The organism is Nitrosopumilus sp. b2 (genome assembly GCF_014078535.1).
Taxonomy (GTDB): domain Archaea; phylum Thermoproteota; class Nitrososphaeria; order Nitrososphaerales; family Nitrosopumilaceae; genus Nitrosopumilus; species Nitrosopumilus piranensis.
This window is the reverse complement of the sequence record NZ_MU078702.1, coordinates 826559-883178: the sequence shown is the minus strand read 5'-3', so window position 1 is coordinate 883178 and position 56620 is coordinate 826559. Positions and strand designations below refer to the sequence as shown.

The following is a 56620-nucleotide window of genomic DNA, read 5'->3' as shown; positions in this document are numbered from 1 at the left end:
ATCACAGCATACAAAGCAGTAAAAGCTGCAGAGCCTGAATCTCATAAAAAAATTGGAATTTTTGGAATTGGGGGAGTAGGACACATGGCAGTGCAATTTGCAAAGATAAAAGATTGCGATGTAATAGCAGTTTCAAGAACACAAAACCACCTTGATATTGCAAAAAGATTGGGCGCAATTGATGCCATGACATTTTCTGAAAATCAAGAGGGATTTTTAGAAAAATTAAAAGAGAAACATGGAATGCTTGATGCAGCAATTGTTTTTGCACCTGCAGATGTGGTTACAGATACTGCAATCAAGTCAGTAAAGAAAGGAGGACTAATTGTTATTGCAACAGTGGGCAAAAATCCTGCATTCATGGCATTTGAAGAAAAAACCATCAGGGGGACGTTGATTGGTTCAACTGCAGACATGGAAAAAGTAATCAAGGTATGTGATGAAGAAAATATTGAAGTTATTACAGAAATATTTCCTTTAGAGAAGGCAAATGAAGTTCTCAAAAAATTAAAAGATTCAAAAATTGAAGCTAGAGCAGTTTTAATCCCTTAGACAGTTAAATATCAAAACGGGGAGTTGTTGATATGAATTGTAAGAGATGTCACCATACAGATGAGGCACATATTCCAAATGATCAAAGCAATTCATTAATTAAAATGGGAAAATGTCAGATTCCCACATGTACTTGTCAGCAGTATTTGGATCCAATACAAGAAATTGATGAAGAGTTATTGTAACGATTCATATATCAAAATAATTTCAAATACTCATGGAAAAACACAAACCATCTGACGAGATGATAAAAGAATTAGACAATTTATTATCAAAAATTAATGCCATGGAAATTGTTGCGTCAGATGACTTTCAAAAAAATTCGATCAAAATCATGAGAGCACTAGTTGAAGGTCAAATTCACTCAATTAACGAGTTTGGGCACTTGAAAAAAGCAATTGATTTGTTAACACTTCAACTGTTTGATGTTCAAAATAAAGTCAAGAGTTAAGTTTGGTGTCACTAATTCCACAGCTGCTGCACCTATACAGTGTAGACTTTTCTAAGAATTGTTCTGCTTTCATGTCAGAGCCACAACAAGGGCAAGAAAATTTTTCAGCAGAGTCTTTTGATTTCCTTACAACATAATCAGGTTGTGGTTCAACAATTTCGCCAGCATTACAAGGAGGGTTATAATGCATTTTGATCTTATTTAGAACGTTTTCTCGGTGCTCCCTACTTGCCTCAAACAAAGGCAATATTGCAAGATAAAGTAATTTTTCAGAGCCAGATTTTTCAATCCAGCATTTAAATCCTGAGTGCTGAACAAAAAATGATTTATCACTAGTCTTTTCACAGTCATCAACATAGAGAATATTGAATCTATCCTTATCTCTAGACATTACTAGAAACACCAATTTTTCCATAGGGGGTCCCCACTCATCAAGTGGAATAGGGCCTAGGAACTCATATTGTAGAATTTGAATGCTCAATGAGGATATTTTGTTGAACTATCTTTTCAGCTTTTCCAAAAAAATTACCTAGTGATATAAAATTGATCGCAAAATATGAACTTGAAAAGATTAAATTCAAGGGTAATTGATTTTTTGTAAATGAAAGATCCCCACAATCATGCACAAGTAGGATATGCCATGATTGCAGTTGCAGCTTCACTAGCAGTAATTGGAATAATGGGACTTTTTATGGCAGACGACGTGTTAATTGCAGACAATATGCAAAGAGCAAATACAGCACATTTTAACGAATGCAAGGCAAATGATTTCAAGACAAATGGTTGTGAAAAATACTGGGACAGAATTAACAATCCAATCTCAGGAATTTATGTAGATCTAGATGAATAATTTCTAAAATCCGTTTGAAAAGTCTTCTAACATGTTTTGGTTCTTTGTTAGTCTATTCATTGCAAAAAATGCACCACCAACAATTCCTGCTTGATAAAAAGTATACAAAAAGACACCTGACGAAGTAGGATCTGATTTTGTAAAGCTAAGAACTAACATTGTAAAGAAAATAAAAGTTCCAACTGAAGTTACCATTCTATTTAAGAATCCAGAATTCATGCCAACTATTCTTTTAGTAGCTGCTGCCATTAATGCAATACTGGTTATAATTAGAAATGTGGCACCGCCATTTGCAATAATAAAGCTGTTGAGCCAGGTTAGTAATCCATCTTCGAAAATTGAAACCTCTGGCATTATGCTACCTCCATTGATTGCAAAGTTTACAGAACTAAACATTCCACCAATTACAAAGAAAAACAAGAAAATTTTTACAATTGAACGTTTTAGAGGACTGCGTATTTCAGAAGGCTTTACTGCACGCTCGGTAATTTTTACACCATATAGAAAACCAACAGCCATTGCAGGGATGAACATTATATTGATAATAATTGGAGATTGTCGATTAATTTCATCAATTTGAGGATGAAAGATTAAGAATAATATTACTGCTAAAGATGCTGAGCCTCCAAATAGAATCAGACCCAGATATTTGTGCTCATTTGATTCATAAGAATTTGTCCAATTATACACTTGATTGAATCAAAAAAAAGTCATTAAAGATCAAATCCAAAAATCATTTGGTCAAATTATCAATTCTCTTTACCCTTTTTAGGGTAATTTAGGATATCACGTTATGAGAGGAGGCATAATTTTAGTAATAATTGGGGGAATCATAGCAATACTAGGAATAATTTTTCATCTTCAAGGGCAATCAATTGTTGGACCTCAATCGTCATTCATGTATTCAAATCCAGATTGGATAACATATGGAATGCAAACAGCAATTGTTGGCATAGTCGTTGCAATAGTAGGAGGAATTATTAGGATAATAAAGAGAGATTAGCTCATTGCACGAAGTGTGATAGTACTTCGAATATTTTTTAATTTCCTAATTTTAGAAGTAATTACATCATTCATTTGTGACTGAGATTCAGTTTCAAATTCAACTACCACATCATAGCTACCAAAAGTTACCAAACAGTCTTTGACTTCGGGAATATCTTTTAGTTGAGATAATAGTGATTGCTCCTCTCCGATTTCACAACTAATTAGCATGTAGGATTTCTCCATGACTAAAAATATTTCAAAAATACATCAACTTAAACACACCTAAGAAAATATACCTATTAGATCTCAAAAGCCTGCTGAAATAGGATCAGAGGGTTTCATTATCTCCCGCAATAGAATTGTTGCAAAAGAGCCTCTGGACAAGGTAAACTCTACTGAATTTTCATTTGAGGAGTAATCAGTACAATGTATTGCTGCTTGTCTAAAGCCACCTTCATTACTTACTTCTTGCATTTCCTTTATGAAAAAATCTTTAGGAGTTATCCCCTCTTGTTTTAATATTTGAGATATTTGATAATCAAATCTGGTTTTTTTGTAATACGAATAACCAACAAAAGGTAGTGCCAAATTTTGATCCAATCCTTTGATAAATTTACCGATAATTCCCTTAAAATCAAAGCACACATCGCCAGATTCTGCTTCAAAGAGATTTTCACCATCAGTAAATGCAGCACTTAGGGATTGATTGAAGAGAAATGATTGATATGCTTGGATGTAAAATCTTCGTAAGGATAAGGGGATTGCTCGTATTGCACGAAAATAATCATTATGTTCAATCATTTCTTTTAGAACAATTCTTTCAATATCCATCTGTGAAGGAACCTGATCAAAGTATTGTTTGTAATTTTGCTTGTCAGCAAGTTTTTGGCGAATTTCATTGTTTTCTTTTGAATCATATGAAGAAGTAAAAGACAAAATCAATTCAACTGCCTTCTCAAAATTTCTTTGTAGAATTGCTTTTCCTATAAGATGGGTTACAGGTCGTTTTGAGCCAAAGCGCTGATAGCCATAAAAATTTAGAACCTTATCAGACTCTGCAAAAGAAGATAGTCCATCACCACATTCAGAGATTTTAATTTTAAAATGATTTCCAATCATGTCTTTTTTTGATAGAGGTTTTTTTACAAAACCTACTTTTTCCAAAGAATATTTTTCAGTTGAAAAGTTTTCAATTGCTTTTCCTTTGTTTCCAGCGCAAACAAATTGTTCAGTGATTGCTGATGCGTCTTTTAATCCTAGAGATTTTAGTCGGATACCTTTCTTTCTAAATATATCAGATAATGCATGATTAGTATCGATTCTTTTCTTTTTTAGTTTGTAAACTGCATAGCCTTCTTCTTGGTTAATTGCATTTTGAGTTTTCTCTAAAATTTTTTCAGATACTTCAAAATCTTCTGGAATAATACGTATTTTTCCTCCAATACCATCAAACTTTGTGCTATAAACAGAAATGCCTATTTGGTAATCTAAATCAGGTATCACTCTATTGTCACTGTAATGAATTTTCCAATAGCAACATCAGATGTCTGGACACCAACTAAGATCTTGTAGGTTCCAGAGACTGCATCATCTGTAGCAATTATATCAAAATGGATTGTTTGTGACCCATTAGAATTTAATTGAAATGTCTCAGTACTATCATGAGTTAGAACTGTTTTTATGAAATCATGAGTAGGAGCCAAAATTACAGAGGCACCAATAGAGGCAGTTGTTTTAGGATATACCAAGGCAGTGACATGTTCTACTTCTCCACTAGAAAGGGACAATGTTTCTGAGCCCAATTGTAATTCTAAGGGTAATGGGATAGATGTATCAACTACTCCAATGTTGTTTTCCACCCACTCTGTAAACCAAATTTGTTCCCCATGCACAGTAAAATCGAAGATTTGAGCAAGACCACAATCAGCAAGCATCATACCAGTTCCAGGATCACAATCACCCCAGTAAGGATTCTTAGATGGAACATGGTATGCTACAAGAGATTGTGATTTTGGATCAAACACAGATATGTTATTTGCATTTTGTTCATTAAAAATAATTCTACCTTGATTATCAGTATCAATCCAATAAGGTCTAGAGATAGGATTTTTGATAACTCCTGTTTGATTTCCATATGTGCTTAGCAGTGGATCTGCAGTAGAGTATTGTGTAAATTCTTCTGTTATTGGATCAAAACTAAAGAAAGAAGATGAAGTGGTGTCAGCTAACCAAATTTTTCCATCATCAGATACAACAGCCCCATTTGGTGTTAGCAGTTGTACAGGCAGTTGATAGATTTCAATAAAGTCAAGTAAAGGTAAAAGTTGCTCATTATAATTTGCAACAGAATCAAAATATCCATTTTGATTAAATTTTACTAGAATGCCACCTTGTTGGAATAACCAGTTTGTAAACCAGACATTGTTTTCTGCATCTACTGTAAAATCAGCAGTAACAGAATCATCTACTGGAGAAGGAATGCTAAGATAATTTACATCCTCACTTGATTGGTTTGGATCCAAAAAGGTAATCTTGTTTCCTGTAAAATCATTAATTATAATTTTAGAGCCATCAACTTGTAGCCTTTGAGGCAAAGAATCACCTTCAGAAGGATATCCAAGTCTATCATACTTTTCATCAAATGTTGAGAATTTCCATACAGAGTCAAATGTTTCATCAGTAAACCATACAGAGCCATCAGGTGCATAATCAATTCCCCACATCATTGAACGGCCATTTTTTGGCCATGTAGGATTATCATATTCAGTAAATGTTTCAGTGTTAGGATCAAATTTTGCTAGTTTACCAGTATTTGTTTGTGTAAACCAAACATTTCCATCATAATCAGTAACAATTGCCAGAGGATTAGTACATTCTGTTGGAATCGAGTACTCTGTTACAAAATCAGTAGACTTTGCATTACCTGAGCCACAAAATCTGGGACGATCTGCATCAGGGAAATTATCTGCAGGAGTTCCAGTAATTGTTATCTCAGGAGTGTTTTCCCCAGGATCAAGTCCAGGAATTGCAATTGTAACACCTGAAGTAACCATAATTCCACCTAAAAATGCAAATGCAAGAATTCCTTTAGTTCGCTTTTTCACTGTATAAAAATAATATTTTCCTTGTTATATCTTATTCCAAAATATCTAGAGTAACTTCAAATCTCCAGTCACTTTGTCAATAAGATTTTCAGGGGCAGGACCAATTGAAATACACGTAGTGGTTCCAGGTGCAATTTGAGTATGTCCTGCATCAGTAACTTCAGACCAAGGTAAATTCAAATCAATTGCGTGTCTCTTTACTTCTTGCAAATCTTTGATACCAGAAACTTTGACCACTACTTTTTCTTGTCCACTCCACCATTGTTCATACCATTCAGGATGGGATTTTCTCACATGTTCTGCTCCAAGAACGCAAGCATGTCCTACTTGTGCAGCAATCTTTCCTTTTCCCATTTCAAGGTCAGTTCTAACAACTATTACCTGTTTGATATCACCCATGATATTATCAAAAATAGGCATAATGAAAAACTTTTGAATTAAAGTGTTGTACTTTCCGAGCTTATTTATTTTAGCAATCTGATCAGAAATCTAGTTTTCATTTTCTTTTTTTCCACATTTCTCGCATTTGTAATATCCAAGGTCAGAATCAGACTCACTTGACGAACCAATCTGTTCTTCTGGAACAAACTCAAACTCTTCAGAACCGCAGAACTTGCATTTCCTCGGATTGTATTCCGAGTCTTCAAATTCTTTTTTTCTGTTCAAGTATTCTTCTTTGGTAATTTTTTCTTCAATGTACTTTTTTTCCAATATTCTCAAGGCCTCGTCGTTTTGTTCCTTTTCATATTCATTAATCGGATCTACGCGCCTGTAATTCAGAAGCGAATCTTTGCTCCTAGAAGCATGTTTTTTTGCATACCAGACAATCGCTCCGGCAAAAACAATACCAAGAATCAACCCGTACGGAAAAGGCATGACTGTTTGAATCAAAAAGAAAACCACTATTGCCAATACCGCTCCAAGTAAGATAGATCTCATTTTCTTTTTCTCCTAATCGCAAAAATAATTCCTCCAGCAGTACCGCCAACAATTACAACAGTTACCAAAACTAACACATAGATAAATTCATAGTCATAATCACGTATTGGCTCCAAATTGGGAGAAGGTAATTTTTCATAAAATGGATCTCCCCATTTTACTCCAGCCTCAGTGTTTTCATTATCTGAATTCACTACACAAATACCATCTTCCAGAGTAGTTCCAGGACCACAGTTCTCATAACCAATTTTTTCTTGTCCAGGTTCAGGAATCGGTTCAGGTGAAGGACCGTCATGCTCCCACCTTGCAGGAGATTCCTCATACAACAAAACAAATGGCATATCACCTATCAGTTCTTGAATTTTGTTTCCAATGGTCAAATCAGGCGTCCATAAAACAAGAATGTCTCGTTCATAGTCTATTGCAATTGACGCAATCGGCAATTCATTATGATCTAATCCATGACTAAACAAGCCATCCATCATGTCATCTAATTCTCTATCAGATAGTTTTTGGGATTTATCAGGTAATACAACAGAGCCACTAGATAGGGCATCTACATATTGTGGCCTTTCATTTGCATCTTGATATTGTCGTAAAGGAATTTCTTCCTTCTCTGCATAATAGTTGCCATCCTCAGGTCCAGGCTCCCATATGTAACTAGTTGGAGGAATGATTTGTTCAGTAGTACATCTACTAGTCTCACCATTCTCAACGTATACTTTGTAGGTTTTTCCAATTTTATAGTCTACATCGTTTGAGGAACTTGTAACTGAATCATTTTCATAGAATATCTTTCTCGTATTTTCTAAGACATGTTTTGGAGTATCAACTTCCCCTTTGATCACATCATGAATAAAAAATGTGACTCTTTGCGGACCATCATAATTATCAAGACGTGTCACAGTTCCAGTAAAGACTAATTCAGATAATTTTAGCTTTGCATCATAGTTTATTTCTTCGGCGCAAAGTGCAAAAGATTGATCTGTAAATGCAGTGAATGTAAATAGTGCAACAGAGAGAATCATCAAAAGTTTAGTTTTCATTTTCAAACAAACGTAAATCCTATAATCTCAATTCTAGTATTGTCATAGACGTCAATTCTTAGCACATCATTTGCCAAATTAGGTTCAATCTCTTCTCCATCTACAAGAATAAACAATCCATGCAGTTTTGTATCAAATCTTTTTTCTAAAACTGGCAAAGGGTCACACATTATGATGTAACCATGTGAAGTCTGCACAGGTTTTAGTATTAAAGAATGAGATACATCATCAACACTAAATTCTCCGATTGGAACTGTGTAAAAAATTGAAAATTCTTCTGCAATAGAATAATTAGGCTTTCCATCGTTAGGTCCTGAAATTGCTCTTCCTCTATCTAAAAAATTGACATCATATGTAATATCACAATGCTTTGACAAGATATCTTCTTGTAGAATTGTTGGAGAAATAGAAAAGTATGCCACTAGAGCAACAACTGAGATAATTATTGGGATAAGATATGTTTTCATTTTCTTATACTGTAGTCTCTCCATTTCCAATCAGGATTTTCTTCATCAAGATTATAGTTCTCAATATCTAATGTAATATCAACATAGGTTGAATTTGCAGGGATTTTGAAAATAGAATCAGTATAGTATTGCGGATAAGGGGCTTGGGGGCTTTTTACATAGGAGAATTGAGAATAACTGGTCTCTGTACCGTCAACCAAAATAGAAAGGCCCAACAATTCCCCCACATTCCAGTCTTCAGATCCGTAACTTTGGTAATAACTTACGCCAGTATCACGCAATCTAATCTTCATGTAGCTATCTTTTTCAGAAGGGGTAAATTTCAAAACGGTGCTGCTGTTTTCTGGTTGATAATCAACATGCTCAAGTATTAGATGAGAGGCATAGTGAAGAATCGAATGGTTAATAGAATCAACATAGAAATAATTTCTCTCCAAGAGCTTTTCAACTGAAGTATGTTTTACATGCACAGTTTCCATCCTACTGTTTTTCCAAGTCTGCAGTGATTTGTCAAGATCAGAGTTTTCTTTGAATTTTATGTCATAAAGAACAGGGTTTTCATCAATTGCACAAAGAGACGACATCTTTTGCTCCAGTGAAAAATGGAGATCTCCAGATGCATATGACACTGCCAGATAGTACGAAGAACCCAGATTTCTTCCCACAAATTCTCCACAAATTGAAATATTGTTTTCATTGCCAAAATCATAATTGAATTTGCCAACAGTGACTTGATACTTGTTGAGATTCTCATTTCCCCTTACGTGGTGTTTTACTATAGCAGCTGCATGTTTTTCCTCAAAATCTGTAAAAAAGGATTTTTCATCAAGTAAAGCCTCTGCGGCCTGTGCTTCAATTAACGCAAAACAGTCTACAAAAAAGCCAACAGAGGTTTCTTCTCTTGGAATCTCATCGTATATGTTGGCATACTGTATGTGCGTGCTGTTAATTGCAGCCTCTAGCCAGTATACTTGAGTCTTTTCTTGATTTACTACAAATCCACAGTTATAGCTATGTGGCTCATAAATCAAGATTTGGAATCCACTGATAAGCACGATATCCTCTTTGCTTACGTCAATTCCCATGTCATGAAATTTTTTTTCAAATATTTCTGGCATTATTTTTGCAATAAGCAAGTCATAGTTAATTTTTCCACCATCAGTAAACTCTACATTTTTGTTTTCAGTGTATGGTACATATTGTTCTGTTTTCTGAGACTGTGCAAACATAATGCTGCCAGCAGCCAACAAACCAAATATCAAAAACATTACAAAATACTTCATACAATATGAAATCCTAATCCGTTATTGAAAAGTTCTTCTGATAGTAAGCTTGCTATTGGAACTACACCAAACAACTTCCAAGTGCATTCAGCATTATCTATGTAAAGAAGACCGTTTGTCCATTGATAACCTATTGCAAATTGTAATATTCCATCTTTAGCCATTTCACAACCACCATAAACTTTGGATAGATTCGGCATGGCAAATGAAATAAGAACAAATGCAGTGATTACTGATGTTATTATCAAAAGTCTAGTTTTCATTTTTTATCATCATAACGGAAAAGTTCCCATGATTTGTATTGTTCTTGTATCTTTTTCAAAGGAAATGATTAATGTCCTTTCATCACTGTTACGTTCTTCCTCAAAATCCACTTCCATTCCGTCAACTAGTACAAAAAAGTCATCATCATGTTCACCAATTTTTGCATCAATCAAATCCCTCGGAATGGTTATCTCCAAAGTTCCTTCTTTTGCCTCCTGAATCACAACATTGAGTATCTCACTGTCTGGAGTCTTGACAATTGATACTATTTTTGCACCGTTAATTGAATACTCTAAATCTTCAGGGTCTGAAATTATCTTTACATTCTCTACTGGAACGGTGGGAAATCCCGAGAAATGCCTGAAATACTCTCCCCCATCAAGCAAAAACTTTCCTTCAATCTTTACTAATTTTCCTCCAAGGTCTCGAATAAAGTGATGAACAGTGTCTTTGGTTGAAAACAAGTTCAGTGTATCATACCCAGTATACTCTATCCTTGGCAACTCCTCGCGTAGTGGAATCAAATGATACTCAAATCCCTCAGGAGTATTGAGCCTCTCAATAATTCCGGTTATCTTGATTGCTTTTCCCTGCTCTTCTTTGTCTGTGTCGATGACTCTTACTTCATTTAGTGCCCATTCTCGTGCAAAAAGTTTTGGAACCGTATCAACGGTTATGCACGAATGAAACTCACTGCTCTTCTTTAGAACGAGAACCTTATCGTCACGACAAACTATCTCTTGCCCGTAGATTCCGTTTTGAATTTGTTTTAGTGGAGATAAGATGGTTGGGGTTCGATTTTTTTCAAGTTTAACACACAATTCTCCATAATACGGTTCACACCAGTCCATAAACTCTTCAAATGTTTTTTCTTTCATGTCTGGAGGCAATATGATTGAATGTTCAAGGAGTTGGTTTGGGTCATGTATTGCAAATGCAGTTCCGATAAATCCTAGCATTCCAATTGCAAGTATAATCAAAAGTCGGGTTTTCATTTTCTATTCACCCATAAACTTTCCAATTGTGTCCCATTCTTGGATTCAAATCACAATAGGTTTGGGCGATAATTACATATGTTGTTTTTGAAAAATACCATTATTTTCATGTTGAATAGAAAACAATGCATAAACGGCAACACTCACTGAAATATATCGTTGAAAGTAGAAATTTCTGATTTTAATCCCCGAACATGGCTAAAACCCTACAAGAGAAACAACATTTTGCATCTGTCAATGATGGCATTATTCTACCATGCTTTGAGCATGGCGTTGATGTACACGGGATCATTTTTGGCAAAAAGCACTATTGCAGGTTACGAGACACCAGATTTTCCAGTGTCTGTTGCACTTGCTCTCAGTGCAGGACTGCTAGAGGAATCTGTATTCTTTGGAATCCCGTATTTTATGACAGGAAATCCTGTTATTCTTTTTGGAGCTGGGATGGTTTGGTCATCACTACATCTGTTTAGTTACGGGGTCTATTCCGTTGAGACATTAGCATATGGGGGATTTCTTCTCAGTATTCCCCACATATTTTTTAGTATAAGGACATGGATTAGCGGTAAGGGATGGTTTGCAATCGCATTTCATTCTGGCTGGAACTTTTCATTTCTGATCATTTACTGCATGTTGGGAATTAGACAATGTAGCATCATCAATGATACACATGATGTACTAAACGTGATCATGGCAGTGGCAGTCGGAATGATTGTCTATCTTGCATTCAAAAACAAGACACGGCAGATTAACAGGTTCTATTACCTGATTCCAGTTGCTGTGATACTAGTCTCTCTTGCTATCTTGTATGTGACCGGATCTTTTTGAATTTCCTGTATGACTTTATCATGTTTTGCATGTATTCATCAAGACTTGACTGCATTCCAGGTAATTCTTTGTACAGTTCTGTCCAAAGTTTCTGATAGTATGGTTCTGATGAAAGTAAGATGGTTCCAAGAAACACCTGAATGTTGTGAGAGATAATGTCTTCTCCTTTTCTTATTTTGTCTATCTGCTCCTCTACTGCGCTAAAGTAATCCATGTATTTTCTAAAGATGTGTTTTGATTTTCTAAGATTATCCAAAGATATGTCAAATCCCTCAGACAGGAGTTCTTTTTGAAACTCTTTGTTTTCAATCCATATCAAAAAATAGTTTTCAGTCTTTTTTGCAAACTCTTTGTCTTTTCTATAACATGTGATCATTCCAGAAAGGGTTGGACCATACTCTATCTTTTTTCTCCCCGTTTTGTTTGACTCGTAGACTCGTATCTTGCCTGTTTCTGATAACTGTTTGAAATGCCTGTGAATTGTCCCAATCGACATTCGAGTCTTACTGTTTGCAGAGTATAATGTCAAAGGACCATTGTCCATTATTGCTCTGAATATATCCAAACTGGTTTGGGCAGAGCTGGATATATCCGACATACTTTATGTATATGATAATAATGGATATATCCATTTCTATGGATATATATGTATGAAACATCTCCTATTGGGAATAATTTTTGTAACGGGACTGGTCCCATTTGCATCAGCTGCACAGCTTGACGCATCCATATTGTATGAAGATCAAGTTGTAGAGCCATCCTTTGAATTTCTTAGAATAATTTACATAGAATATCCAGAAGGTGGGGAAATTGCACAGCAACTGCGGGGAGATATGGACACAATATCATTTGATGCAGAAGGTGATGATACAATAAAACTTGTGACATTGCTCAATGAAAACTTGGAATCAATTCCAAGCAATGCAAAAGTTACTGATGCAAAATTAAAGTATCAGGCAACGCTTCATGGCAATCCAAGTTCTGCAGTAATAGAATACAAATTGCAAATTGTTCCAACAATTACAAATCACATATTCCATCAGGAAGACCAAAAGAGTACAATTGATGCAAACTGGCGTGGAATTTTGATAGAGGGGCCAGCAATCATACAAACGCAATACGGAGAATTTGACATCAACAATCCAAGATCTGCACTTGAATTGATGATTCCAGATATTTCAGAGAAACTTCAAGGAGTAGAAATTTTGGAGATCCCATTGATAGATGCAGGCGGCATCAAGGAACTTCCACTCTCAAGGTGGCACTCTCTTTTTGACAACACTGCAATATTGCCAGGGGCCATAGAGTACAAGTATACGGGCAAAAATGTAATTACTCATTATTCTATGGGCGAATGTACCATAATCATTGGCGTATGCAATGACAGAGAGTGGATGGAAGAAGTTGATCTTGACAAACAGTACACAATCAGAATAATCGAGTCCAGAGATGATGCAGTTATTGCCATTGAAGGGTATGTGGACTCTACATACGTGGGAGAACTAGAGGTATTTCATACAAGCCTTAAGAAATTAGGGGAAAATGAAGCATTCAGAGAAGATCAGTTTCTTGTAGTTGCATTGTACGGCATGGCAATGTTGGGAGTAATTGGAGCTGTAGCTATGTTTGTACTAAGCAATAAAAAGCTAAAAAGAGACAAAACTCAGGGTCAGACGGGAATAGATCCTGCACATCTCAGATCATATGAGACCAGCGGTTCATCAGGAAGCTACAAGACCAACAGGGGCGAATCATACCTGATTACAGATGGAAAGTCAAAAATGCCTCTCTAAAAATAAAGGCATCATTATTTTTACTCTAAAACAAAATCAAAACTTGAAGAGCTTTTTCAAAGCAATTCCGTACAGTCCGTAAACAAATCGCGTGCTTTTCAGCACATACTGCAAAACAAACCACTTGTCTGCATTCATGGTGTCCTTGGTTTTTTTGAAATCAAGCGACTGGTACAGATGATCAGAGTCAATCTTTTTGTTAAACAGGTTGCAGATTTCCTTTACTTCCTGTTTTGTCGTAGACAGCGGTTTGTCTAATGCAAACAACACGTCATCACATGCCCAAAAGTTTGCCTTTATTGCATGTGAGAATGCAGACTTTGGGCTGAATGGAAATATCACAAAGCTCATCATCAACAGTAGCATCGCATTAAATGACGCCTTTAGTTTCTCAATTGCAGGAACCGTGGTTGGAATTTCCTTTCGTATGTCCTTTCCATACAGGATAATTCCAGTGTTTTTTATTCTCTGCAGAAACAGTCCCAGTGACGCAATGGTTCTTGTGCCAATCTCAATTTTTATGTCATTTCTTATTTTGAATCCCTTCAGGTCTAGCTGATCTGAGGCCACCACGTAAAACGGCTGTCCGAACATCATCTTGTTTTCGGTCTTGAATATCAAGTCAAGTGCAAAATTGTCCGTCTTTTTGTACGAGGTACACGTCTCAGATAACTTTAGGTTATATTTTGAATCAAGTTCCAGCAAGAGTTTGTTCAGGCATTCTGTTACTTGGCTGCAGAGTTTTTTGTTTTTGATGATGACAATGCAATCAATGTCAGACTTTCCGCGAATCCATTCCCCAGTTGTTGCAGATCCAAACAGTACAAATGAAATCACCTCGTCAGGAAACTTTGCAACAAGTTGTGCAACCAATTCATCCATGAACTGTTTTAGTTTTTTATTTTGAATAGACATAAGAAATCAAAAAATCATTACATGCTCACATTCATAAACCATTGCAGAAAAACTTTCAGCATCCAAATTCCTGTGCCCATAACTCGGATGAAAATTCGCTTGTGAAGCAGAACTGTGTCAGTATGTTTGCATGTCCCGCATAAAGCAATTCTGCGTTGAGTGTTTTGTGGTCACATGTCACTTTGCCAAGTAGCCTGTCATATGCGTCGTATGGCTGCAGGTCATCTTGGTCTACTGTTACAGTACTTGTTACAGGACACATTTCTGCAGTAAATCTGCTTGCATCATAGAATCCAATCTGGTGTCTTTCAGGTGTGTTTGTAAGTGAGAGTCGTACCTCATAACCACCGCTAAGATATATCGTGTCACCATCTACAATCCGCAAGATTTTTTCCGTTAAGCACAGTGCAGTACCGCTGCACATAATTTTATCATCAGGAAGTGAATGAGTTGTATTTTCATCAGATACCGTAAAATCAATATGAATAGGAGGAGACAAAGCAGTGGGGTTGGTAATACTCTCCCATACAAACATCGTTGCCACATAGTTGCCTGCATTTTGTGGAATCCAAGATGCAGAAAGGCTAAATGAAGACTCGGAATTCAAGGTCCCGTCAATCCATGCCAAGTACACAACAGTCTCAGTGTCATCATGAATCATTACAATATATGCAAATTTTTGCTCCCTGTTCTGTTCGTTTGTAATGTCAGATGTAATCTGTATCTGCTCTCCAACTGCAGTAGAGTCAATCAAGTTTCCAGATACATCTAGAATTTTTGGATCTGATGCAGGTGCTCGCTCAAGTGGAGGGCCGGTGCTTCCAATTAGTGCAGTAGACATCAAGTAAGCATCAGAGCCAAAATGATCAGGAGGCATTGTCGTATCAACATACACCACTCCAATTGTGTCACCGTCACGAGTTAAAATCACACTGGGTGCAGAACGTGAGTCGCTTATTCCAAACGTTCTCTCAAATTTCCCCGAATTAGATTCTGTCTCGCGTAGCTCAATAACATGAAATTCAGAGTCACTGTCAGAATATACTAACACATTTGCTGTTTCTTTGTAGCTTACATCACGGTTCAAATCAGGATCTTTTAGAATTACAGTTACAAAACCAGTTCCGTTCTTTATTGGAAAACTAGCCTCTTTCCAGTCCAGTTTGGCAAGGGTGAAACTTGGATCAATGCCAGAAAAAGTAGTGGTAAAATAATCGGAATATTTAGAATCGATGCACGGGGTGTATCGAGTCACATAAAAACAGTCTTCGGCATGTATGTATTGGACAGTACCAAACAAAGAAAACAGCACCATTGCAAAGACTATCAAAACACTTGTTTTCAACTACTCAAGCTAAAATTATGATATTCATAAGTACTTCGAATCTTTGTTCAGATTATCATATGTTTGAACAATGTTTTTTGCACAAATCTAAAGACATGCAGATGTAGGATCAACCAAGCCCAAAGATTTACGCAATTCCAATCCAGGGCAATGCTCAGAACCAAACGGCGGTTGTATTAAAACAAAATTTAGCAAGATCATTCCCAATATCAGAAGAGTTATTCCAACAATTATCAGGATTCTAGTTTTCATTTTTTACCCCATTCCAAAAAGATAGCAAAGTATGGAGATGGTTCCTTCTGAAGACAGATGGCAGTTCTGCAAGGTTGAAGCAATTCCAATAACATCAAAGACCAGTTTGTATGTACCATATGCTGCAAGTCCTGCAAGAATGCTGTATCGAACCTTGTTTGTAAAAAATCTCATTTTGAGTACTCACACTCTATCTTTTCACCACAGTAAGGACAAAAGTTCATAACAAAAAAGTGCCTCACCCCAAGGAACAGTATTGGAATGGAGTTTGGATGGCGGTTCTCCTTTAGGTGGATTAGGTAATCTTTTACAAGAGTCTGGATTTCCTCAACTGGCTTTGCGACAAGTTTGTCGAATGTATCAAACTTTGCAAAGTTTCTAAAATTTTTTAAATGGTTGCAATAATTGTTTAGTGTCTGGCGAGACTTTATTCCATGCTCAAAGTGGAGGATTGACCTTTCTTTCATGTTTAGTATGGTAATGAATCGACTATATTCCCTTCGTGCACTAAATAATTGAATTAAATAATTGACAAAGAAACAAAAACTGTGTACTTTGACGTGGTAGTTGCAGGTGGCAGTGTTGCAGGATTACTTTGTGCAAGAGAGATTGCTACAAATGGTTTCTCAGTATTAGTTATTGAAGAAGATTACGAGATTGGAACGCCAGAGCATTGTGGAGGACTAGTAAGTATTTCTGGATTAGAAGAGTTAGGAATAGTTCCGTTTAGAAAAACATTTGATCATATGATAGAATCAGCTGAGATCACCGGTCCTAATGGAAAGAGTTTTGTGATTAATTCAAAGAAGCAAAAAGTAATTGAAATCAGTAGAAGAGAATTAGATAAACAGATTGCTTTTCAAGCCCAAAAGAATGGAGCTATAATCAAAGTCAGAACTAGTTTTCAGGAAACTACTGACACTGGAATTAGAACAAATAAAGAAAATGTGGATTGTAAGATTTTTGTAGATGCAAGAGGAGTGTCATCTTTGATTCATAAAGACAGAACAGGTATTTTATCATCTGCACAGTATGAAATCTATGCAGATTGGATAAAAAAAGGAAAAGTCGAAGTGATTTTTGATCAAGAAAAGTATCCAGGATTCTTTGCATGGATAATTCCATCTAATGAAGGAAAAGGAAAGGTTGGAGTCGCCGGAAAAGGAATCAATGTTGCCGAAACACTAGACAAAATTCTTGAAGAAAGGAGAAATTATTCTACAATAAGAAAGATTTTTGCGCCAATTTGGATAAAAGGTCCAATTGAAAAATTTGTAGAAAACAACATAGTGATTGTAGGAGATGCTGCAGGGCAAGCAAAGCCAACTACAGCAGGCGGAATTTTTACTAGCGGCATGGGAGGAATTTATGCAGGGCAAGCAATAGTAGAATTTCTAAAAACAAATGATAAATCAAGATTAGAAGAATATCAAACCAAGTGGACAGATAGATTTGGAAAAGAGTTTGAAAAGCAAATTTTGGCAAGAAAAATTTTAGAAAGACTAGACAACAACACTATCAACAAATTATTTGAATCGATTACACCAGAAATACTCAAAGATATTTCAGAAAAAGATGATTTTGATTTTCATACAGGTTCTATTGTAAAATTATTAGGGCTTAGAGGATCAATTAAAACAGCTCAAACTCTAATCGGCGGAGAATTCAAAAAATTACTTGGATAAAACACGCCTAAATTTCAAGGAAGGTATAAATGATGTTTACAGAAAATCGTGATATGTCATCATCAACAATATCATTACCAACATGTAGTTGTTGCCACAGACATATAATGCCTAATGATAAATGTGTAAAATTCAATTGCCCAAATTGTGGTGCAGATTTAATTTGGAGATGTCAAAGTTGCAGAGAGGCAGCAAGAAACTACACTTGTTCTTCATGTAATACACAGGGACCTTAAGAAAATGGCACAGTTACTATTTATCACAAAAATTCTCCCACAAGGAACCGATGTTAATCTTGACAAACTAGCAGAGACACTCAAAACTTCACTGCCAGAAGGGATTGTGATGAAAAGGCATGCAAAGGAACCATTAGCATTTGGTTTAGAATTTTTGAAAGCAGAATTTGTATTAGAAGACAAAGAAGGTCAAAGCGATGCCTTAGAAAATGCTGTTAAAAATATAGAGGGCGTTAGTGAATTCGAGGTCCTAAATATGAGCCGAATGTCAGTTGACATGAAATAGGTGATCTTTTGGTACGCAAAGAAGAACCTTTGCAAATGCGAATTGGAGAAGCAAAACAAAGGGATGTAGGTAAAAAACGAGCTAGAATTGGTCCTGAGGCCATGGACTTTCTCAAAGTAACTCCAGGAGATATTGTCGAAGTAATGGGTTCAAGAACCAGTTGCGCAGTAATTTGGCCAGTTGATGAAGATGAAAAATTTCCAGATATCATAAGAGTTGATGGTCAAACAAGGAAAAATGTTGGAGCATCACTTAATGACATCGTAAAGATTAGAAAGGTGACATCAAAGATTGCAAAATCAGTTTCATTAACTCCGGTAAACGACACTGTTACAGTTGACAAAGAATTTACAGATTTTGTTAAAAACAGATTGAAAGGATTGCCAATCACACATGGTGATGAAATTTCTGTAATGATTTTAGGAAATTCAATGGATTTTAAAATTACAAAAACTACACCAAAAGGAGTAGTAAAGATTGATCGCTCAACTACACTTAACATTTCAACTGAAACTGCAGTAGATAGAAAAGTCAGGGTAACATATGAAGAAGTTGGTGGACTCAGAGAAAAAGTAAAAGCAATGAGAGAGATTGTTGAGCTTCCACTAAAACATCCAGAATTATTTGCTAGATTAGGAATTGAACCTCACAGTGGAATTTTGCTTTATGGTCCACCTGGTTGTGGAAAGACTTTGCTTGCAAAAGTTTTAGCAAGCGAATCAGAAGCTAACATGTTTCCAATTAACGGTCCAGAAATTATGAACAAATACTATGGAGAAACAGAAGCAAAGTTAAGAGACATTTTCAAAGAAGCAAAAGACAACTCTCCAAGTATTATTTTCATTGATGAAATTGATGCTATTGCTCCAAAAAGAGAAGAAGCATATGGAGATGTTGAAAAAAGAGTGGTCGCACAACTTTTGGCTTTAATGGATGGTCTAAATGACAGAGGAAATGTAATTGTACTTGGTGCAACAAACAGGCCAGATAGTGTTGATCCTGCACTTAGAAGACCAGGGAGATTTGATAGAGAATTTGAGATTTCAGTTCCAAACGAGGATGGAAGAATAGAGATTCTTCAAATTCACACACGAGGAATGCCGATTGATGATGATGTAGATCTAAAAGATTTGGCATCAGAATTACATGGTTACACAGGAGCAGACATCAAATCATTATGTAGAGAAGCTGCAATGAAATCAATTAGAAGGTATTTGCCAGAAATAGATCTTGAAACAGAAAAGATTCCTTCAGAAGTATTACAATCAATGAAGATAAAGTTAATTGACTTTTATGATGCAATGCACGAGGTAGTCCCCACTGCAATGAGGGAGTTCTATGTTGAACGACCTAAAGTTTGGTGGCAAGATGTTGGAGGATTAGATGAAATCAAAAAGGCACTTACAGATAATCTAATTTTAGCAATGAATGAGCCAAGCAAATTTACAAAGATGGGAATCAAACCCCCAAAAGGAGCGTTAATTTACGGTCCACCTGGTTGTGGAAAGACTTTGCTTGGCAGGGCTCTTGCAACAGAGACAGGTGCAAACATGATTTTAGTAAGAGGACCTGAAATTCTTTCAAAATGGGTTGGAGAATCTGAAAAAGCTGTAAGAGAGATTTTTAGAAAAGCAAAAGCATCATCTCCATGTGTAGTTATTTTTGATGAGTTAGATTCGCTGGCACGAAGCAAATCAGGTGAAGGCGGAGTAGGGGAGAATATACTTAGTCAATTACTTACAGAGATTGAAGAGGGAATTTCATCACGTGTTGTAGTTATCGGAATAACAAATAGACCAGATGTAGTAGATAATTCATTATTAAGAACTGGAAGATTGGATTTAGTTTTGTATGTGTCTCCTCCAGATGAAAAAGGTAGATTAGAAATTATTAAAATTTTGACAAAAAAAATGCCATTAACAAATGATGTAAAACTACAAGAGATTGCTGTTGCAACTCAAAATTACACTGGTGCAGATTTGGCTGCATTATGTAGAGAAGCAGCAGTTCAAGCCATGCAAAATAATGCAACAAAGATTTCCAGTCAAGACTTCGCAAACAGTCTAAAGCATGTTAGACCATCAATTACTAAAGAAGTAGATCAATGGTACAAATCAGTTAAGGAAAGTATATCTAACGTGGTACCAAAGACAGGGGATAAAACATTCTACGGATAAAAATGACAATACCAATTAGAAACACAGTATTTGACAAAATAAAAGAAGCAGGTTCATTAACAGATGTTGAACTTTACAAAATTTTAACAAAAGATGGTTTTGGTATGCCAGAAGACAAATTCAACAAAATACTGTTGGATTTAGAGATTCTAGGCCTCATCAAAGTTTCTTGGATTACAAAAGATGAACGCAGAATAGAAGTTTTCATAGTTAAAGAGGAAGTAGACGAAGTTGATGAACAAAATAAAGAAATGATAGAAAAAGATTATGAAGCAAGTTTTCCAGGTTTTGAAAAATAATTCCTAAAATAAAGGAATATGAAATGCTGCATCTAATGCAACTGCCACAAATATTATTGTAAGATAAGGCGCAGTAACTTTGTATGCTTTCCAAGCAAATTCAGGCGTTGGAGTCTTTGTTAGTTTGTAATGATATGCCAACATCAATCCACCAGACACAACTGCAATTACAGTGTAAACAGTACCCATTCCATCAGGGATAAAAGAGAGAATTAAAGAGTAAGGTAATAGAATTATTGTGTTTCCTAAAATATACTTTGACGTTTTTTGCATTCCAATTACAACAGGCAACATTGGAACTTTGGCTTGAGCATACTCGTCTTTGATTTTCATTGCAAGACACCAAAAGTGTGAAGGGGTCCAAACAAATACAAGGAAGCCAACTAAGAATCCTAAAAGATCCATACTCCCAGTAGCTGCTGACCATCCAGCCCATGCAGCTGCACTACCGGCAATACCACCAATTACAATGTTTGATGTGTTTAGGCGTTTGAGCCAAGCAGTGTAAATTATAACATAAGAGAAAATTCCAACTGCAATAAAGAATGCAGAGACTGCATTTAATGCAAAAAATCCGTAAATCACAGAGACACAGCTAACGGCTAAACCATATATTAAAACATGAGATGCTGCCATTCGCCCAGATGGAATAGGTCTTTTACTTGTTCGTTCCATTTTTGGATCAATGTCTTTGTCATAGTAGTGATTCAATGCACTAGATCCTGCAGAAGCCAATGCTCCTGCAATTATAATATGCAGATACGACCAGTAATCAAGTTCAGGAGTACCTGGAACTAATTTACTTGCAGCATACATGGAGGTAACTGCAGTGATCACTAGAAGAACAACTATCCTTGGTTTGGATATTTCCATTATTTCATTAAATCCCAATCTCATTCTATCCTAGTCCAAAGCCATTTAATTTCTTCGTCTATTGATCCATATGATTTCAAAAGGAATAAGTATCTCAGTCCTACCAGCTACGTTAAATGAGTAATTGGGACCTCATGATGCCAGGAATGGGACTCACATCCATAGGATTGGCGGGAATTGTCTTATCGTATGCAGGAATAGCACATACATTCATTGATGGAATGCATGCCTTGACTGGCCTGACCATGTTTGTGGGATTAATCTTCTTAGCTGCAGGAATTTTAGATGGAGGTATTTCAACCAGTAATAGAGCAAAAGCAACTGTTTTGGTAATTGCCTCTATTTCATTAGGATTTGGCGCATATGCATTTACAATGAATACTTCTGCTTATACCGTTACAATAGCTGGAATTTTGATGGGAATTGCATTTCCAGCAATCATTATAGCATATCTTGCAATGAAACATCCAGTATACTTGAAACCAGTTGGTTCCATTGTAGCAATGGCATCAGCTGCGGGAATTATTGCATGGGTTGCATTTGGATTTGTCAGTCCTGATACATACATGATTCCTCAAGAAGTTGCAGTTGAAGAACCAAGTCCCGAAGAAGTTGCACCAACAGGACCTATCTTTGCAATACAAATTCTAGAAGGTTCAGTTGAAGAAGGAAATCCAGATTATGAACCTGATGCAGCAATTGTTCAACAAGGACATGTTGTTGAATGGACAAATGCAGACTCTGTTGCACATACTGCAACTAGTGCTGCAGACTTTGGGGAAACATTTGATACCGGACTGTTAGGAGCTGGTGAATCATACACACTTGATACAACTAATTTAGAAATTGGAGAGTATGAATATTACTGTATAGTGCATCCTTGGATGGTTGCAACATTAACTATTGAAGGTGCAAAAGAACCAATCAAAGTAGTAATGCCAGAAGGGGCAGCAATTCTAGATGAAGGTCAGATCTATTATGATCCTGAAGTAATTACAGTATCTGTAGGAGACACTGTTCTGTGGGATAATGCAGATAACACAGTACATACTGTAACATCAGGTATGCCACCTACAGATGCAACAGGATTGTTTGATTCTGAGATGATGTCAGCAGGAGATAGTTTCGAATTTACATTTACAGAAGCAGGAAGTTATGATTATTACTGTACATTCCATCCATGGATGGTAGGAACTGTTAACGTAGAATAGATTTGCAGAAAATTATCTTATCAAGGTCAGATAAAAAAATTCTAACAGAACATGCTGAAAATGAAAAGCCAATTGAATCATGTGCCATATTATTTGGCAAAGATGACGCAATATCAGAGATATTTTTGACAAAAAATATTGAAGAATCTCCGGTGAATTTTACCATTTCAAATGAACAACTCATTGAAGGATACAAGATTGCAGAAGAGAAAGGAGTAGATGTAATAGGTATTTTTCACTCACACCCAAATTCAGAGGCATATCCCTCAAACACAGATAAAAAATTCATGCAGAGCAATCCTGTTGCATGGATAATTTACTCAGGGGCAAACAAGGATTTTAGAGCATATATTCTAGAGTCAGAAATTAAAGAAATCCCAATTGAGGAAAAATAATCAAGCCTTTCTAAAAGTGGCCTTTGTTCCATCAGCCATATTCAAAACAGACTTGTCTGGAGAAATTATTTTGCCAAGAACATTCACAGGAGAGGCAGGGGTTATTTTCCCAGGTTTTCCTATTGGTGTAGGACCATAAAATAGACAGATAGCTTTTCCTGTTGGCCAATATGCAACATCATTTAATTGAACAGGCGACTTTGCGTTTTCTTCAGGTTGATGGATTGGAGATTTTGATGAATAGATTTCATCACCCCAAACATTAAGATCTACAGTAAAGGGTAATTTTTCAAGAAATTCATTTACAGTTTTTGGAGAAAGGGTGTCATCTAGTTCTAAGATTATTTGTGATGATTCTACATCAACATGAATTGTATGTTTCATAATGTTGTAAATGGTTTGACATACATAAGAATACTCAATTTAGTCTATCTCGTAATTTATGGCAATCACAGATGCAACCTTTTTGACATTTCATTCGTTTGCAATCAGAACATATGTTTTTGTCCCAATATGGTGCTGTGTTCACGTTAATACCTCTGAGTAATTTTGTATGTACCTCGTTTCATCAATATTACGATTCTTAGTAAAAATATAATCCAAATTCCCATTAGGAGAAAATAAAGTATTCCTGCACCAGAGTTTTCAGGAATTGGCGGTTCGTCAAATTCTTCAGGAGGATCAAATGGAGCAACATACGTGAGTCCCAAAAATATAGGTATTACAACGAGTATTATAATTGGAAGAACCATTTCTAGTTAATTATAGGGACTGTAATTTGTAAAAATCTTTGCAACAGAATGAAAGTAAATGTCTTTGATATCATCCTCAGTAGAGATTGCAAGTAAATTAACAATGTCAGAGGCAGTGACAATTCCCACTACAGTATCATTATCAATTACAGGTAATTTTCTAATCCCTCTTTCATGCATTAAATCAGCAGCAGATCTTACAGATTCGCCAGAACTAACAGAAAACATGGGGGAAGACATTATCTGCTTTACAGGTGTAGTGATAGGATAAGCATGAGCAACAATTTTGGCTGAAAAATCCCTGTCAGTAACAATTCCGACAGGAGTATTGTTTTCCATCACAATTATTGCACCAACCTTTGCATCTTCCATCATTTTTGCTGCATCATTTACACTCATAGATGAATCTACGGAGATTACAGATTTTGTCATAATATCTGCTATAGTCATGTTCTTCCCATCAGTCATATTGTAGATTCATTACATCAATTCATTATTTTAGACTCTTCTAGAATATCAAGAGTGAAAATCATTAAAGATAATCATGATTTATTTTAAATTTAAAATCATAGACAGATTATTATGACAAATAAAATCTCGAGCATTCTTGTTCCACTTGATGGATCCTCAAATTCTTTTAGAGGTTTAGACATGGCAATTCACATGGCAAGAGAAAGTCATGCCACAATTACAGGCCTATATGTACTTGGAATTACAAAACCTAGAACAAATGATCCAATCTCACCTGTAGAAAAAATTCTGTTAAAACATGCACAAAAAATTATGAAAAAAGCAAAGCTAAATGCAGCTAAGAAAGGAATTTTATTTTTTGAAAGAATTTCATATGGAGATGAGGGAAAACGAATAGTGGAAATTGCTGAAAAGAAAGGGTTTGATCTTATAGTTATTGGTTCAAGGGGTATGGGAGCTGCAAAAGAGATGTTCTTGGGAAGTACATCAAATTATGTACTCCACAAATCAAAGAAACCAGTATTAATTACAAAATAATTTAATGTTTGAGGAGATGATGATTTGAAGATAGTAAAACCAAATATACAAGAGAAAACATTGCTTGTCGGATTTCCAAGTAACGGACTTGTGGGAACATTTGCAATTTCATATCTAATTCATTCCCTAAAAATGAGACAGGTTGGAGAAATTGAAATATCAGACTTGCCATCAAGTTTGTTCATAGAAAATGGAGAAATTCTTACTCCAATTAGAGTATATCAGAAGAAAAATATTTTTGTAATAATTTCAGATGTTCCGTTAAACCAATTATTAGCACAAAGTTTTGCACATGTAGTACATGAATTCTGTAAAAAAAATAGCATAAAGAAGATCATTATTGTTAGTGGCATGGAAACGGTAAATAAAGAAAAAAATGGTTCAAAAATTTTTGGGCTTATTACACATTCAGTGTTAGATAGCATACTTTACAAAAATCAAATTCCAAAATTCTTAGATGGTTCAATATTTGGAACAGATGCTGCAATAATTTCAATTTTTAGAAAGACAAAGATTCCAGCACTTGTACTATACGCAGAGTGTCACCCATTCTTTCCGGATCCTGAAGCTTCAATTGTGGCAATAGAAACGCTAGCAAAAGTTTTAGATGTTAAAGTTGACATTAAAGATATTAAAAATAGAATTGACAAATTACGTATTCAACACAGAAAGTTAATGGAAGAAACTTTACGAACTCTGCAAAGACAACAACAAGAAAAACAAGGAAATACACCGCAAATATACAGGTAATAATATGGAAGACAGTTTTGAGATTAGAACATTATTTCCAACCATCAATTCACTAATTGACGATATTGAACACAAAATTCTATCCCCGTTATCATATCTAAAGGAATTTGACAATTATTGGTTAGTAGAGTTTGATCTTCCAATGGTCAGTAAGAAAGATATCAAGGTCACTTTTGACGGAAATACGATCAGTGTTGAAGCAAAACTCAAACAAAAGTACTCTGAAGAAAAACTGGGCAAAGTTACAAAATTTGAGTATTTTAAAAAATCAATTTCATTACCAGGTAAAATTGACATTAAGAAAACAACTGCAAAATTTCAAAAAGGCATACTAGAGATCAAAATTCCAAAAAAAGCAATTGGACGCTCCATAAAGATCAGATAATAATTAACAGATTCATTTTGAATTAAATATGCCTTTTTTTGATTAAATTTATGGAAATTCACGTATACGACACTTATGTCAAAGCAGCAGACGGTCATACCATGCACTTTGATGTAATTACTGGTGAAAAAGATCACGAAAAAGCCATAGCATATGGTAAAGAGTGGTTAAAGTCAATTGGTGAAGAGAACGCAGTGATGACACAAAATGAATGTCAATTCTGCCACTCCCAAGGCGCACCAGAGCCTGTTGAACAGGCAATTAAGGAAAACGGCTACTTTATCCAAAAAATGGAAGGCTGTCCTTAAACATTTTTTCCTTTTTCTATAAGACACATTTTTTAGATTAACAAGTATTTGTTGTGTATGAATGAACAAAAATATTCAAAGTGGACTGTAGAAGGAGATAAAAAAACAAGATGGATTTGCGGATGTTTTCAAACCGCAGACAATTATTTCAAATTCTGTGATGCACATAATGAAACTTTGAAAAAAGCAATTCAAGCTCAGATTGATGAATTAGATATGACTCTAGTTGTTGAAGAAAATTAAAGTGCGATAATTGCAACAAATGCTGAGACAAATACAATTGCAATTGTGTTTAGCAATTTGATTACAGTGTTAAGTGCTGGACCTGCAGTGTCTTTGTAAGGGTCACCAATAATATCACCAACAACTGCTACTTTGTGAACTTCAGAACCTTTTTCACCTTTCATCTCAACAAGTTTCTTAGCATTATCCCATGCACCACCAGTGTTTGCCAAGTGATATGCAAGTAGAATTCCAGTAACTACAGCACCCATTAGCAAGCCAGCTACTGCAGTTGGACCTAACAATACACCTAGAATGATTGGGGCAATGATTGCAACAATTGCAGGTTTCCAAAGTTCTCTAATAGAGGCAACAGTTGCAATGTCTACACATTTTGCATAATCAGGTTTAGATTTACCAGTAAGGATTTCTGGATCGGATTTGAATTGTCTTCTAACCTCATCAACCATCTTTCCAGCAGCACGAGATACACCATTGATTAGTTGGCCTGTGATGATAAATGGAATCAATCCACCAATTAAAAGACCTACAATAATTGCAGGGTTTGTTAAACTATAATCTAAATCTAAAACACCTTCAAAGATATGAGCTGCTTCAAACTGGAATGCCTGAATCATGGCTAACGCAGCTAATGCAGCACTTGCAATGGCAAATCCCTTTGTAACTGCTTTAGTGGTATTTCCAACTGCATCAATCTCATCTGTGACTTTACGGTTTTCCTCTCCCATTCCAGTCATCTCAACAATTCCACCTGCATTATCTGCAATTGGGCCAAATGCATCAATGCTTAGTACTATACCTGCAAGACTAAGCATCGCCATTGCAGTAAGAGAAGTTCCAAATATTCCATACAATACAGGGTCTGTGCCTTCAGGTGCAGCAGCTGCTGAAATGCTGTATGAGATGATAATTGCAACAACTAGTGCAATCATGAATGGTCCTGTTGATTGCATTCCTTTGATGATACCCATTAATGTTAATGATGCATATCCCCACTTTGCAGAATCTGCAATTTCATTTACTGGGCCATGCTTGTAACTAGTATACTGGTCTGTAATTTTTTGAATTACTGGAACCAAAATAACACCAATCACAGTAGTGCCGAATAAAGCAATTCCTGCTGTAGATTGTTCAATAAATTGTGTGATAAATACATAGTTTAATGCAATTGCAATTGCAGCTGAAACATAAAATGAACGATTAAGCGGTTTCATTACATCAGTTACTCCTTTTGAACCAACAATTACAACTCCAATGATTGATGCAATCATTCCAGATGAACCAATAAGAATTGGATAAAGGAAATAGTTTGGTGCACCAATTAATGCTGCAATTAGTAATGCTGCTAAAATTGTAACAATATAAGACTCGTAAACATCAGAGCCCATTCCTGCTGCATCTCCAACATTGTCTCCTACGTTATCTGCAATAGTTGCAGGGTTTCTAGGATCATCTTCAGGAATATTTGCCTCAACTTTTCCTACCAAGTCAGCACCCATATCAGCAGCCTTTGTGAAAATACCACCACCAATTCTAATGAATAATGCAATTAGACTTGCACCAATTCCTACACCAGCAATTGTGATTGGATCAGGGAAAATGACATATAAACCAGCAATTGCCATTAATGCCATTGCAGGTACTGCAAGCCCTACAGTTGCGCCACCTCTAAAGGCCATAGCAAATGTTTTTCCTAAACCATCACTACTTAGATGTGCAGCCCTTACTGCTGCTTTTACTGTAATTTTTAATGATATGATTCCTGCAACTGCAGATAATGCTGCACCAACTGCAAATGCAAGACCATTTGAGGGAGTAAGAAATGCTCCAATAATTACTGTTAATGCAATTGCAACAGGAATGATAATTTTCATTTCTCTTTTTAGAAATGCTGCAGCACCAACTTTAACAGCATTTGAGATATCCATCATCTCTTTTGTTCCGGAAGGTTGCTTTGAAATCCAAGCAACTAAACATCCAGCGACTAAAAATGATGCAATTCCTGCGATAAATGGCAGAATCTCAGAGATTTCCATGTTATACTCGCTTGCCCATATCTGGGAAATATAAATCAAATAGCAGAGATCTTGCTTCTTTTTCTATATGGCAAAAATGATTTACCACGCAAGCCTTGCCTTACAAGCTTGTTGAATCTCTTACCATGTGCAAGATATGGGAATCTCATATGGATCAATTCATGAACAATTGTATTTTCAAGAGTCTTCTCATCAGGAATTTTTCTCACGTTAATAAAAACTAGATTGTGCTGAAGGTAAGAAACTCCATAGTACTTGTAAGCAGATGTACGTCTTCCTTCTGTCATCTCCTTTGGCGCATCTAGAACCCCTTTAGTGGTTAATAGAATTGTAGGTTCAGAAATGGAAAATCTATTAGAGTAAATCCCAACTTTTTCTAGAATTTGCAATTTCAGTTCAGGATCAAGTTTCACATAATCCAGTCATGCAATCTGTGTTTATCTTGGAATGTCAATTGTTGTAAGAAAGTTAGTTGATTTTCATTATTCAAAATTATGAATTAATAGGGTCAGAGGTTTTAGTAGTGTAATCATAAATCATACAGCCACCGTCTCATCATACCCCGTTATTCCATTAAATCAAGTAGACTTTGTGCTTTATTTCTAATTTCTGAGGTGATTTTGACTATAACTAGACCCTCATTTGGCTGTCCATACATTACAACAGAATTTTCTGGAGCGTAAACACAAACTGGTAAAACTAAGAGGTCTTCTTCACCATTTACAAGAATCCTTACTGGAGATTCCATTGAGAATGCTTTTTTAATTAAATCAATACTTTGAGAAGTTATCTCGGATGCTGGATTATCCACTGTAATTTCAGTTGCATTTGCAAGTTTTGGGGGTTCTCTTTTTTCTCTTTTCTCAATTCCATCTACAATTTGTAAAGAAGGAATCAAATCATATTTTATCATCTTTTCAGTAGTTCTATCACCAACAGTGATGAGATACGTGTTTTCATTAAGGTGCTTGAGAATATTTTCCTTGTCAGTTTGATTTTCAGGTAAAAGTAAACCTAAAGGATTTTTCATTTGTTCTCTTAGAGCGTTAGGTAACTTCACAGAAATCGATTCTAGTTTGAACTTGCCTCTGGAGCAGATTCTTCGCTCGAGCCCTCTGATGCCACCTCTTCTTGAAGTTTTGCTGCAAGAATACTACATTGTGCAGCAATATTTTTTGCAGCAATTCTAAATGCTTTAGCACTTGGAGAATCAGGGTTTGTAATCATGATTGGTTTTCCTACATCTGAACCAGACATGATTCCAGAGTTTAATGGAATTTCACCTAAGAAAGGCATTTTAAATTGTTCACTAATTTTCTTTGCACCACCATCACCAAAGATGTAATGTTTTTCATCACAGTTAGGACATATGAAATGACTCATGTTTTCAACAACTCCAATAATTGGAACATTTAGTTTCTCAAACATTCCAATGGCCTTTACTGCAACATTACTTGCAACATCTTGAGGAGTAGTAACAACTAAGATTCCTGTAATAGGAATTGTTTGTGCAAGTGTTAATGGGATATCACCAGTTCCAGGTGGAAGATCTACAATAAGATAGTCCAAGTCAGACCAGTTTGTATCAACTAGAAATTGTTTAAGGATGCCTGAAATAATTGGGCCACGATAAATTGCGGCTTGATGTGCTTGCTCTGCAAAGAAGCCAAAGGAAACAACTTTGAGACCGTTTGCTTCTGCGGGTTGAAGTTTATTCTCTTCAACCTCCATATAACCATCCTTCATTCCTAACATCAAAGGAATGCTTGGACCATAGATGTCAGCATCTAGCAATCCAACTTTAGCACCTGTTTGCTGTAATGCCAAAGCTAAATTCAATGAGACTGTTGATTTTCCTACACCGCCTTTTCCACTTGCAACCCCAATAATGTTCTTGACTGTAGCCATTCCAGTATCTGCATCAAGTGAACGACCTTCCATCACTTTTGCAGTTACATTCATGTCAAAATTTTTCAGTTCAGTAAGTTCACCAATTGCTTTTCTTACATCATCCTCAATTTCCATGTTGAAAGGACAAGCAGGAGTAGTTAATTCTAAGGTAAATTTCAAATTTCCATCATTAAGTTCTAAATCTTTAATCATTCCCATTGATACAATATCTTTTTTCAAATCAGGATCAATGACAGTACTGAGTTTTTCAAGAACTTGATCTATTCCAACCATTGCGTCAAAAAACCCGTCTACATTATTTAAACATAAGTCGGAGGCCATAAGAAATTGTCAATATTTTCAAAAATTAGCAAAATCTTTAGAAAAACATGCCCAAATTACCCAAAGATTCATAAATTGAAATTCAAGAAAAATAGCACAGTTGTTTTCTATATCTACCCTAGTTGACGTTGTGAGGATTCCTCCAAGCTTGTTTGGAACTACACTCAAAAAGGCAGCAGTGAATATTCTCAAAGAAAAGTACGAGAGCATGATTAATGCAGATTTAGGTTACATCATTATGATTTTAGATGCTAAAGTTGATGAAATGGGAAAGATGATTGCAGGTGATGGTGGAACATTCCACAGAGTTCAATTTGAAGCATTGACATTTTATCCAAAGTTACAAGAAATTGTGCAAGGAGAAATTGTAGATATTACAGACTTTGGGGCATTTGTAAGAATTGGTCCTACTGATGCATTACTTCACTTATCACAAGTGATGGATGATTATCTTAAGAGTGATGTAAAATCGGGAATGATTTTAGCTAATCAAAGTGGTAGAACATTAAAAGTTGGTTCAACACTTCGTGCAAGAATTACTGCGGTATCATTAGGTAAGGCAGCTGCAATGGGAAAGATTGGAATCACATGCCGACAGCCATTCCTTGGTGCAGATGAATGGATTGAAGAAGAGATTAAGAAATCTTCTGGTGAAGCAGAAGAAGCTAAAGTAGAGGCAAGTTAAGATGGCACGAGAGATGGCATGCAGAAAATGCAAATATGTAACTGTTGGAAAAGTTTGTCCAGTATGCAAATCATCAGATTTGACACCAGACTGGAATGGAGTAGTACTAGTAGTTGATCCAACAAATTCTGAGATTTCAAAAACTTTAGGTATTACTCAAAAAGGCAAGTATGCAATTAAGGTAACATAAAATTTCTAAATCTTTAAAATCAAACTTATGTTTTACCATAATGTTGTCATTTAATTCAAAAAAGCAGTTAGCACAATTTCTAGCAGAAGACATAGGCAAAGGGGATATCACCAGTTTGCTTTTACCAAAGAAAAAAATCACAGCTAAAATAATTTCACGCGAACCTGCAATTATAGGAGGAGTAACACATGCAAAAGAAATTTTTAAGATTAAAGGATGTAATGTAAAAATTTTAAAAAAAGATGGCTCAAAAATACAACCAAATCAAACAGTGATGACCATTTCAGGTAATGCTGGAAAAATTTTGACGTGTGAGAGAACAGCACTTAATCTTTTAACAAGAATGAGTGGAATTGCAACTCAGACACAAGAGTTAGTAAAAAAAATTCCAAAAAAAACAAAAATCTATGCTACAAGAAAGACAGCGCCAGGGCTACGATACTTTGACAAACAGGCAGTAGAGATAGGAGGAGGTAAAAAACACAGACTAAGACTAGATGAAATGGTTATGATTAAAGACAACCATATTGCAGTTAGTAATTCATTAGAATCATTAATCAAAAAAGCAAAGAAAAAACACAAGAAATTTGAAGTTGAAGTTGAAAATACTGCAGATGCATTACTTGTTGCAAAAGAAGGTGCAACAATTATCATGCTAGACAACTTTACTCCAAATCAAATCAAAAAGACAATACAAGTTCTCAAAAATCAAAAATTACGAAATAAAGTTTTACTTGAAGCATCAGGAGGGATAAATTCTAAAAATATTTCTAAATATGGGAAAACAGGGGTAGATATTATTTCAGTGGGCAGCATTACAAACTCTGTTAAAGGAATTGACATGAGTTTAGAAATTTGAGTTTAGAATCTAATCATACCTAGGCAACTTTCCATATATATCAAAATTTTGTTGAGTTTTTGCATCTGCAAATCCATATTTCACATTGAGTTCCTCATTGAATTGAATCATCTCTACACGTGTAAGAGATGCAAATTTTACATATTCCTTTAGTGCTTCTTGGTATGTTCCACCATTATCAAGAACCATTTGTTTTGCTGCACGTCCAAGATGAATCTTTTTTTCAACATAATTGAATTGATCCCAATAAATTCCATGATGAGTGGCATTTACCCCAGTAAGAAAAGTAGCAAATGTATTTCTTGGAGTATATGGTTCATAATCTTTATTCATTCTATCAAGCTGTTTTTGAAGAAGTTCTTGTGAAAGTTTTCTTTGCTCATCAATTGCTAGTTGTTCAGGGGTTTTTGTTAGTTGGGTTCCAGCTTGAAGTTCTTTGAGAATTTTTTTAGATTGTTTGATTTTTTCAAGCATTTGTTTTGCTACAGAACTAGTCTTTATTTCATCTCCAGAAATAGTTGTAGATTCGAATTCAGATACGTCATTTTGTGCAAATACAGTGTTTCCTGAGAATAGAATCACCACAGATAACACAGATAATAGTGAAATGGTAGTTTTTTGCTCCATCATATGGTAAAAAATTGTCTAAACTATTTACCAGATACTTGTTATGAAATAGCAAGTTTTAATTATCATTAATTTTGTTTTTTCATTTTTAGTTCAGGTAGCAATGCAGATACAGCCTTGTTTTTTGGATCAACCTCTTTGATTTTTTCACAGCATTGAATTGCACGCTTGTTTTCACCTAGTTTTTGATGAGAATATGCCTTCAGGAGCAAAACATCGACATCAAATTCAGCAACATCAAGTGCTTTCTCAAAGTAAGAAATGGCAGTTTTGTATTTTTTTTTCAGATAATAAATTCCGCCAACAGTAAACAATGCATCATGATTGTTTGGGACCATCCTAAGGTATTCTGTACCTGATTTTAAGGCCTCATCATATTTTTTCTGTTTTGCAAGTTTTTTGAATTCTTTGAACTTTTCAGCATTTCGTTTTTGATTAGGGTCCTTTGGAGTCCTACTAAACAACCCTACCAAAATAATCACTCAAACTAGCTTATTGTAAGCATTCTATTAATTGCCAAACGTGCCTTATCTGCAATCTCTTTTGGAACAGTCACAACATTTTTTTCATCAACAAGTGCATCATACACTTTTTCAAGAGTAATCATTTTCATGTATTGGCATTCAGCTTTTTCAGAAGCAGGAATGAATGTTTTTCCAGGGTTTTGTTGCCTCATCCTATACAAAATTCCTGTTTCAGTTGCAACAACAAAGTTTTTAGCTTTTGATTCTTTTACATGATTTAACATTCCTTCTGTAGAAAGAATCGAGACTTTTTGATCATCAAAACTTCCATCTGCAACATCATACATCATTGGAGTGGTACAACTACATTCAGGATGAATTACAAATTCTGCATCCTTCATTGAATCCAATTTTTTAGTTACATCTTCAGGTGTGATTCCTGCATGGACATGGCACTCACCAGCCCATATGTGCATATTTTTTCTTCCAGTCATTTTTGCAACATATGAACCCAAGAACATGTCAGGTAAAAATAAAATTTCGTTGTCTTCAGGAATTGCTTTAACAACATTTACTGCATTTGATGAAGTGCAGCAATAATCAAGTTCTGCTTTAATTTCTGCAGTTGTGTTAACATACCCCACTGCAATAGCACCTGGATGTTGTTTCTTCCAATCTCTTAATTCATCAACAGTAATAGAATCAGATAACGAGCATCCTGCTTCCAAATCTGGTAAGATTACTTTTTTTTGGGGACTGATAATTGCGGCCGTTTCTGCCATAAAGTTTACACCACAAAAAAGAATTGTCTTTTGTGGAACCTTAGCAGCTTGCCGTGATAACCCTAACGAATCTCCTGTAAAATCAGCCACATCTTGAACTTCAGGTACCTGATAATTATGAGCAAGGATTACCACATCTTTTTCCTTTTTGAGTCGAAGTATCTCTTCTTTTAGTTTAGAGGTTTGTTGTACGAGCATAAACCATTGAAAATTTGAGTTGTGGGGATTTAAAGAATGGGATCTCGCCTAGAATTTTCATACATGTGAACAATAGTGGCAATAATTGCCATGTTACGTGCCAATTTGTATTTCATCTGAGCAATATTTCTTCAATGTCTCAATGGCTGAAAGAATTGCCAATCTGCTAGTTTTAGGGTTATTTTTATCTGGAAAATTCTCAATCGTGAATGTCATTTTACCAAATTTTCCTGAGGCCTCAATATGATGAGTGTTTTTGTCAGTATTAGGATCTGCAAGAATTCTAACTTTAGTTTGTTTACTGCCAATTCCTGTTAATGATAAAAGCGCTGCAACGTTGATGTTTGCAGGAAATAGTGATACAGCTTCTTTTGCAGTTCCATCAAAGATAGTAGTGATAGAATCAATCTTATCTAAATTAATATCAGAATTTTCAAAAAACTTTGCACCTTTTAGAGAACGAGGATGTTTTGTTGTTGTAATAGAAAGAGATTCTAGTTCAGATTTGACTGATTTTATTCCATCTAGTCCTGCAATAGCACCTGAAGGAAGATAGATTGTTTTCTTAAAATCTTTGCAAGCATCAGATAAAATATCATAGATTGATTCATCAAGTAACGCACCAACACTCATGATCATCAGATCCTTCTTGTTTTGTAAAACACTTAGCGCCACATCTTTTACTGCATCTTGAGATGCTGCCTCTACAACAATATCTATATGCTGAGAAGATAGCAGATGAGAATTTTCAACAATTTCAGGTTTGTTGTTCAATTTTTCTACAAGAGATGAAGATGCTGCTTTTGATGCATCATATACATGAGTAAGAACTGCAGGAAAATCATTAGAATCAATTGTCAAAGCAATTTGAGTTCCCATGGAACCACATCCCAAAAGTGCTATTCGTTTCAAACAATATCACTAGGAAATATGACTTAATTAATTCTAGGTAAATTGCTTCCAAAAGAGTATTTCCTAGTAAAAAGTACCAGCCCAACAATAGAAACTACTAAAATTAGAACAGAGTAGGCTCCAAATTCAGGTATCACTTGAGTACCAATAATTGCAATATTTTTGGTATCTTTATCAATTAAGAATCCAATCACATGATCGTTTGGAAACTTCATCAAATCATATCTTGTATCTATTCCATCAACTAATACAGTGAACTTTTCATTTTCAGCATAAATTACATCATCAGGCATCCTAACCCAAAAATCAGTTTTTTCAGGTACCATTTCCATTACAATTTCAATGGATTTGTTTTCTTCATTGATATTCATTGAAGATAAAATTGGAAATGTATTTTCAGAACCAATAGCATCAAGACTTCCATGATATCCATAGTAGAGATCATAGGATTTATCATCAAACACAAATGTAACTTTCTCAGATTCTAATTGTGAGATATCAAGATATTGCCCAAATACCTCAATGTCTAAGACATGTTCTGCATATGCATTTACTGGAACCAAAACTAACAAAGACAAAATTGCTCCAAGAATGAAAAAATAGTTAATCATAATGGAGTCAACATGTCATAGAATATAATTAATTTCTAAATTTTCGTCATTGATTTTCTGAGTTGATATTAACAATGATAATTTATTATCAAATTATTTATGTTAAAGAATCTAAAAATTATCATTGAATTTATTTCAAGTTTTTGGAGCAAGTATTGTTTTTCTTTTAATTTTGATTCAACCAGTGTTTGCAGATATAGAATCACCTAGAAAACAAATCAAATTTGGAATTTCGCCTGAAAAAATAACTTGCGAGGAGGGTTTTGTTTTGATGTTAAGGGCATCAGGGATGCCTGCATGTCTAAAACCAACCTCTGCTGAGAGATTAGAGGAAAGAGGATGGAAACAAATTATTCAGAAATTTGAAAAAGCGGAAAGAGAGATTGAAACCATACCTGCATCACAAGGATCTAGGGTAAATTTCTACATTACAGATGATGATCTAAATACTAGTCATAATGGAGTAGATACAATCAGTACTGAAGGGCTTTTTGAATTCACAATTAACGGCATTCCAATTCAGGGACCAAAAACTATGATTGAAACTGGAACAGATACAGATAAGTTTTATTTGAAATTAGATTTACCAAATACAATCAATGGACAACCTATCAGTCAAGATGATGTTATTTTAATTCGATATTTAGATGAAACAGATGCTGCAGGTGAAAAAAGAGTAGTAACAAAATCAATTACACTAAGTAAGACATTTGCAAAAGTTGAAACATCTGGAGGAGGCCACAGGATTGGCCATGAGTTTACATTAAGAATCTATGAACCAGATGCAAACAGAGATTCTAAAGATGAAGACAAGATTCCACTTAGTTTGTTTGAGTATAGGGGGGATGGCGGGATTAGAACTACACTTGCAAACCCAAAATTTGATGCAAACTCTGGTTCATTAATTGAGACGGGTCCAAACACAAGTACATTTGAGGTGAAGATAAAGATCCCGAGAGAGATAGATGGAAAAACAATTCACATCGGGGACAAATATGAGATAAGATACATTGACAGAAGTACACCTTCTGGAACAGAAGAGAAAGTGATTTTCAAAGGAAGGATTGGATAGATGGATCAGTTTTGTCAAAGTTCAGTATAACCTAAAGATTTTATTCAAATCAACGAACTATTGTTGTGCTCAATACAGTATACAAAGATGCCATCATTAACAGAGACAAGATGTTGTCTATTCTAAAAGGTCCAAAATTTGAGCAAATTTTACAAAAAGCAAGAGAGAATTGGGTAGAATTTACGCCTGTAAAAGAAGAGGTTGTTACAGCAGGAATTGATTCAAGTTTTAACAATACAAAATTTCAAGGAATTGAGTTATGGGCAACTACTGCAGTTTCCATCAAAGCAGATGGAGAGGTGTTAGTAGATTTACATGAGTCAGGGCTAGGCTCAGATACGGATCTTTCCAGAATTGCAAGTAAGATGGAAATTGATGCTTGTGAAAAAACGGTAGATCAAGTTGATTTGGTATTGATGGATGGTTCTCTACATTCTCAGTTTATGACCAGACAATCAACGTTAGATGCACAAGTGGTTAGGACTATGAGAAAAAAGAACAATGTAATTTTCATTGCAAAAACATCAAACACAAAAAAACAATTTGAAAAATTAGGTTCTCTAGCAGGAGATATTTTTTATTATAACCATGTCACAAATGGCTCTGGTTTTAGTAAGTTATTTGTAGAAAAAAAATATGGATCTGACAAAATAATATCATCTACATTTGTAAGATTAAGTGATTCTACTCCAATTATTAAATTAGAATTTCTTGGAGAACAACATGATGAAGCTGAGATAAAATCAATCATGAACAAACTATACAAAACAAGTATTGGTGGATACCCATACGCACTAAAGCTTGCACATAATAACTGTAAAATATCTGATAAAGAACTTGGGAAGATGGTTAGTTTGTTAGGACTAAGTAATGAGATCGGTTCACGTGAGGTATTAGGTTGAGTCTAGGTTTTGTTGTTGGAGAATCCAAACCAACATTTGTAACTGCAATCACTCAAAGAGCGTTATCAGTTGGAGAATATATCAAAATTGGAACAGATGAAGGAGAAATTTTAGGACTAGTGGAGAAATCATCAGTTTCTAGTGCAGCATTTGCAGATGTCAAGAATTTTGATGAGGCATCTGAAAGTACAGAAATTGCAGAGATTAACAAAAGAGACAAAACATTTACTGCACATATTGGAATTTTAGGATTTTTGGAAAATTTAAGAAAAGGTCAATCAATCATACCTGCAATACCACCAATTCCAGGCACAGAAATCACCCAACCAAGCAAACAAGATCTTGAAGAAATATTCAGTCCAAAAAATGATGGTTGGGTAAAAATTGGAAATCTTTTGAGAAATAAAACAATTGATGCCAAAGTAAATTTGGATAAAATTGTTTCAAGGCACTTAGGAATTTTAGCAATGACTGGAATGGGTAAAAGTAATCTTGTATCACTAGTTACAAAACAAATTTCAAAATTAAAGGGGACAGTAATAATTTTTGATTATCATAATGATTACACAACATTGAATATTCCAAGAATCAACGTGATAGACGCAAAGATCAATCCAAGATTACTTGATGCAGACCAACTCTCAGAAGTTTTAGAAATAAGAGATGGTGCAAATGTACAACAACGAGTCTTAAGAATGGCATTCACAAAACATGTCAAAGAATCAAAAGAGTTTTGGAGCAAATTAGAAAATGAGATAGATTTTATTGTAAATTCAGAAGATAAAAAGCTCAAAGAAATCAGAACGTCTGCATATAGAGTTCAGGATATTATTGAAGAAGCACAAAGGAGATTTGAAGATATTTTAGATCCAGACATGGGAGATCCCATTAGTTTTATCAAAGAAGGACGTACAAATATCTTAAACATTTCAGAACTATCAGAAAAACAAGCAAATGTTGCAGTAGCATTTTACTTGCAGCAATTACTCAAAGACAGAAAAGATGCAAGTATTGCAAGACACGGCAAAAGTAAGAGAGAGCGAAATTACAAATTCAATTCACCAATTTTTGTAATAATAGAAGAAGCACATGTCTTCATTCCAAAGGATCATGATACAAGTGCAAAATATTGGGCAGCAAAAATTGCCAGGGAGGGAAGAAAGTTTGGACTAGGATTAGGAGTTGTATCTCAGAGACCAAGAAGCGTAGACCTTAATGTTCTAAGCCAAATGGGCTCATTTGCAATAATGAAGATAATTCAAGAAGACGATCAACGCCAAATAGCCTCTGCAACAGAATCAACTAGCCGTGAATTGATTGCCCAATTAACGTCACTTAATGTTGGAGATGCAGTTCTGGTCGGACAATGGACAAATTTGCCATCACTTGTACATGTTGAAGAAGTCAAAGAGAAGATTATGGGGGCAGATCAAAGTGCAGTCAATGCGTGGGCCAATGCAGAAAAAATGAAAGAGGTTGCAGTGGAATCAACACAAGGACTTGTTCAAAAAGATTTGTTGTTAGACTAATGCAATTTTCTCATATTTCAGACACACATTTAGGATTAGTACAATATGGTTCAGAAGAACGTGCACAAGATGTTTATGATGTGTTTAATCAATCAATCGACACATCAATTAAAGACCATATGGATTTTGTTATTTTTGCAGGAGATATTTTTCATGTACCAAATCCAAATGGAACAGCAATTGTTCAGATGGGAAATGGACTAAAACGACTAAAACAAAACAATATTGATTCGTTTTTTATTCTAGGAGAACATGACATTAGTAGAATTAGAACAACACCAATTCCATACGTTTATCATAATTTAGAATTCTCAAAATACATTGGCCAAGGAAAACCTATTGAATACAAAGGAGTGCTTCTTGCAGGATTTGACAAAATTAGAAAGACTGAGATTCCACAATATGAAGAAAAGTTTACCGAAGTTGATAAAGTGGCACAAAACTTTTCAGGTCATAAAATTTTGGTGTTACATCAAGGAATAACAGAGTTTAACAAATTTGCAGGAGAATTACAATCAACAGATCTCCCAAAAAATTTTACATATTATGCAATGGGTCATCTTCATGATACTGACATTAAAAAATTTAATCATCTGAATGGACCAATTGCATATCCAGGTTCAATTGAATTAACAACTAGTGAAGGAATCAAAGAAGCAAAGAAAGGGTTTTTTGAAGTAGACATTTCAGGAAAAGAAGCAATCCCAAATTGGATAGAACTTGACACAAGACCACAATTTTCGTTTAAAGCACAGTATCAAGAATTGCCAAAAATCATAGATGAAATTTCTGAAAAAATTACAGATTTGAGAAAAAAGCCCATCATAGAGGTAAATATTCAGGGAGAAAAGGTAGAGACAGACCACATTCAGACACAAATTTCAAGGCTAAATTCCATGGTTTTGAGGTGTTTTTGGAGAATTAGTACAAAGAAAGTTTCAGATTCTTCAGTTTTTCTAGACAGACCAAATGTGATTGATGATGAGATGTTCAGACTTTCAGTTGACGTTCTTGGCTCAGAGAAATCTGCTAGTTTTGCAATCAAAGAGCTTCTTCCAGCACTATCAGTAGGGGAGATTCAGGAAGCATCACAAATAATAATTGAAAATTTTGAGAAATTCAAAAAGGAGAAAAAACAATGATCACATCAATTGAATTGGGGGAATTTTTAGCTCATTCAGAAACAAAATTAGATTTTGATAATGGAGTTACAGTTTTTGTAGGTCATAATGGTGCAGGAAAGTCAAGTATCATCGACGCAATAACATTTGCGTTGTTTGGTCAACATACAAGAAAATCAAACAAAGGATTAATCAAACGAGGTTCAAACCAGGGATTTGCAAAAATAAATTTTTCAGTGAATGGAAGAAGTTTTGAAGCTGCAAGAAAAATTGATAGTAAAGGTACTCTTTCAGCAAAATTTACTGAGATTATTAATGATAAAAGAGTAGAGATAGCAGCAGGAGAAAGAAAACAATTTGGAGAATCAATGACTCATGAGGTTGAAAAAGCAATCGGTCTTGATTTTGAGAAATTAAAAGTGGCATCAATTGTTCAACAAGGTGAACTTAATGCAATTATCAATGCAAAACCAAAAGAATTCAAAGAGTTGCTTAACGCAATAATAGGTATTGACAAACTTGATGTTGCATCAGAGTCAATGAAAGCAGTAAACAAGAAATTTCGTCAAAACATTAGGGAAAAAATTGGATATGATGATACACATATTGAAATTTTATCAAGAGATTTAGAGAGATACCAAAAAGAAATTTCAGAGTCAGAACCACAGAAAAACCAATTACAAGCAAAACAAGAGACATTACAAATAGGAGTTAAAAACCTGAGAGAGAAAGTTGAAATTGAAGCGCCAAAAATTGACAAAATCAATCAACTAGAATTAAGGAAAAAAGAACTGGTAGAATATGCAAAGAATGCAATTCATGAAATTCAGTCAGAAATTAATGAAAAAGAGCGTAAAATACGAGATTGTGAGGCATGTTTTGAGTCTGCAAGCCTAAAAGAGGATTTAGAATCTAAAATTCAAAAAATAGAGCAAGCAGTTGAGGATACATTAAAAAAAATTCAAGAGATGAAAAGCCTGACTGCATCTCTTAAAGAAAAACAACTTCTTGCATCAAAACTCCAATTAAAAAATAACAAATGCCCAGTTTGTGATTCCAGTGTAGAAAAATTAAATCCATTATTCCAAGAAGAACACCTAAAACAGGAATTATCCTCTTTAGAGGAACAAATTATTCAAAAAGAAAAAGAACATCAAATGTATAATCAAAAAAGAAGAGACTTTTCGGAAAAACTACAAGCTGCAAGAGATGCCGAGGCAACACTTAGAGCACATTCCATTACATCAAAAAACCAATTAGAAAAAATTCAAGAAGAGATGGAAACAAAAAAGCAAAACATACAAAAAATTCCAGCACTAAGTAACGGTAATTTAGTTGAAATCTCACAAATTGATTCTCATGCAAAAACAATTTTTGAAAACATTTCAAAATTAGAATCAGAGACTAGGGGTTTTGATGAGCAAGAATTTTTGGATTTGAAAAAATTAGTTAATCAAAAACAGATGGAATTATCAAGTATTGACCAACAAATAGGGGCAATATTAGAGAAAATATCAAAAGGAAAGGAACAGATCATAGTTATTGAAAACGCAATTACAGAATTGAAGATTGTTAAAGAATATGTAACAAATCTTGATCAAATTCAAAATAATATTTTTAGCAGAGACGGTCCTGTTGCTACAAGCCTAAGATCATGGGCATTAAATGCAATTTCAGTCAAAGCATCAGAATATCTAGCAGTACTTAACACAAAAATTCAGAGAATCCAATTGACAGAAAAAGCTAGAGACATTTCAATTATTTGTAATTCAAAAACAGAAGAACTAGATTTAGAGTCATTAAGTGGCGGTGAAAAAGTTAGCGTGGCATTAGCCTTAAGATTGGGCATGGCGAGTCTACTTGGTGCATCAAATCTCAACTTGATGATACTAGATGAGCCTACAACACATCTAGATGCAGAAAGAAAGAAATCCTTGGTAGGAGTGCTATCTCAGTTATCAAATATTTCAAATTCTGAGACACCTATGCAATTTATCATAATTACACATGACGCAGAAATTTTTGAAGACTCTACAGTAGAACAAATTTACAAGTTTGAATCATCTACAGAAGGAAGCAAAGTGGCATTGTTAAATTGAGTTAATTTCAGAAATTACTCTACGTGAACTATTCCAGTCATCCAAGGATGAACCATACAGAAATAATCAAAAGCTCCTGCTTCATTAAATGTAAAGTCAAAAGTTGCACCAGACATAAACAATCCTGAATCAAATACACCTGTTGGTCCTGAATTCACATTACCACTTGTTACGGTATGAGCTGCAGTATCATCATTACTCCAAGTAACTGTCGTACCAACAGCTACAGTTACCTCATAAGGCAAGTAGCATTCGTTAGTATCTTCACATCCAGGAACTCCTACTCCATCAGGAGTTGAAATTGTTAGGGACATTGGTGATTCAGATTGAGGTTCTGGTTCAGGTAATGGTTCTGGTTCCATCATTACTGGTTCGTCTGTTGGTTCTTCAAATACTACCATTTCTTTTGCTTCATAAACAATTACTTGACCTGTCATCCAAGGATGAACCATACAGAAATAATCAAAAGCTCCTGCTTCATTAAATGTAAAGTCAAAAGAACCACCTGCCATAAACAAACTTGAATCAAACATTCCAGAAGCACCATCTTGGATAGTGCCACTTGTTACAGTGTGAGCTGCAGTATCAACATTATCCCATTGGACAGTATCACCAACAAAAATTTCTATAGAATATGGTAAATAACATTCGTTAGTCTCCTCACATCCTGGACCTCCTGAACCTTGTGCAGTTTCAACAATATGAGTTTGAGGAGATGCAGGAACTGCTGATGTTACAGGTTTTGGCTCTGTTTTAGGTTCCATAACAGGTTCGGGTTTAGGTTCAACTCTAGGTTTGACTATAGGATCATCAACGCTGCATTCGCCTTTATGAACTAATTTTACACCAGCTGCATTCAACATACAGAGGTTACCATAAGTCTCACCATCAATACCACAAACAGGAGCCCATTCCATGGTGCAGACAGTGGGTTTGTCTTCGACTATTCTTGGCTGAATAATTTGATCTGGAGACATTGCAATAAATCCAAGAGATATTGCTACAAGAACCCCAACTACAGCTATAATTCCATAAGAAAAATTCATCTCATCCACCTGTTAACTTTGCAAACTTTTCGTTCTTACTTAACTTTTCCATAAATTCAATATTAGATAATGCTACAACTGCAGATTCGACGACTGGTTTTTCTGGATCATTTAATGCCTTTTCTAGGGTATCTTTTGCATCTTTATTTCCAACAACACCTAATGCTATTGCAGCCTCGTGTCTTACAAACAGACTTGGATCATTTAGAGTTGCATCAGTTAGAGGTGCAACTGAACTAGAATAACACATCTGTCCTAGAGAGAAGGCAGCTTCATGTCTTACCAATTCATTATCATCATTTTTCAAAACTTTGGCAATATATGGTACCTTGTCTTCTCCACCAAAATCAACTAAGATACATGTAGCTCTTGTTCGTATTACATAATCAGGATGATCTAAAAGGCTTACAAAATATTCAGTATCTTTTTGCTCATATTTTTTTTCCATTTCAGCAAAAAGTGTTAATCGATCATTAGTAACTACTTGCAACATTTTTTGAGATTTCTGGCTCCTATATTTAGTTAATCAGGAAAAATTCAAAATTTCTTGAGGTATGTATTTAATGGAAAAAATACGATAACGTCTCATGAGCGCTGTAATTGGTCAAAAAGCACCAAATTTTGGAGTATCAGAATGGGTACAAGGAGCACCAACAAATTTTGACCAAGAAAAAGACCACATTGTTTTAGTTGAGGTATTTCAAGTAAATTGTCCTGGATGTTTTATGCATGCACTACCTGAAGCAATTGAGATTTACAACAAGTACAAAGACGAAGGTGTTAGAGTGATTGGAATTGCAACTGCCTTTGAAGATTTTGATAAAAACACTCTGGATAATTTGAAGATGCTTGCAGAGACCGGAGAGATAATAGGGGAAACTAGAAGCGCATTTCAAATGAGTGGTCAATTACAAGAGGGAAACAAGCTACCATACAAAATTCCATTTCCTTTAGCAATGGATAATTTGGTAAAGACAACAGGCGAAATAAGTCAAGAAAAAATTATGCAGTTTATTTATCCACAGATTCCAGAGTTTGATTCGCAACCTGAAGAATACAAAAATCAAATAATTCAAAGAGTCAAAGACTATATGAAATCAAAAGAATATTCTGCTGAGACCTTTGAGAAATTTGCACTACAAGGAACACCTTCTACCATTTTAGTGGATAGAAAAGGAATTCTCAGAGATGTTTCATTTGGACAAGTCGGGCAAACAGAATCAATGATTCAAAAGTTACTTAGAGAAGATTAGATTATCTGAATAAAACAACAGTAATTGAAAGAACAACAACTATAATGAATCCCCCAATAATTGCAATTTTTGAGTTATCCACAAAAGTCATTTTTGAAATCTAAATTTTAAGGATTTGTAAAAAGTATTAAGTCAAATCAAAAATATTATAAAATGTGGAAGAAGGACAGATAATTGTTCCATTGTTAATTGCATTAGCAGTAGGGATTTTTGTAGGAACCAGATTATGGATTATGTTTAAAAAATAGATTTTTGATTCCTACAATTACAATTGCAGGTAATGCAAAATACACTCCAGTATTGAGTATGATTAATGATAACCCAATAGTTAGAACCTCAGATTCTGTTTCAGCATAATTTAGAAGAGACAAAGAGTTGAGCATAGGAGTAATTCCCACCTTGACTAATTCATTGAATGTTGGATTTTGCCTTTGATAGTCTGCTATTTGTGGGCTAAATGAATAGTAAAAGTGGTTAAATGAATTCATAAAATTTTCACCTGATTCTGTTTGCATTAGTTTGTTATCTCTTAATTCTCGCAATTTTTGTACTTTAGGTGCAAGCTCAGATCCAAATGTTGCAGTTGCAATTAAGCAACCACCACCAGCATTATCATCAGAATTATCTTGCTCATTATCAGTTAGTGTAATTTCAATCTCTTTTACACCAATCAAGGCATTAGTTCCAATAATATCGATTTTATTATCACCGGTTCCAGTAAAATTCAAAGTGATAAACGAGATTCTGTTATTAGATTTTGATTCTTGAGTAACTTGTACATCATTAAGATAAAAAGTAAAATTTCCACCAAGTAAATTTTTAGGAATTGTTACTTCGCCCAAATTGTTTTCAAGACCACTGTTTGCAAATATGGTTAGACGTTTTTCATCTTTGTCAAATTCATGATCTAAAATCTCAAAGTTTGAGACAGTGACAACTTCAAAAGTGTGACCACTGACATCAACATCAAGTCTAGTAAGCAATCCTGTTTTATCAGATAATTGACCAAACACAGGAGATACTATCAAAAGTAAGAGTATTGGAATGAATAATGTTATTTTCAATTTATGCTGTTTGAGATATTCGTTTAGTTAATTCTTTATCTTGTGCAATTCTTGGATGATCTGGGTCTGCCAAGATTACTTCAAACCAATAATGTTTTCCGTCTTTGTAGATAAAGTATGAACCTAAAAGTTTCAAGTTTGGATATCTTTCACAAACTCTTCTCTCTGCAACAGTCTTCATATTGTCATCTGCCTTGATTCTTGTAACACCAAGATGTTTTGGACGTCTTCCACCAGTAGGTCTTTGTTTTCTCATACCACCAGTACCTACTCTCATTCTAACAACAACAATGCCTTGTTTTGCTTTGTACCCTAAACGTCTTGCCCTCTGTAATCTACTAGGCTTGTCAATACGAGTAATTGCATTTTGTTTACGCCAGCCAACAATACGTTCACGTAGTTCTGGAGCATTCTCTTTCCAAAGTCTGATCCATATTTGGTCTTGACGACTAGGCATATCGGGCATAGTAAAATCCCCTTTAATAACTGTAAAAACGTCATTTTTCCGTCTTTAATCACAATATAGACTTGTAGTTACCGCATACTAGAGTTTTTAAGATATTGAAAACATTTGATTTAGTGAATAAAAGGACTAACATGAATCATTCTCAATTTTTAGGCTTGATAGAATCAGGGTTTGCCAGAATATAATGGAACATACATAACACATTAGAGGTACACTGACATTTCATAATAAAGCGATTAATTTTAGCTATTTAAGACATTAATGAGTTGACTTTATTTTAGATAAAATCAAGTTCCTCATTGTTTTTCTTTATGATTTATCTAATCCTAACAGAAAAAGTCAGATGGAAAAAAGAAGTTATACAATAAGTAAAAGATGTGAGGATTGTTCCAGGATGCATTGTACTAATGGGTGCGTTTGTGATTGTCACCCAACACAAGGATGGTAAAATTATTGTCAGAAACAATACAGGATAATGAGATTATTGAAGAGAGATTTGAGCATCTCTTTCCAAGTTATGATTATTCTATAAAATCCTCTTTTCACGAAAGAGATATGCGAAAGAAAAAATTAATGAAAACGAACAAGGGCCATTCGTTTTTAGAGGACTGAAATGAAATATTCCTGTAGAGAATGCTCCTTTAGTTGGGAAGGGCAACCCAATACATTTTTTAAAATATTACAGCATGAAAGAAAACACAAAAAATCTAACAATCGTTTGGAGAAATAAATTTGGTATATTGGGAATTAAATCAAGAAACTTGCCAGCATCCAATATCAGCAAAGATGCCTGAATTAATGAACAAGCGTGAATGTATGATGTGCCATAAAATTTTGGAGTTGGAATAAAATAGCAGGTTATTTAGGAGATACGAATTTGAAAATTGTACATCACCTAGCTTGCAAGCAAAAAGAATGCAATATCTACAATGTTGAAAAAAAGAATAGGCAGTATTTTTCACCAGATACACTAGAAGTTGCAAATAGCCTAGGGTTTAGTCCTTGCAAACACTGTATTTAGGACAAAAATTCTAAATCCGGACTGTAAATGGGACAAACATAAGTACTGCTAAGTAATTAAAATTCTCTTGAGTGGGGCATCACATTCCACGCACTCTAAGAGTTGCTTCCGCAGAAAACTCGATAGTTCAATTACGTCAAAGTTGTTAAAAAGGATTCCTGAGCATTGATATGAGATTTTTATTGAGCCAAAAGTGCACAAAAAAAGATGAAAATATCAACTGTAATTATATTCACAGCACTAGTAGCCAATTTAGGCATAATCCCATTTTCATATGCAGAGCCATCAGTTGAGATAATCATGGAAAAAACAACTTATAGCTATTGTGAGAAACTATTCTATACAATCAAGGTTTCAGAGGTTACAGGAAATCCAGCAATTATTCACATCAGAGATGAAACGGGTAAGGGAAGCAGTGCAATCCCCATTCCAATAACAGATTTAGAAAACCCAATACCATCACGCGTTGCTTTTGAAAAAGAAATTTTTCCACTAGGAAAGTATTTCATTGATGTTAATTATTCAGGAGCTCAAACAACTGCAGAGTTTACATTAATTGACGCAGACAAAGTATGCATCCCAGAGGTAGTAAAACCAATTATGGCAAACTGGCTTTCAGGAAATATCTCAGATGGTTTTTTGATTGATGCATTTCAAAAGTTTACAGAAGAAGAAAATATTTTCAAAATTCCTTTTGACATAAACGAGACATCTGTCTACGACATAACAATTCCTGAATGGGTAAAGAATGTAGGGTATTGGTGGCTTGAAGGAGCAATAAACGACGATGAGTTGGTAAATGCAATAAACAATCTAATTGAGAGAAACATAATATCACTTAGTCAGGACAAAAAAGATGAAATATGAACAAGTATTCCGTAATCACCATAATTGCAATCATAGTAATCATTAGTCCGTTTTTATTTTCTGCAATGAACGTTATTGGTAGTCAACAATTAGAATACAGATGGTATTCTCCTGGAACTTTTTCATTTTTTACAATGTTGAATCATGGGGAAACAGAATTTTGCAATACACTGCCATTTTGGATCTCATTTCAAAAATTTGAAGTTTCAGTGTTCTACACGGATGCATATTTAGGATCATATGTAGTCAAGCCATTAACACTTGATCCATTAGCATCTGGAGTTCAAGAAGGGGTTTTTTCTTCTGAAGATATTTCTAATGCACAACATGTTTTCATGAATTTTGATTTTGAGTTTGATTCAGGGGATATCAGATTAGACCCTAATCAATTTGTTGTGGTAATTCAGACAGACACACCCATTTTGAACCTCATTCCATATTCATCAACTACACAAATTACAGGATTTGAGTTTGACCAAATAATGAATGCTGAAGATTTGACTTGTGACTAGTTACTACTTTTGCTGGCTTTTGACATCAATGCCAAAATTATTGCCACTGCACCAGTGATTACAAATGCTGCAATGAAGCTATATCCTAGTTCTCTACTAAGACCTTTGAAAGAAATCTCTTTTGGTGCAGAAGTTTGAGATTCAACAACACATACATCATCTTTTAGAACAGTTCCCGGACCACATCTTTCATCTAAAACACATACTCCATCTTTGAGAACTGTTCCTTCACCACACTCTGTTGTTTCCTTTGGAGTTTCTACAACAGGTTCTTTAGATTGCTCTTTTTTAATCTCAGCTATGAGTTTGTCTAATTCAGATTTTGAAATATCTAATGCTTCATGAAAAGTATAATCAGAATAATTGTCTTCAAACCATTTTTTGTAAGATGGCTCAGAAACATATCGTTCAACGTAGAATTTAGGATCTTTTGAAGAGTCTACAAATGCTGCAGGGATCTGTTTTTCAGGAGTTTCAGAAGGTGTTTCTTCAGGTTCAGAAGGTGTTTCTTCAGGTTCAGAAGGTGTTTCTTCAGGTACAGACTGACCAAATACAGAACCAATGATTTCAACATCTTGAGTTCCTGATGGCAATTCAATTCTCAAAGTTCTACTTTCAGAGGTTGTTTCAGTTTCAGAAAAATTTGGCTCTAATCCACCATCAGCAATGACAATAAAATCATCATCTTGTCCCTCAAAAACTGAATCATAAAAAGATCTATCAAAGGTAATTTCTAAAATTCCAGGAGACACAGTAACATCTACAGTCAATATTAGAGAAATAAAATCCACATCAGCTTCGATACCAGATACAGACATTCCTGTAACTGTGTATTCTACATCATAACTGGTTCCTTCAACATCAACAGACATCGTTTCAGCATATACGAAAGCAGAAGAAATTATTGTAAAGAGTATCAATCCAAGAGATATTTTTAGCAGGGAATTTCCATTAGCCAAACGTTTTAGTCTTTCAGATTGGAATTGACTTAGACTCTGATTATTCAATACGATTGACTTCCTCCAAATTGAGGTTAAAAACAAAGAGACGATAATAAATCACGTAAAAGTCAACTTTTTTGCTTATTTTTAAAGTTCAGGCAGAAATGCTTCTAGATGACGCCTCTTAAAATCTGGATAATCTTCTCAGCAATAACATTTGCAGCCAATGATTGCGCTTCTTTTGTTTGGGCACCAATATGCGGAGTCAAAATTACATTGTCAAGTTCTGCCAATTTTGTTCCAACAGCAGGTTCTTTTTCAAATACATCCAGGGCTGCACCACCCAAAGTTCCATTTTTGAGAGCATCATAAAGTGCGTCTTCATCAACTACTCCGCCCCTAGAAGTATTGATAATTTTTGCAGTCTTTTTCATCGTAGACATTTTTTGTGCATCTAAGAGATGATAAGTTGAATCCAAAAATGGAACATGAATAGAGATGTAATCAGAACTTTGTAACAAAGTATTCAAGTCTGCTTTCATCAAACCAACTTCTTTTGAAAATTCTTCATCAATTGGAACTACATCATATCCAATAATGTTCATGTTTAGTGCACGTGCAAGTCTACCTAATCTTTTTCCAATATTTCCTAATCCAATAATTCCAAGATATTTTCCTCTAAGCTCTGTTCCTTTCAATTCTTTTTTAAGCCATTGTCCATTTCTAATTCCTCTATCACCTCTTGCTGTTTGTCTTGCAAGGGACAACATTAGTCCTAAAACTAATTCAGCTACGGCATTCATTGCCCCTTCCACTGCATTGATTACTCTAATGTTTTTTATTTTGGCAGCTTCTTGATCAACATTATCAAGTCCAACTCCAACACGGGCAATAATTTTACAGTTATCTGCTTTATCGATCATTTCTTTTGTGATTGTCGTTCTGCTTCTAACAATTACAATATTGTAATTAGCAATCTTTTCTAAAATTTGGTCAGGTGTAATTTCTGGTTCATATGATATTTTCAAGTCATTGTCTTCTAAAATTTTATTTAAAATTGGATCCACTTCATCACAGATCAATACAGAATCATCAAATCCCATATAATAGCAAATGGAGCTACAGAATATAATTCATTCAAAATAATAAAAAGAAAAAGATGTGATATTATCAAGAAGTTAGGATTTCTGCTACTACAGGAATTACTTCCCATAATGCGACATAATCGCCACTTGCTTGCATTTCAGAAGCTACTTCATCAGTGTATAAACCGTGAATGTTTAGTGCAGGATGAGCAATACTGTTCATTCCCATTGGAGGGACAGCATCACTAGGATTGCCTAAAGCATATGCATAAGATGGCACTGGTGCTGGGATAACTCCTTTTTCAACTAGAACTGGGTTCAAGCCGAATGGATCACCTGCTACAAAGACTGTAGCTGCGCCAGTGTAAATTGCTGCATAGTCATGGTTTACTGCTGCGTATGCACCTGGTTCATCAAATACCAAGTCAACAATCATTCCTTGTGAGCCACCGAGTAACCATGTTTCAGTTGCTGCGGATTGTACTCTGTTACCTTGGACAACTCTATCCAATATTTCTCCAACAATGTGGAAGAATACTGGTTCGTTACCTTGGTTTTCAATGAAGAGTCTTACGTGTTGATCATTTTCAACAAATAAGAGCTGTGATTGGTATTGCTTGTGTTCAAGTCCATTCCATGGTTGTGCAACAAAGATATTCTTGTTTACATCACCATTGACGAGTAAGTTATGAGCCATATTTGGTACATAACCAAATTGCATTCCGTTAACAACTGTTGCAGTGTTATGATGCTTGAACATTGCTCCGGCATCATAATTGCCTTCAGGTGTTAGGTACAATTGATTGTATTGGAGTTGGAACTCTAATGCATCTGCATCATAGAACTTTCTGTCAAGTTCACCGCTGCCACTAGTCTTCTCAACCATTAGTTTCTTGTATCCATTAGCTGGATCAACAATTGCAATTCCGTACATGCCGGAAAGTACGTGTTGGTCCATACCAATTAGTTTGACACCAGAACAATGGTATTTGAAAATACCAGCTGCTTCAGCGATGTAACAATACTGACTTGTTTCGCCAGGATTGACAGACTCAAAAGCGCTTGCAGAGATTTGAGATGCATGCATGTCGTTACCGTGTCCAGTAACTTCATCATCTGGAATTGTAAGTGTCATTTTGACTACATCACCTTGAGTAACTCTTAGTGTTGGTCCTGGGACTGTACCACTAAAGGTCATGGCGTTGTAGGTCTTTCCTCCCATAATTGGAAGTTCAACACTTTCACCAGTTAATTGGAAATCATGAACGGTTCTACCGGATGATTCCAAAACACCACAATCAGTTTCTGCGAATGCTTCAGGCATTACAAGCTGTAAACCTCCCATATGTCTGATTTTATCTAAGACATCGACATCCATTTGGGTCATGTCAATAGATTGACCAGAAATTTGGGTTTGTGTGTATGTGCTTCCGAATAAGGTTGCGCCCATTACAGCTACTGCTGCAATTGTAAAGAGCATACTAACACGCTTATTCATTAAGTGCGGTGGCTTCTGAATCCTATATAATAATTCCCATTATTGAAATATGAAAATATCTGAAAAAGAATGAATAATGGGTGTAAATAATTGGTTTTAGAATGAAATTTCGTTTAGATCAAGATTCTTTAGGTAAAGTCAAAATTCCTGCAGACGCATATTATGGGGCATTTACTGGAAGAGCAATCAACCAATATCACGTAACTGGACACAAAGGCCATGAGAATTTGATAAAGTCATTTGTCATGATTAAGAGATCTGCTGCAATAGCAAATATGAAAACAAAAGCAATTGATACTAAACGTGGAAAAGCAATAGTTTCTGCATGTGATAAAATTTTGTCTGGAAAGTATGCGGATCAGTTTGTAGTAGACATGATAAATTCTGGTGCGGGAACTGCATTTAACATGAATTCAAATGAAGTCATAGCAAATGTTGCGCTAGAAATTTTACGCAAAAAGAAAGGACAATATGGATTCCTACACCCAAATGATCACGTCAACATGTCACAATCAAGTAATGATACATACCCAACTGCTATGCATGTTGCCATCTTAATGAATCTCAAAGAAACAATTCCAGCAATTGACATTTTGATAAAGTCATTATCTAAAAAAGCAAAACAGTTTTCCTCATTTAAAAAAATTGGAAGAACACACCTCATGGATGCATTGCCAGTTACTCTAGGTAGTGAATTTGCAGCTTACGTTACATCAATTACTAAAGCAAGAAATGAAATTGTTGCATCGCAAAAAGAATTACAAAATGTTGCACTTGGTGGAACTGCTGTTGGTTCTGGTGCAAACACACCAAAGGGTTACAGGAAAATTGCAATATCAGAGCTTGCAAAAGTTTCAAAGTTATCATTAAAACCTGAAAAAGACATGCAACATGGATTACAGAGCAAATATGCAGTTGCAAATTGTTCAAGTGCATTGAGAAATTTGGTATTAGAAATTGGAAAACTTGCAAATGATATCAGACTAATGGCATCAGGTCCAATTGCAGGATTAGCAGAACTTGGAATTCCTGCAGTACACGCAGGTTCATCAATTATGCCAGGAAAAGTAAATCCATCATTAGCTGAATGCATGAATATGATTTGCTTTAACGTGATTGGAAACGATACTGCAGTATCATATGCCGCACAGAGTGGCCAGTTTGAGCTTAATGTAATGTTGCCTGGAATGCTAAAGTGTATGTTAGAATCAACTGACATGTTAAAGAATTTCTTACCAATATTTTCTGTAAATTTGATTGATGGATTAACTGCAAACAAAGTCAAGTTACGTGCAGATATTGAAAATAGTCCAGTAATCGTTACTCTACTAACTCCAAAAATTGGATATCTGAAATCTGCAGAACTATTCAAAGAATCATTAAAAACTGGAAAGACTATCAGAGAATTAGTTGTTTCAAAGAAATTAATGACTAACAAGGAAATTGATTCTCTGTTTGGATAAAGTATGGCAAAGATTTTTGTAGAGTCCTATGGATGTTCTGCAAGTTTTGCAGATTCTGAAATGATTTCAGGACTAGTTCTAAATGGAGGTCATACTTTAGTTGAAGATTCTTCAGAATCGGATCTCAATATCGTTGTCACATGTTCTGTAAAAGATGCCACAGCAAACAAGATGATTCATAGAATAAAATCATTAAAGACAAAACCCCTTGTAGTAGCTGGTTGTCTACCAAAGGCAGAAAAGGAAACTGTTGAAAAATTTTCTGAAAATGCTAGCCTACTTGGTCCAAATTCTCTAGGTAAAACTCTACAAGTAATTGATTCTACACTTAAAGGCAGAAAAAAAATTGCATTAGAAGATTCAGATCTATCTAAAGTTGGACTTCCAAAGGTTAGACTCAATCCAGCAGTAGGAATAGTTGAGATTGCAAGTGGTTGCATGAGTGAGTGTACCTTTTGTCAAACTAAAATTTCCAAAGGAGATCTTCAAAGTTATAGATTAGGAGATATCGTAAGACAAGTAAAAACAGAGATTAATGAAGGGTGTAAGGAAATTTGGTTAACATCAACAGATAATGGATGTTATGGATTTGATATTGGAACTGATTTACCTTCTTTGATAAATGCAGTTTCAGAAATTCCAGAGAACTTTATGATAAGAGTTGGAATGATGAATCCAATGTACATGCCAAGAATTAGAGAAAAATTAATTGAGTCTTATGATAATGACAAAGTCTTCAAGTTTCTACACATTCCAGTCCAAAGTGGAAGTGACAAAGTATTACATGACATGAAAAGAGGCCATACTGCAGGAACCTTTAGAGAAATAGTAAAAAAGGCAAGAGAGAGATTCCCAAACTTTACTATTTCAACTGACATTATTGTTGGATTTCCATCAGAAACAAAAGAGGACTTTGAAAAAACAGTAGATTTGATTGATGAGACAAGGCCAGATGTAGTAAATCTATCAAAATATAGTGCTAGACCAGGAACTGAAGCTGCTGAGCGGGTACAAATCGATGTTTCAGAAGTAAAGTCAAGAAGTAAGAAGATTTTTGGGCAGATCAACAATATATCATTAGAGAACAACAAAAAGTGGATCGGTTGGAAAGGAAATGTTCTCTTTGATGAAAAAACTGATGAGGGTATCAAAGGTAGAAATTTTGCTTACAAGCCAGTGTTTGTCCCAGAACAGGTGGGTATTGGGCAATCACGTGTTGTAGAAATTGTCGGTTCTACACAAAACAGTCTTCTTGGGAAGATCGCAAGCTAAATTTTTTAGATCTAAAATTTGATTAAAAAAACGTAAGAAGGTTTTTTATGGAATTCAGCGAATAGGATCTGAAATGAGTTTTCAAGTAAAAGAACCAGTTTTAGTTATTGGCTTGGGTGGCGTAGGCTCAAAATTAGCAGTTAAAGCAAAAGATTCACTAAATTCAAATTGTCTTTTGATTAGTAATGATTCAAAGGACTTTGTAGAGGAAGTACCATCTGTTCATGTTTCTACAGATTCAGTAGTGAATCCATCTATGCAATTAATCAGAGGCTCAGCCTACAATATATCTGAGGAGATCAAATCAAAGATTTCAGGCTATTCCACAGTTGTCATGATGAGTAATTTGGCTGGAAAAGCAGGCTCAGCTATAGCCCCAGTTGTTTCTGAGATATGCAAGGAATCAGATAAAGGATTGATTTCATTTGCAATTATGCCTTTCAAATATGAAAAAGACAGAATTTTCAATTCAGGCGTTTCACTAAAAAGAGTTAGAGAAGACTCTGAATGCACAATTGTACTGGATAATGACTCGTTACTTGAGAGCAATCCTGATTTGACACCTAAAGCATGCTACGATATTGCAAACTCAGCAATAATGCATGTAGTTGAATCACTTGGAACCTCAGAGATGACTTCTGAGACAAACATCCTTACAACAAGTAAAGAAGGACAAAATATTGAGGATTCACTTAGAGATTCACTAAAAATGTTATACGAAAACGCTCCACCTAACGCAGTAAAACGTTCAATATTATATGTCATAGGAGGAAGCAACATTCCAGTAGGCGTCTTAAACTCAATTACAAATCTTACAAGCGGAATTTTTAGTGAAAGCAATTCACAAATTGATATGACTTCAACTGCTGAAGAATCTAAAGTAGTAATGTTATCATCCATACAAGGAATGACAAAGTTTGATAATTATGATCCTCTTGGAATGATTCCACAAGAAGATACTCTTGACTGGTCTACACCAGATTGCAGTATCGATTGCAAACTAGATTTATACCAATTAGAATAAAATAATTTTTTAAAATTAAATTTTTTTGAAAGAGATTATTCTTTACTTTCTTTAGCTGGTTCTTCTTTCTTTGGTGCTTCTTTAGCTGGTTCTTCTTTCTTTGGTGCTTC

Annotated in this window: 71 protein-coding genes (1 of these 71 only partly in view); 33 read left to right on the top strand and 38 right to left on the bottom strand. The window is 35.1% G+C overall.

The annotated features are described in order from the left end of the window. The 3 genes in view from C6989_RS05275 to C6989_RS05265 are tightly spaced (at most 32 nt apart) and all read left to right on the top strand, a layout consistent with a single transcriptional unit that may run on beyond the window. Window positions 1–552: the 3' portion of an alcohol dehydrogenase catalytic domain-containing protein gene (locus C6989_RS05275; protein ID WP_182126534.1), read on the top strand. The gene continues 483 nt to the left of window position 1, outside the view; the window shows 552 of its 1035 coding nt (coding positions 484–1035); the start codon falls outside the window, past its left edge; the stop codon is at window positions 550–552. 32 nt (window positions 553–584) lie between these two features. Continuing rightward, complete coding sequence (locus C6989_RS05270; RefSeq protein ID WP_182126533.1) at window positions 585–737, top strand: hypothetical protein; 153 nt, start codon at window positions 585–587, stop codon at window positions 735–737. 32 nt (window positions 738–769) lie between these two features. Continuing rightward, on the top strand, window positions 770–1003 hold the full coding sequence (locus tag C6989_RS05265; protein ID WP_148703027.1) for a hypothetical protein: 234 nt from the start codon (window positions 770–772) through the stop codon (window positions 1001–1003). On the opposite strand, the gene C6989_RS05260 is transcribed toward C6989_RS05265, so the two are convergent. Beyond that, window positions 993–1484: a hypothetical protein gene (locus C6989_RS05260; protein ID WP_182126532.1), complete on the bottom strand. Its 492-nt coding sequence runs from the start codon at window positions 1482–1484 to the stop codon at window positions 993–995. The two genes, C6989_RS05265 and C6989_RS05260, sit on opposite strands and share 11 nt — an antisense overlap. Before the next feature lie 120 nt (window positions 1485–1604). On the opposite strand from C6989_RS05260, the gene C6989_RS05255 reads away from it, so the two are divergent. Beyond that, window positions 1605–1853 (top strand): hypothetical protein, encoded by a 249-nt coding sequence (locus tag C6989_RS05255; protein WP_148703025.1) that lies wholly within the window; start codon window positions 1605–1607, stop codon window positions 1851–1853. A 3-nt stretch (window positions 1854–1856) separates the two neighbouring features. Here the strand turns inward: C6989_RS05255 and C6989_RS05250 are convergent, their stop codons facing one another. Further along, the gene (locus tag C6989_RS05250) at window positions 1857–2543 is read right to left on the bottom strand and encodes a hypothetical protein (RefSeq protein ID WP_148703024.1); all 687 of its coding nucleotides are present in this window, start codon (window positions 2541–2543) and stop codon (window positions 1857–1859) included. Window positions 2544–2646: 103 nt separating this feature from the next. Between C6989_RS05250 and C6989_RS05245 the strand changes: the two genes are divergently transcribed. Beyond that, window positions 2647–2856 carry a hypothetical protein gene (locus C6989_RS05245; protein ID WP_182126531.1) on the top strand — a complete coding sequence of 70 codons (210 nt, stop codon included), beginning with the start codon at window positions 2647–2649 and terminating at the stop codon, window positions 2854–2856. Here the strand turns inward: C6989_RS05245 and C6989_RS05240 are convergent. The 10 genes from C6989_RS05240 to C6989_RS05195 form a co-directional block, all read right to left on the bottom strand. Beyond that, window positions 2853–3083 (bottom strand): Lrp/AsnC ligand binding domain-containing protein, encoded by a 231-nt coding sequence (locus C6989_RS05240; protein WP_182126530.1) that lies wholly within the window; start codon window positions 3081–3083, stop codon window positions 2853–2855. The genes C6989_RS05245 and C6989_RS05240 overlap by 4 nt on opposite strands. A gap of 63 nt (window positions 3084–3146) precedes the next feature. Then, window positions 3147–4343, bottom strand: coding sequence for a tRNA pseudouridine(13) synthase TruD (gene truD, locus C6989_RS05235; protein ID WP_182126529.1), 1197 nt, complete (start codon window positions 4341–4343; stop codon window positions 3147–3149). Continuing rightward, window positions 4340–5944 (bottom strand): Vgb family protein, encoded by a 1605-nt coding sequence (locus tag C6989_RS05230; protein ID WP_182126528.1) that lies wholly within the window; start codon window positions 5942–5944, stop codon window positions 4340–4342. The genes truD and C6989_RS05230 overlap by 4 nt, the downstream gene beginning before the upstream one ends. A gap of 45 nt (window positions 5945–5989) precedes the next feature. Further along, entirely contained in the window at window positions 5990–6343 is a 354-nt protein-coding gene (gene pth2, locus C6989_RS05225; RefSeq protein WP_182126527.1) for a peptidyl-tRNA hydrolase Pth2, read from the bottom strand. A 90-nt stretch (window positions 6344–6433) separates the two neighbouring features. Continuing rightward, window positions 6434–6883: a zinc ribbon domain-containing protein gene (locus C6989_RS05220; RefSeq protein ID WP_182126526.1), complete on the bottom strand. Its 450-nt coding sequence runs from the start codon at window positions 6881–6883 to the stop codon at window positions 6434–6436. After that, window positions 6880–7929, bottom strand: a complete 1050-nt coding sequence (locus tag C6989_RS05215) for a hypothetical protein (RefSeq protein WP_182126525.1) — start codon at window positions 7927–7929, stop codon at window positions 6880–6882. The genes C6989_RS05220 and C6989_RS05215 overlap by 4 nt, the downstream gene beginning before the upstream one ends. 2 nt (window positions 7930–7931) lie before the next feature. Further along, a complete protein-coding gene (locus C6989_RS05210; protein WP_182126601.1) occupies window positions 7932–8396 on the bottom strand; it encodes a hypothetical protein in 465 nt (154 codons plus the stop codon). After that, window positions 8393–9679, bottom strand: a complete 1287-nt coding sequence (locus C6989_RS05205; protein WP_182126524.1) for a hypothetical protein — start codon at window positions 9677–9679, stop codon at window positions 8393–8395. Before C6989_RS05205 ends, C6989_RS05210 begins: the two co-directional genes overlap by 4 nt. Next, window positions 9676–9942, bottom strand: a complete 267-nt coding sequence (locus C6989_RS05200) for a hypothetical protein (protein ID WP_182126523.1) — start codon at window positions 9940–9942, stop codon at window positions 9676–9678. Before C6989_RS05200 ends, C6989_RS05205 begins: the two co-directional genes overlap by 4 nt. A gap of 9 nt (window positions 9943–9951) precedes the next feature. Further along, a complete protein-coding gene (locus C6989_RS05195) occupies window positions 9952–10938 on the bottom strand; it encodes a hypothetical protein (protein ID WP_255464648.1) in 987 nt (328 codons plus the stop codon). Between the two features lie 159 nt (window positions 10939–11097). Between C6989_RS05195 and C6989_RS05190 the strand changes: the two genes are divergently transcribed. Continuing rightward, on the top strand, window positions 11098–11766 hold the full coding sequence (locus C6989_RS05190) for a CAAX protease (RefSeq protein ID WP_255464647.1): 669 nt from the start codon (window positions 11098–11100) through the stop codon (window positions 11764–11766). On the opposite strand, the gene C6989_RS05185 is transcribed toward C6989_RS05190, so the two are convergent. Next, window positions 11738–12364 (bottom strand): winged helix-turn-helix domain-containing protein, encoded by a 627-nt coding sequence (locus tag C6989_RS05185; protein WP_182126522.1) that lies wholly within the window; start codon window positions 12362–12364, stop codon window positions 11738–11740. The two genes, C6989_RS05190 and C6989_RS05185, sit on opposite strands and share 29 nt — an antisense overlap. 52 nt (window positions 12365–12416) lie before the next feature. On the opposite strand from C6989_RS05185, the gene C6989_RS05180 reads away from it, so the two are divergent. Beyond that, window positions 12417–13559, top strand: a complete 1143-nt coding sequence (locus C6989_RS05180) for a hypothetical protein (protein WP_237087731.1) — start codon at window positions 12417–12419, stop codon at window positions 13557–13559. Between the two features lie 36 nt (window positions 13560–13595). Here C6989_RS05180 and C6989_RS05175 read toward each other — a convergent pair whose 3' ends face one another. The 5 genes from C6989_RS05175 to C6989_RS05155 form a co-directional block, all read right to left on the bottom strand. Continuing rightward, window positions 13596–14474: a nucleotidyltransferase domain-containing protein gene (locus C6989_RS05175; protein WP_148703017.1), complete on the bottom strand. Its 879-nt coding sequence runs from the start codon at window positions 14472–14474 to the stop codon at window positions 13596–13598. A gap of 55 nt (window positions 14475–14529) precedes the next feature. Next, on the bottom strand, window positions 14530–15819 hold the full coding sequence (locus C6989_RS10225; RefSeq protein WP_255464646.1) for a thermonuclease family protein: 1290 nt from the start codon (window positions 15817–15819) through the stop codon (window positions 14530–14532). A gap of 87 nt (window positions 15820–15906) precedes the next feature. Beyond that, complete coding sequence (locus C6989_RS05165) at window positions 15907–16071, bottom strand: hypothetical protein (protein ID WP_160272857.1); 165 nt, start codon at window positions 16069–16071, stop codon at window positions 15907–15909. Window positions 16072–16074: 3 nt separating this feature from the next. Then, complete coding sequence (locus C6989_RS05160) at window positions 16075–16245, bottom strand: hypothetical protein (RefSeq protein WP_160272855.1); 171 nt, start codon at window positions 16243–16245, stop codon at window positions 16075–16077. Further along, entirely contained in the window at window positions 16242–16538 is a 297-nt protein-coding gene (locus tag C6989_RS05155) for a hypothetical protein (protein ID WP_255464645.1), read from the bottom strand. The genes C6989_RS05160 and C6989_RS05155 overlap by 4 nt, the downstream gene beginning before the upstream one ends. Window positions 16539–16619: 81 nt before the next feature. On the opposite strand from C6989_RS05155, the gene C6989_RS05150 reads away from it, so the two are divergent. Genes C6989_RS05150 through C6989_RS05130 form a run of 5 tightly spaced genes read left to right on the top strand, consistent with a single transcriptional unit; the run spans window position 16620 to window position 20754 of the window. Then, complete coding sequence (locus C6989_RS05150) at window positions 16620–17756, top strand: NAD(P)/FAD-dependent oxidoreductase (protein WP_182126521.1); 1137 nt, start codon at window positions 16620–16622, stop codon at window positions 17754–17756. 29 nt (window positions 17757–17785) lie between these two features. Continuing rightward, window positions 17786–17992, top strand: a complete 207-nt coding sequence (locus tag C6989_RS05145; RefSeq protein ID WP_148703015.1) for a zinc finger domain-containing protein — start codon at window positions 17786–17788, stop codon at window positions 17990–17992. Between the two features lie 4 nt (window positions 17993–17996). Further along, window positions 17997–18278 (top strand): elongation factor 1-beta, encoded by a 282-nt coding sequence (locus C6989_RS05140; protein ID WP_148703014.1) that lies wholly within the window; start codon window positions 17997–17999, stop codon window positions 18276–18278. Window positions 18279–18286: 8 nt separating this feature from the next. Further along, a complete protein-coding gene (locus C6989_RS05135) occupies window positions 18287–20455 on the top strand; it encodes a CDC48 family AAA ATPase (protein WP_148703013.1) in 2169 nt (722 codons plus the stop codon). Between the two features lie 2 nt (window positions 20456–20457). Then, entirely contained in the window at window positions 20458–20754 is a 297-nt protein-coding gene (locus C6989_RS05130; protein ID WP_182126520.1) for a hypothetical protein, read from the top strand. Window positions 20755–20757: 3 nt separating this feature from the next. Here C6989_RS05130 and C6989_RS05125 read toward each other — a convergent pair whose 3' ends face one another. Further along, complete coding sequence (locus tag C6989_RS05125; RefSeq protein WP_342751989.1) at window positions 20758–21645, bottom strand: heme o synthase; 888 nt, start codon at window positions 21643–21645, stop codon at window positions 20758–20760. Between the two features lie 98 nt (window positions 21646–21743). Between C6989_RS05125 and C6989_RS05120 the strand changes: the two genes are divergently transcribed. Both C6989_RS05120 and C6989_RS05115 read left to right on the top strand, forming a co-directional pair. Further along, window positions 21744–22838 carry a plastocyanin/azurin family copper-binding protein gene (locus C6989_RS05120; RefSeq protein ID WP_148703010.1) on the top strand — a complete coding sequence of 365 codons (1095 nt, stop codon included), beginning with the start codon at window positions 21744–21746 and terminating at the stop codon, window positions 22836–22838. 2 nt (window positions 22839–22840) lie between these two features. Next, window positions 22841–23233, top strand: a complete 393-nt coding sequence (locus C6989_RS05115; protein WP_182126518.1) for a M67 family metallopeptidase — start codon at window positions 22841–22843, stop codon at window positions 23231–23233. Here C6989_RS05115 and C6989_RS05110 read toward each other — a convergent pair whose 3' ends face one another. The 3 genes from C6989_RS05110 to C6989_RS05100 form a co-directional block, all read right to left on the bottom strand. After that, a complete protein-coding gene (locus C6989_RS05110) occupies window positions 23234–23617 on the bottom strand; it encodes a cyclophilin-like fold protein (RefSeq protein WP_148703008.1) in 384 nt (127 codons plus the stop codon). It lies immediately after the preceding gene. Between the two features lie 146 nt (window positions 23618–23763). Next, window positions 23764–23985: a hypothetical protein gene (locus C6989_RS05105; protein ID WP_148703007.1), complete on the bottom strand. Its 222-nt coding sequence runs from the start codon at window positions 23983–23985 to the stop codon at window positions 23764–23766. Window positions 23986–23991: 6 nt separating this feature from the next. Continuing rightward, entirely contained in the window at window positions 23992–24453 is a 462-nt protein-coding gene (locus tag C6989_RS05100; RefSeq protein ID WP_148703006.1) for a CBS domain-containing protein, read from the bottom strand. Between the two features lie 114 nt (window positions 24454–24567). Between C6989_RS05100 and C6989_RS05095 the strand changes: the two genes are divergently transcribed. The 5 genes from C6989_RS05095 to C6989_RS05075 are packed head-to-tail and all read left to right on the top strand — an operon-like array spanning window position 24568 to window position 26679. Further along, window positions 24568–24993 (top strand): universal stress protein, encoded by a 426-nt coding sequence (locus tag C6989_RS05095; RefSeq protein WP_148703005.1) that lies wholly within the window; start codon window positions 24568–24570, stop codon window positions 24991–24993. Between the two features lie 30 nt (window positions 24994–25023). Beyond that, window positions 25024–25743: a proteasome assembly chaperone family protein gene (locus tag C6989_RS05090; RefSeq protein WP_182126596.1), complete on the top strand. Its 720-nt coding sequence runs from the start codon at window positions 25024–25026 to the stop codon at window positions 25741–25743. A 4-nt stretch (window positions 25744–25747) separates the two neighbouring features. Further along, complete coding sequence (locus tag C6989_RS05085; protein ID WP_148703004.1) at window positions 25748–26128, top strand: Hsp20/alpha crystallin family protein; 381 nt, start codon at window positions 25748–25750, stop codon at window positions 26126–26128. A 50-nt stretch (window positions 26129–26178) separates the two neighbouring features. After that, a complete protein-coding gene (locus tag C6989_RS05080) occupies window positions 26179–26436 on the top strand; it encodes a DUF2024 family protein (protein WP_148703003.1) in 258 nt (85 codons plus the stop codon). A 57-nt stretch (window positions 26437–26493) separates the two neighbouring features. Next, a complete protein-coding gene (locus C6989_RS05075) occupies window positions 26494–26679 on the top strand; it encodes a hypothetical protein (RefSeq protein WP_148703002.1) in 186 nt (61 codons plus the stop codon). Here the strand turns inward: C6989_RS05075 and C6989_RS05070 are convergent. The 4 genes from C6989_RS05070 to C6989_RS05055 form a co-directional block, all read right to left on the bottom strand. After that, entirely contained in the window at window positions 26676–28715 is a 2040-nt protein-coding gene (locus C6989_RS05070; protein ID WP_148703001.1) for a sodium-translocating pyrophosphatase, read from the bottom strand. The two genes, C6989_RS05075 and C6989_RS05070, sit on opposite strands and share 4 nt — an antisense overlap. Before the next feature lie 35 nt (window positions 28716–28750). Further along, window positions 28751–29128: a hypothetical protein gene (locus tag C6989_RS05065; protein ID WP_182126517.1), complete on the bottom strand. Its 378-nt coding sequence runs from the start codon at window positions 29126–29128 to the stop codon at window positions 28751–28753. Window positions 29129–29280: 152 nt separating this feature from the next. Then, on the bottom strand, window positions 29281–29745 hold the full coding sequence (locus C6989_RS05060; RefSeq protein WP_182126516.1) for a GTP-dependent dephospho-CoA kinase family protein: 465 nt from the start codon (window positions 29743–29745) through the stop codon (window positions 29281–29283). A gap of 41 nt (window positions 29746–29786) precedes the next feature. Further along, entirely contained in the window at window positions 29787–30899 is a 1113-nt protein-coding gene (locus C6989_RS05055; protein ID WP_182126515.1) for an Mrp/NBP35 family ATP-binding protein, read from the bottom strand. 148 nt (window positions 30900–31047) lie between these two features. Here C6989_RS05055 and C6989_RS05050 point away from each other — a divergent pair, with 148 nt between their 5' ends. From C6989_RS05050 to nadC, 3 genes are read left to right on the top strand one after another with little or no spacing between them, the layout of a single operon-like run. Then, window positions 31048–31632 carry a DNA-directed RNA polymerase gene (locus C6989_RS05050; RefSeq protein WP_148702997.1) on the top strand — a complete coding sequence of 195 codons (585 nt, stop codon included), beginning with the start codon at window positions 31048–31050 and terminating at the stop codon, window positions 31630–31632. A gap of 1 nt (window position 31633) precedes the next feature. Beyond that, window positions 31634–31822 carry a transcription elongation factor subunit Spt4 gene (spt4, locus tag C6989_RS05045; RefSeq protein WP_148702996.1) on the top strand — a complete coding sequence of 63 codons (189 nt, stop codon included), beginning with the start codon at window positions 31634–31636 and terminating at the stop codon, window positions 31820–31822. A gap of 40 nt (window positions 31823–31862) precedes the next feature. Continuing rightward, the gene (gene nadC, locus C6989_RS05040) at window positions 31863–32681 is read left to right on the top strand and encodes a carboxylating nicotinate-nucleotide diphosphorylase (RefSeq protein WP_148702995.1); all 819 of its coding nucleotides are present in this window, start codon (window positions 31863–31865) and stop codon (window positions 32679–32681) included. A 9-nt stretch (window positions 32682–32690) separates the two neighbouring features. Here nadC and C6989_RS05035 read toward each other — a convergent pair whose 3' ends face one another. The 5 genes from C6989_RS05035 to C6989_RS05015 form a co-directional block, all read right to left on the bottom strand. Next, complete coding sequence (locus tag C6989_RS05035; RefSeq protein ID WP_237087725.1) at window positions 32691–33311, bottom strand: hypothetical protein; 621 nt, start codon at window positions 33309–33311, stop codon at window positions 32691–32693. Window positions 33312–33376: 65 nt separating this feature from the next. Further along, window positions 33377–33790: a tetratricopeptide repeat protein gene (locus C6989_RS05030; RefSeq protein ID WP_182126514.1), complete on the bottom strand. Its 414-nt coding sequence runs from the start codon at window positions 33788–33790 to the stop codon at window positions 33377–33379. A gap of 5 nt (window positions 33791–33795) precedes the next feature. Continuing rightward, window positions 33796–34752 (bottom strand): quinolinate synthase NadA, encoded by a 957-nt coding sequence (gene nadA, locus C6989_RS05025; RefSeq protein WP_148702993.1) that lies wholly within the window; start codon window positions 34750–34752, stop codon window positions 33796–33798. Between the two features lie 93 nt (window positions 34753–34845). Beyond that, window positions 34846–35664 (bottom strand): aspartate dehydrogenase, encoded by an 819-nt coding sequence (locus C6989_RS05020; RefSeq protein ID WP_148702992.1) that lies wholly within the window; start codon window positions 35662–35664, stop codon window positions 34846–34848. Window positions 35665–35687: 23 nt separating this feature from the next. Beyond that, on the bottom strand, window positions 35688–36275 hold the full coding sequence (locus C6989_RS05015; RefSeq protein WP_148702991.1) for a PEFG-CTERM sorting domain-containing protein: 588 nt from the start codon (window positions 36273–36275) through the stop codon (window positions 35688–35690). A gap of 124 nt (window positions 36276–36399) precedes the next feature. On the opposite strand from C6989_RS05015, the gene C6989_RS05010 reads away from it, so the two are divergent. The 5 genes from C6989_RS05010 (at window position 36400) to C6989_RS04990 (ending at window position 42998) form a co-directional block, all read left to right on the top strand. Continuing rightward, window positions 36400–37347 (top strand): hypothetical protein, encoded by a 948-nt coding sequence (locus tag C6989_RS05010; protein ID WP_255464641.1) that lies wholly within the window; start codon window positions 36400–36402, stop codon window positions 37345–37347. 110 nt (window positions 37348–37457) lie between these two features. Further along, window positions 37458–38249 carry a DNA double-strand break repair nuclease NurA gene (locus C6989_RS05005; protein ID WP_182126594.1) on the top strand — a complete coding sequence of 264 codons (792 nt, stop codon included), beginning with the start codon at window positions 37458–37460 and terminating at the stop codon, window positions 38247–38249. Further along, the gene (locus C6989_RS05000) at window positions 38246–39778 is read left to right on the top strand and encodes an ATP-binding protein (protein ID WP_148702989.1); all 1533 of its coding nucleotides are present in this window, start codon (window positions 38246–38248) and stop codon (window positions 39776–39778) included. Before C6989_RS05005 ends, C6989_RS05000 begins: the two co-directional genes overlap by 4 nt. Next, a complete protein-coding gene (locus C6989_RS04995; protein ID WP_182126513.1) occupies window positions 39778–40920 on the top strand; it encodes a metallophosphoesterase family protein in 1143 nt (380 codons plus the stop codon). The genes C6989_RS05000 and C6989_RS04995 overlap by 1 nt, the downstream gene beginning before the upstream one ends. Continuing rightward, window positions 40917–42998 (top strand): AAA family ATPase, encoded by a 2082-nt coding sequence (locus C6989_RS04990; protein WP_148702988.1) that lies wholly within the window; start codon window positions 40917–40919, stop codon window positions 42996–42998. Before C6989_RS04995 ends, C6989_RS04990 begins: the two co-directional genes overlap by 4 nt. A 14-nt stretch (window positions 42999–43012) precedes the next feature. Here C6989_RS04990 and C6989_RS04985 read toward each other — a convergent pair whose 3' ends face one another. Together C6989_RS04985 and C6989_RS04980 are read right to left on the bottom strand one after the other, a co-directional pair. Next, window positions 43013–44053, bottom strand: a complete 1041-nt coding sequence (locus C6989_RS04985) for a plastocyanin/azurin family copper-binding protein (RefSeq protein ID WP_182126512.1) — start codon at window positions 44051–44053, stop codon at window positions 43013–43015. Next, a complete protein-coding gene (locus C6989_RS04980; RefSeq protein ID WP_255464639.1) occupies window positions 44046–44537 on the bottom strand; it encodes a HEAT repeat domain-containing protein in 492 nt (163 codons plus the stop codon). The genes C6989_RS04985 and C6989_RS04980 overlap by 8 nt, the downstream gene beginning before the upstream one ends. A 94-nt stretch (window positions 44538–44631) precedes the next feature. On the opposite strand from C6989_RS04980, the gene C6989_RS04975 reads away from it, so the two are divergent. Beyond that, window positions 44632–45297, top strand: coding sequence for a TlpA family protein disulfide reductase (locus tag C6989_RS04975; protein ID WP_148702985.1), 666 nt, complete (start codon window positions 44632–44634; stop codon window positions 45295–45297). Between the two features lie 224 nt (window positions 45298–45521). On the opposite strand, the gene C6989_RS04970 is transcribed toward C6989_RS04975, so the two are convergent. Together C6989_RS04970 and C6989_RS04965 are read right to left on the bottom strand one after the other, a co-directional pair. Then, window positions 45522–46325, bottom strand: a complete 804-nt coding sequence (locus C6989_RS04970; RefSeq protein ID WP_182126592.1) for a CFI-box-CTERM domain-containing protein — start codon at window positions 46323–46325, stop codon at window positions 45522–45524. A gap of 37 nt (window positions 46326–46362) precedes the next feature. Next, window positions 46363–46818: a 50S ribosomal protein L15e gene (locus C6989_RS04965; protein ID WP_148704121.1), complete on the bottom strand. Its 456-nt coding sequence runs from the start codon at window positions 46816–46818 to the stop codon at window positions 46363–46365. A 1237-nt stretch (window positions 46819–48055) separates the two neighbouring features. Here C6989_RS04965 and C6989_RS04960 point away from each other — a divergent pair. Then, window positions 48056–48715 (top strand): hypothetical protein, encoded by a 660-nt coding sequence (locus C6989_RS04960; protein ID WP_148702983.1) that lies wholly within the window; start codon window positions 48056–48058, stop codon window positions 48713–48715. Next, on the top strand, window positions 48712–49227 hold the full coding sequence (locus C6989_RS04955) for a thr operon leader peptide (protein WP_148702982.1): 516 nt from the start codon (window positions 48712–48714) through the stop codon (window positions 49225–49227). Before C6989_RS04960 ends, C6989_RS04955 begins: the two co-directional genes overlap by 4 nt. Here the strand turns inward: C6989_RS04955 and C6989_RS04950 are convergent. From C6989_RS04950 to C6989_RS04940, 3 genes are all read right to left on the bottom strand, one after another. Then, complete coding sequence (locus C6989_RS04950) at window positions 49224–50234, bottom strand: hypothetical protein (protein WP_182126511.1); 1011 nt, start codon at window positions 50232–50234, stop codon at window positions 49224–49226. The two genes, C6989_RS04955 and C6989_RS04950, sit on opposite strands and share 4 nt — an antisense overlap. A gap of 104 nt (window positions 50235–50338) precedes the next feature. Then, a complete protein-coding gene (locus tag C6989_RS04945) occupies window positions 50339–51271 on the bottom strand; it encodes a D-2-hydroxyacid dehydrogenase (RefSeq protein ID WP_182126510.1) in 933 nt (310 codons plus the stop codon). 67 nt (window positions 51272–51338) lie between these two features. Then, complete coding sequence (locus C6989_RS04940; protein ID WP_148704119.1) at window positions 51339–52733, bottom strand: multicopper oxidase domain-containing protein; 1395 nt, start codon at window positions 52731–52733, stop codon at window positions 51339–51341. Window positions 52734–52852: 119 nt separating this feature from the next. On the opposite strand from C6989_RS04940, the gene C6989_RS04935 reads away from it, so the two are divergent. From C6989_RS04935 to C6989_RS04925, 3 genes are all read left to right on the top strand, one after another. Further along, window positions 52853–54214 carry an aspartate ammonia-lyase gene (locus C6989_RS04935; RefSeq protein WP_182126509.1) on the top strand — a complete coding sequence of 454 codons (1362 nt, stop codon included), beginning with the start codon at window positions 52853–52855 and terminating at the stop codon, window positions 54212–54214. Window positions 54215–54217: 3 nt separating this feature from the next. Then, entirely contained in the window at window positions 54218–55486 is a 1269-nt protein-coding gene (locus C6989_RS04930) for a tRNA (N(6)-L-threonylcarbamoyladenosine(37)-C(2))-methylthiotransferase (RefSeq protein WP_182126508.1), read from the top strand. A gap of 73 nt (window positions 55487–55559) precedes the next feature. Beyond that, window positions 55560–56510: an FtsZ/tubulin family protein gene (locus C6989_RS04925; RefSeq protein WP_182126507.1), complete on the top strand. Its 951-nt coding sequence runs from the start codon at window positions 55560–55562 to the stop codon at window positions 56508–56510. Window positions 56511–56620 lie beyond the last annotated feature (110 nt).

Coding starts and splice junctions, on each gene's coding strand:
- C6989_RS05270 (WP_182126533.1), top strand. CDS start 585: ATGAATTGTAAGAGATGTCACCATACAGATGAGGCACATATTCCAAAT.
- C6989_RS05265 (WP_148703027.1), top strand. CDS start 770: ATGGAAAAACACAAACCATCTGACGAGATGATAAAAGAATTAGACAAT.
- C6989_RS05255 (WP_148703025.1), top strand. CDS start 1,605: ATGAAAGATCCCCACAATCATGCACAAGTAGGATATGCCATGATTGCA.
- C6989_RS05245 (WP_182126531.1), top strand. CDS start 2,647: ATGAGAGGAGGCATAATTTTAGTAATAATTGGGGGAATCATAGCAATA.
- C6989_RS05240 (WP_182126530.1), bottom strand. CDS start 3,083: ATGGAGAAATCCTACATGCTAATTAGTTGTGAAATCGGAGAGGAGCAA.
- pth2 (WP_182126527.1), bottom strand. CDS start 6,343: ATGGGTGATATCAAACAGGTAATAGTTGTTAGAACTGACCTTGAAATG.
- C6989_RS05220 (WP_182126526.1), bottom strand. CDS start 6,883: ATGAGATCTATCTTACTTGGAGCGGTATTGGCAATAGTGGTTTTCTTT.
- C6989_RS05215 (WP_182126525.1), bottom strand. CDS start 7,929: ATGAAAACTAAACTTTTGATGATTCTCTCTGTTGCACTATTTACATTC.
- C6989_RS05210 (WP_182126601.1), bottom strand. CDS start 8,396: ATGAAAACATATCTTATCCCAATAATTATCTCAGTTGTTGCTCTAGTG.
- C6989_RS05205 (WP_182126524.1), bottom strand. CDS start 9,679: ATGAAGTATTTTGTAATGTTTTTGATATTTGGTTTGTTGGCTGCTGGC.
- C6989_RS05200 (WP_182126523.1), bottom strand. CDS start 9,942: ATGAAAACTAGACTTTTGATAATAACATCAGTAATCACTGCATTTGTT.
- C6989_RS05195 (WP_255464648.1), bottom strand. CDS start 10,938: ATGAAAACCCGACTTTTGATTATACTTGCAATTGGAATGCTAGGATTT.
- C6989_RS05185 (WP_182126522.1), bottom strand. CDS start 12,364: ATGTCGGATATATCCAGCTCTGCCCAAACCAGTTTGGATATATTCAGA.
- C6989_RS05180 (WP_237087731.1), top strand. CDS start 12,417: ATGAAACATCTCCTATTGGGAATAATTTTTGTAACGGGACTGGTCCCA.
- C6989_RS05175 (WP_148703017.1), bottom strand. CDS start 14,474: ATGTCTATTCAAAATAAAAAACTAAAACAGTTCATGGATGAATTGGTT.
- C6989_RS05165 (WP_160272857.1), bottom strand. CDS start 16,071: ATGAAAACTAGAATCCTGATAATTGTTGGAATAACTCTTCTGATATTG.
- C6989_RS05160 (WP_160272855.1), bottom strand. CDS start 16,245: ATGAGATTTTTTACAAACAAGGTTCGATACAGCATTCTTGCAGGACTT.
- C6989_RS05155 (WP_255464645.1), bottom strand. CDS start 16,538: ATGAAAGAAAGGTCAATCCTCCACTTTGAGCATGGAATAAAGTCTCGC.
- C6989_RS05145 (WP_148703015.1), top strand. CDS start 17,786: ATGATGTTTACAGAAAATCGTGATATGTCATCATCAACAATATCATTA.
- C6989_RS05140 (WP_148703014.1), top strand. CDS start 17,997: ATGGCACAGTTACTATTTATCACAAAAATTCTCCCACAAGGAACCGAT.
- C6989_RS05130 (WP_182126520.1), top strand. CDS start 20,458: ATGACAATACCAATTAGAAACACAGTATTTGACAAAATAAAAGAAGCA.
- C6989_RS05120 (WP_148703010.1), top strand. CDS start 21,744: ATGAGTAATTGGGACCTCATGATGCCAGGAATGGGACTCACATCCATA.
- C6989_RS05110 (WP_148703008.1), bottom strand. CDS start 23,617: ATGAAACATACAATTCATGTTGATGTAGAATCATCACAAATAATCTTA.
- C6989_RS05105 (WP_148703007.1), bottom strand. CDS start 23,985: ATGGTTCTTCCAATTATAATACTCGTTGTAATACCTATATTTTTGGGA.
- C6989_RS05100 (WP_148703006.1), bottom strand. CDS start 24,453: ATGACTGATGGGAAGAACATGACTATAGCAGATATTATGACAAAATCT.
- C6989_RS05095 (WP_148703005.1), top strand. CDS start 24,568: ATGACAAATAAAATCTCGAGCATTCTTGTTCCACTTGATGGATCCTCA.
- C6989_RS05085 (WP_148703004.1), top strand. CDS start 25,748: ATGGAAGACAGTTTTGAGATTAGAACATTATTTCCAACCATCAATTCA.
- C6989_RS05080 (WP_148703003.1), top strand. CDS start 26,179: ATGGAAATTCACGTATACGACACTTATGTCAAAGCAGCAGACGGTCAT.
- C6989_RS05075 (WP_148703002.1), top strand. CDS start 26,494: ATGAATGAACAAAAATATTCAAAGTGGACTGTAGAAGGAGATAAAAAA.
- C6989_RS05070 (WP_148703001.1), bottom strand. CDS start 28,715: ATGGAAATCTCTGAGATTCTGCCATTTATCGCAGGAATTGCATCATTT.
- C6989_RS05060 (WP_182126516.1), bottom strand. CDS start 29,745: ATGAAAAATCCTTTAGGTTTACTTTTACCTGAAAATCAAACTGACAAG.
- C6989_RS05055 (WP_182126515.1), bottom strand. CDS start 30,899: ATGGTTGGAATAGATCAAGTTCTTGAAAAACTCAGTACTGTCATTGAT.
- spt4 (WP_148702996.1), top strand. CDS start 31,634: ATGGCACGAGAGATGGCATGCAGAAAATGCAAATATGTAACTGTTGGA.
- nadC (WP_148702995.1), top strand. CDS start 31,863: ATGTTGTCATTTAATTCAAAAAAGCAGTTAGCACAATTTCTAGCAGAA.
- C6989_RS05035 (WP_237087725.1), bottom strand. CDS start 33,311: ATGATGGAGCAAAAAACTACCATTTCACTATTATCTGTGTTATCTGTG.
- nadA (WP_148702993.1), bottom strand. CDS start 34,752: ATGCTCGTACAACAAACCTCTAAACTAAAAGAAGAGATACTTCGACTC.
- C6989_RS05015 (WP_148702991.1), bottom strand. CDS start 36,275: ATGATTAACTATTTTTTCATTCTTGGAGCAATTTTGTCTTTGTTAGTT.
- C6989_RS05005 (WP_182126594.1), top strand. CDS start 37,458: ATGTTGTCTATTCTAAAAGGTCCAAAATTTGAGCAAATTTTACAAAAA.
- C6989_RS04995 (WP_182126513.1), top strand. CDS start 39,778: ATGCAATTTTCTCATATTTCAGACACACATTTAGGATTAGTACAATAT.
- C6989_RS04990 (WP_148702988.1), top strand. CDS start 40,917: ATGATCACATCAATTGAATTGGGGGAATTTTTAGCTCATTCAGAAACA.
- C6989_RS04980 (WP_255464639.1), bottom strand. CDS start 44,537: ATGTTGCAAGTAGTTACTAATGATCGATTAACACTTTTTGCTGAAATG.
- C6989_RS04975 (WP_148702985.1), top strand. CDS start 44,632: ATGAGCGCTGTAATTGGTCAAAAAGCACCAAATTTTGGAGTATCAGAA.
- C6989_RS04965 (WP_148704121.1), bottom strand. CDS start 46,818: ATGCCTAGTCGTCAAGACCAAATATGGATCAGACTTTGGAAAGAGAAT.
- C6989_RS04960 (WP_148702983.1), top strand. CDS start 48,056: ATGAAAATATCAACTGTAATTATATTCACAGCACTAGTAGCCAATTTA.
- C6989_RS04955 (WP_148702982.1), top strand. CDS start 48,712: ATGAACAAGTATTCCGTAATCACCATAATTGCAATCATAGTAATCATT.
- C6989_RS04945 (WP_182126510.1), bottom strand. CDS start 51,271: ATGGGATTTGATGATTCTGTATTGATCTGTGATGAAGTGGATCCAATT.
- C6989_RS04940 (WP_148704119.1), bottom strand. CDS start 52,733: ATGCTCTTTACAATTGCAGCAGTAGCTGTAATGGGCGCAACCTTATTC.
- C6989_RS04935 (WP_182126509.1), top strand. CDS start 52,853: ATGAAATTTCGTTTAGATCAAGATTCTTTAGGTAAAGTCAAAATTCCT.
- C6989_RS04930 (WP_182126508.1), top strand. CDS start 54,218: ATGGCAAAGATTTTTGTAGAGTCCTATGGATGTTCTGCAAGTTTTGCA.
- C6989_RS04925 (WP_182126507.1), top strand. CDS start 55,560: ATGAGTTTTCAAGTAAAAGAACCAGTTTTAGTTATTGGCTTGGGTGGC.